The sequence below is a fragment of the Bacteroides sp. MSB163 genome, assembly GCF_036416795.1.
Classification (GTDB): Bacteria; Bacteroidota; Bacteroidia; order Bacteroidales; family Bacteroidaceae; genus Bacteroides; species Bacteroides maternus.
This window is the reverse complement of record NZ_CP143867.1, coordinates 4,659,185-4,716,855: the sequence shown is the minus strand read 5'-3', so window position 1 is coordinate 4,716,855 and position 57,671 is coordinate 4,659,185. Positions and strand designations below refer to the sequence as shown.

The window sequence follows — 57,671 nt, the reverse complement described above, 5'->3', positions numbered from 1 at the left end:
ACCGTTGCCAAACTGATGTCGCCCATCGCTCCGTTCTATGCCGACAAGCTCTATATGGACTTGGTTACCGCAACAGGACGCGACAACGTGGTATCCGTACACCTGGCTAAATTCCCCGAATATAACGAGGAAATGATAGACAGAGAACTGGAAGCCCGTATGCAAATGGCACAGGACGTAACTTCTATGGTATTGGCTTTGCGCCGCAAGGTGAACATCAAAGTACGCCAGCCGCTGCAATGTATCATGATACCGGTAGTGGACGAGGAACAACGTGCCCACATCGAAGCAGTAAAAGCTCTTATCATGAGCGAAGTGAACGTGAAGGATATCAAGTTCGTAGACGGTGCCGCCGGTGTGTTGGTGAAGAAAGTGAAATGTGACTTCAAGAAGATGGGACCGAAATTCGGCAAACAGATGAAAGCCGTAGCTGCCGCTGTAGCAGAAATGCCACAGGAAGCTATCGCCGAACTGGAAAAGAACGGTTCTTATACTTTGCAACTGGATGGTGCGGATGTGGTTGTGGAAGCCGCTGACGTAGAAATCTTCAGTGAAGACATTCCGGGATGGCTGGTTGCCAACGAAGGAAAGCTGACTGTTGCCCTGGATGTAACCGTTACAGAAGAACTTCGCCAGGAAGGCGTTGCCCGTGAGCTGGTTAACCGTATTCAGAATATCCGCAAATCAAGCGGTTTGGAGATAACGGACAAAATAAAGATTACATTATCAAAAAATCAGCAAACAGATGATGCGGTAAACGAATATAAAGACTATATTTGTAACCAGGTTTTAGGAACCTCACTGACGCTGACCGATGAGGTGGAAAACGGCACGGAACTTAACTTTGACGATTTCTCCCTGTACGTAAGCGTTGTAAAAGAATAATAATACTAACGATTTAACACGTAAAGTTATGGCAGAAAAAACAAGATACTCGGATGCTGAATTGGAAGAATTCCGCGCCATTATTAATGAGAAGTTAGAATTGGCACAACGCGATTACGAATTGCTGAAAGCCAGTTTAACCGGAGCCGATGGTAATGATACCGACGATACGTCTCCTACGTACAAAGTTTTGGAAGAAGGTGCCAACACCTTGTCCAAAGAAGAAACGACACGCCTGGCTCAACGTCAGTTGAAGTTTATCCAGGGTTTGCAAGCCGCACTGGTACGCATCGAGAATAAAACGTATGGTATTTGCCGTGAAACAGGTAAGTTGATTCCTGCCGAACGTTTGCGCGCTGTGCCCCATGCTACACTGAGCATTGAGGCCAAAAATAACGGTAAGAAGTAAGGATGAACAAATACCTCACGAAAGGTCGCATTGCGCTGCTCGTTATTTTCTCGGTATTAATTGCTGACCAGATAATCAAGATCTATGTCAAGACTCACATGTATTGGCATCAGAGCGAAAACGCCATAAAATGGCTTTATGAGAAGCTGGGCATGGTAGATGCAGAACCGCCTACATGGTTTTATATTTACTTTACCGAGAATAACGGTATGGCGTTCGGTATGGAGATATTCGGTAAGTTATTCCTTACCTTGTTCCGTATTGTTGCCGTAGGAGCGATAGGGTGGTATTTAACGAGAATAATCAAGCAAGGCTTGAAGACAGGCTATATCGTATGCGTATCTCTGATTCTTACGGGAGCGTTGGGTAACATCATCGATAGTGTATTCTACGGTGTGTTGTTCAATGAGAGTACGCATTCGCAGATAGCTTCATTCCTGCCGGAAGGCGGAGGATATGCTCCTTTGTTCTACGGAAAGGTGGTGGATATGTTCTATTTCCCTATCATTGATACGAACTGGCCTCAATGGATGCCGTTGGTAGGTGGGGATCATTTCATATTCTTCAGCCCGATATTTAATCTTGCCGATGCCGCTATCAGTTGTGGTATTATTGCCCTGTTATTATTTTACAGCAAATATTTGAATGACTCTTATCATGCAATAAAGAAATCATGAAAGGTCTGCGTCGAATTCAATGGTTTAGCATATTCCTGTTAGCATCTTGTTTGACAGCCTGTCAGGTGAAAAGACCGAAGGTGGTTCTATCGGATGCTAAGATGGAAAATGTGCTTTATGACTACCATATAGCAAAGGCTATGGGGGAAGAAGTCCCTTATACCGATGGCTATAAAAGGGTGTTGTACATTGAATCGGTGTTTAAAAAGCACGGAATTACGCAAGCCGAATTTGATTCCTCAATGGTTTGGTTCACGCGTAATCCGGAAGTACTCACCAAGATCTATGAGAAAGTAAACGCAAGGCTGAAAGCGGAGCGGGATGTTGTCAATAATTTAATCGCTATACGTGACAATAAGCCGAAGGAAAGTCTTCCGGGTGATAGTATTGATGTATGGGCATGGCAACGTATCTATCAGCTGACAGGTATGCCGATGGACAACAAGATTACTTTTGTTTTACCCTCAGATACCAACTTTAAAGACCGCGATACTTTGCGATGGAACGTTCGTTTCCGCTTCCATAACGGTACGCCTGATTCCCTATATGCTCCCGTCATGGCTATGCAGATTGTCTATAAGGACAGCATCATCAGCGATATTCAGAAAGTATACAAATCAGGGATGGAAACGGTTTCCCTCTTTGCTGATACGCTGGGAGAAATTCGGGAAATACGTGGATATATCTATTATCCCGCAGCACAAGCTACCCGTACATTGCTGACCGACCGCATTTCACTGATGCGTTATCATGCTACGGATACACTGTCGTTTGCTAAGAATGATTCTATTCAGAAAGATCCTGTTAAGGCAGAGAAAATAGAACCTCAGGAACTCAAGAGGGAGGAACTCAAACCTGTGGAAGAAAATATAAATGACAATCCACGCAGACGTGATGCTGCCCGTCCTCGTCCGTCTTCGGAACCTACGCTGAAGAAGGTGGACAAGCCGGAACGCCTTCAAATCCGTAAAGATAACCCCTGATGATCAAACGATTTGCTTCACACTTTATTTTTCTGCCCGGACATGGTTATCTCAAACAATATGTGGTAGGGATGGAAGAAGGACAAGTCATATCCGCCTTTCCTTTGACAGAAGAGATTGAAGGAGTGGAATGGTTTCCCGGAGTCATTGCTTTATTGGATAATGAAGAAGATATTTCCAAAGGGTACTCCGGTATATTTCAGAAATCAAATGAAGTATTAGAGGAACTTCCGGAAGTTTTCTACCAAGAAACATTTCCTTCCGGAATAAGTGCTTATCTACTTTATCCTTTCGATTTTACAACGATGCTGCCTGTCGGCGGAACTCGGCACAGACTACTGCGGTAGCAATTGCCACATTCAGTGACTCGGACGTTTCCCTCTCTGCTGGATAATTGGGAATATAAAGTTTGCGGTTAATAAGTTGCTCCACTTCTTTCCCGATTCCATTGCCTTCATTACCCATCACAATCAATCCGTTGGATGATAATTTCTGTGTGTACATATTCTCTCCATCGAGGAAAGTGCCGTAAACAGGTATATCCTTCAGGCTTTGAATGAGGTCGGGCAGGGGAGTATAGTGCAGTTTCACACGAGCAATGCCTCCCATGGTGGCTTGAATCGTCTTTGGATTATATACATCTACGGTGTTCGGGGAACAGAAGATATGCTCTATTCCAAACCAGTCTGCCAGGCGAATGATAGTACCCAGATTTCCCGGATCTTGTACGTCGTCCAGAGCCAGACATAGCGAATGGCTGATGACAGAAGCATCTGTTTCATATTCCGGCTGCTCGAATACGGCAAGTACTTGCTGGGGAGTTTTCAATAAGCTGGCACGGGAAAGGTCTTCATCAGACACTTCCGAAACATCTTCTACCGGAAGCTTGGGATGTTGCGATAACCATTCGGGCGTCGCTGCCAGAAAGCGGCAGGGAAAATGTCCTAACAAATCTCCTACCAGTTTAGGACCCTCTGCCAGAAAGACTTTTTCTGTTTTACGATTCTTCTTCAGCTCCAACGAGTGGATATATTTGATACGGTTTTTGCTCAGTGCCATAGCTTAAATGTTATCGTTTGGCAAAAGTACGTGATTATTTCTATATAATCAAAAAACGGAACACACTTCATCCGGTTTTTTATTTCGGAAAAGAAAAAATAGATTTATATTTGTAGTCAATTATGCGCAATTTATTAATTCTGGTATGAAGAAAGGCTTCCACTACGCACTACTTACTGCTGCCATACTTACATTAGCTTCCTGCTCGACCACCAAATATGTGCCGGATGGTTCATACTTGCTGGATGAAGTGCGCATACATACTGGTAATAAAAATGTGAAGCCTTCTAATTTATCCATATATGTACGGCAAAATCCGAACTCCAAATGGTTTAGTCTGATTAAAACCCAGCTGTATGTTTACAACTGGTCGGGACGTGATTCTACCCGCTGGGTGAACAGGGCTTTACGCAGGCTGGGAGATGCCCCCGTTATCTATAGTAAGGAAGAAACCGAACGTTCACGGGAGGAAATGACGAAAGCCGTTCAGAATATGGGGTACATGGGGGCTACCGTAGAGTACATTCCCAAAATCAAGAAGAAAAAGGTAAAACTGGCTTATAAAGTAAACACCGGAGAACCATATATTGTCCGTAGCCTGAAATATGATGTTCAGGATGAAAAAATCTGGGAATATATGCAGAAAGATTCTGCATCGACTTATTTATCCGAAGGTATGTACTTCAATGCCAACATACTGGACAGTGAACGCCAACGGATCACGGGCAACCTGCTTCGCAACGGTTATTATAAATTCAACAAAGATTATATTTCTTATACGGCGGATACGGTACGTGGCACATATCAGGTGGATCTGACCTTGCATCTGGCACGATACAGACAGCATTCCGGTGCTGAATTGCAGAACCATCCACAGTATACGATTAATAAAGTGAATTTCATTGCGGACTATGACGTCCTGCAATCTTCAGCTCTCAGTAGTGTGGAAATCAATGATTCGATACACTATAAAGGGTTTCCCATATATTATAAGGATAAATTGTACCTGCGTCCTAAAGTATTGACTGATAATCTGCGGATAACTCCGGGAGATCTTTACAACGAACAGGATGTGCAGCGCACTTACTCTAACTTCGGACGTCTGCCGGTATTGAAATATACCAATGTACGTTTCTTCGAAACACAGGTAAGTGATAGCGCAAAGCTGAATGCCTATGTTATGCTGACGAAGAACAAACATCAGTCTGTATCTTTCGAACTGGAGGGAACAAACTCTGCGGGTGATTTGGGTGCCGCGGCATCTGTATCTTTTCAGAATCGCAATGTATTTAGAGGTTCCGAAACTTTCTTGGTTAAGCTTCGCGGAGCTTACGAAGCTGTTTCTGGTTTAGGGTATAAGAATGACAACTATACGGAACTTGGTGTGGAAACCAGTATAAACTTTCCCCGTTTCATGTTCCCGTTCATATCCAATGACTTCAAGCGGAGGATAAGGGCAACCACGGAATTCGGGCTGCAATATAATTATCAGATGCGTCCCGAGTTTACACGCATCGTTGCATCCGGTTCATGGAGCTATAAATGGGGCTTGCAGAGACAACGTTCGCAGCATCGTATAGACTTGCTGGATATCAACTATTTGTATATGCCGTGGATAGAACCCGAGTTTAAAAACAATTTCCTGAACGATGAGAAGAACTATCTGCTGGAGTATAACTATAAAGACCGTTTGATTGTCCGTACCGGGTACAGCTATATCTATAACAGCGCAGGACAAGCATTGATGAACAATGCGGTGATTGGTAATTCTTATAGTGTACGTTTCAACTTTGAGTCTGCGGGAAATCTCCTGTATGTGCTTTCTAAAATGAGCAATTTAAAGAAAAACGATCAGGACGAATATACCATCTTGAATATTCCGTATGCACAATATATAAAGGGGGACTTGGACTTTGCCAAAAACATCGTCATTGATAACCGTAACTCCATTGCATTTCATATAGGAGGAGGTATTGCCATTCCTTACGGAAACGCACGGATGATTCCTTTCGAGAAACGTTATTTCTCGGGTGGAGCAAACAGTGTACGCGGATGGTCGGTACGTAGTCTCGGTCCTGGTACTTTCTCCGATGAAAAAGGTAACTTCATGAACCAGTCGGGTGACATCAAGCTGGATGCCAGTATTGAATACCGCACACGTTTATTCTGGAAGTTCAGAGGTGCTTTGTTCGTAGATGCGGGAAATATCTGGACGATTCGCGAATATCAGGATCAGCCGGGGGGTAAATTCAAGTTCGACCAGTTTTATAAGCAAATAGCCGTAGCTTACGGTGTGGGATTACGTCTGGATCTGGATTTCTTTGTACTTCGCTTTGATGGTGGTATGAAGGCTATTAACCCTGAAAAGGGAAAGGATCGTTATCCCATTTTGCATCCTGACTTCGGACGTGACTTTGCTTTCCACTTTGCAGTAGGTTACCCATTCTAAAAAAATCGGGAGGGGTATAAAAGGCAACGGGCGAATGATTGCTCATCCGCCCGCATATTCAAATTCTTTTCTTAATTAGCGTGCAGCGTAATAAGTGTTGATCATCGTTGCCTGACGAGCAGCAGCTACGCCTTGTGCATCCAATGTCACATTCATTGCTTCACCATTCGGCAGATACATTTGTGCAGTACCGTCACCGTTCATTTGCAGCAATTCAGTGCTAACACCTTCTGCAACAACATTCCAAGTGTTCAATTCTTTGTCATAAACCAGCTCCATAGCAGTGGTCTCACCTTCTTTTGTGATAGAGTAACCGTTCTCTAATGTTTTTACGAGATAGTTTCCGTTTTCACCTTTTACTTTCTTCACATCACCCACGTTAGCCATCGGATTGGAACCGCTCCAGAATTCAATGGAGTTGATTACCAACGCATCTGCCAGATAGCAAACAGGATATACGGGGATAATGTTACAAGCCAGATAAACAAGCTCATTAACAAACTTTGTACCGATACTTTGGTTCCAATTTACCAATTTACTGTGCAGGCCGAAAGAACCGATACAAGAACTGAAAAGAAATGCGCCACAAATCATTACGGTTGCAGCCAAATTCAAATTACTCTTTTTCATAATTACTTTCTTTTGTTTTACTGAGTTTATTGATTTAACTCTTTGCTCTTTTTTTTCGGGCAAATATAAGTGCTTTTTGTGAAAAATACACTTAAATAAGAGACAAAAACAAATTTTCAGTTAAACAGCCCTGGTAAAATTAAGGCTTTTTGGGAGTCAAAGCCTTACCCAGCCAGTGGTCTACGGCATACTTTCCGGGACCGATAATATACATCAGTACGTATACCACCAGATATATGAAAGCCAGTTCTTTGACCGCAAACGGATCGTTTCCGTGAATAACAAAGAATGCCATCCCCATTGTAAATATCATCGGCAGCATTGCCAGACGATAAAGGAAACCAATGATAAATGCCATAGAACAAGCCAATTCACCGAATATGGCTAATCCAAGTGAAAGAGGACTGCCCACACCCAGCGGGTCGGGAAATACAGCGGATAACTCCTGATAATTAGACCACTTTTCGATACCGTGATTCATTAATAACACACCAAATATAATTCTCACTATTAATAATATAGCAGACGTTGCTGCTCCATCCGGTTTAGACGGGAATAAAAATTTGTAAAGCATAGTCGTTCGTTTTAAACATTTATATTTAATATAACGAAAAATAAGGTATTATGGTTTATCTCTGCGCAAAGGTTTTATAATTACCCGCAAAGAAGGATCGTATGTAAAGTAACTCCACATCCAGTCTACAAAGATAAACAGACGGTTCTTTACACCGACAATACTCATTAAGTGGATGAATAGCCATGCTGCCCACGCGGGGAAACCACCGAAACGAAGTTTTTTCAGTTCCACCACTGCGTGATTACGTCCTATGGTAGCCATGGAGCCTTTGTTGTGATAAACAAAAGGTTGCATTTCAAGTCCCCGTTCCTTTCTATCCAGATTCTGAATCAGATTACGGGCTTGCTGAATGGCTGGTTGAACTACTTGTGGATGTCCTTTCGGGTATTCCTTGGAAATCATAAGTGCAGTGTCACCGATGGCAAAAATATTGTTATAACCCTGAACACAGTTGTAAAGATCGACAAGAAGACGATTACCGGAACCATAGGCTTCCTCTGCAAGTCCCTCTATGCTGTTGGCGCGTACACCTGCAACCCAAAAGACGTTCATTGTTTCCAGAGTACTGTTATCACTCAGTGTCATCGTTCCATTCTCATAATTCGTAACTTGCACACTGGTTATGATCTCTACATCACGTTTTAATAAGTAATTTGCCACTTCTTCCGAAGATTTTTCAGAGAAAGCGGAGAGCAGACGGGGAGCACCATCCACAAGAATAATGCGCATCAGGTTCATATCAAGATCGGGATAGTCTTGCGGAAGCACAAATTTTTTCATTTCTGCCAATGCACCGGAAAGTTCTATACCCGTAGCACCGCCACCTACGATGACAAATGTCATGAGCCGTTTCCTTGTCTCCAGATTGCTGGTATTCTGTGCTTTTTCAAAGCTTTCCAGAATCTGGTTGCGATTAAACAGAGCTTCTGCAGTGTTCTTCAGGGCCATCGTCCGTTGAGACAGCCCATCATTACCAAAATAGTTGGTACGGCATCCGGTAGAGACAACCAGATAATCGTATGAAAGAGCTCCGATGGAAGTCTCCAGAATATTATCTTCGGGAATTACCCGTTGCGCCTCACAAATACGTATATGGAAATGTTTTCTCTTTTTAAATATCTTGCGGTAAGGAAAAGAAATTGCACTCGGTTCAATACCGGCGGTTGCTACCTGATAGAGTAGGGGTTGGAAAATATGATGATTATTCTTGTCCAATAACACTATCTGGAATTTATCGCTTTTCAATTTGCGTGCCAACTTCAATCCACCGAAGCCACCACCCACAATTACAAGTCGTTTTCGTCCCTCTTTATCGGGAATATCCATTTTTGTTTTCATAATGAAGTTCGTTATTCGTTCTAAAAGGATAACGTTAAAACGGGAATAAAGTTCTGAAATTCTTATTTCTTCCCCCTTTTTTCTTAATGGAAGAAGTTTGAACAAAACACTTCACAAAATTGTTGTTATATGGTTAAAATAAAACTAAATTTGCCGACGTAGTTTTCTACAGGTATAATCATGGACGCTAAACTAATGAAATGGGTATTACCGGTGCTGTTATTGATAATAGCCACCGATATATGGGCACAAGGTCCCACAGGAACAGATGTTTCAGTCGAATCTTTTGTGTCTGTAACTGATACTTTACCACAAAAGAAAAGTTTCTTCAAGAAATTCCTGGACTATTTTAATGATGCCAACAAAGCGAAAAAAAACAAGAAGTTTGACTTCAGCGTTATCGGAGGGCCTCATTATTCCAGTGACACCAAGCTCGGTATCGGCCTGGTAGCCGCCGGATTATATCGTACAGACCTGAATGACACCATCCTTCCGCCATCTAATGTATCTTTATACGGTGATGTATCTACGGTAGGTTTCTATTTGTTGGGTGTACGTGGAAATCATCTCTTTCCACAAGACAAATACCGTCTGAATTATAATCTTTATTTCTATTCGTTCCCCAGCCTGTATTGGGGAAAAGGATATGAAAACGGTTCTAATGACGATAATGAAAGTGATTACGACCGCTTCCAGGCACAAGTAAAGGTAGACTTCATGACTCGTGTAGCGCGCAACTTCTATATCGGTCCGATGGCTGTCTTTGATTATGTCTACGGCCACGATTTTGAAAAGTCCGAACTGTGGAAAGGAATGAAAGCACGGACTACCAATATAAGCCTCGGATTCTCATTACTCTATGATTCACGGGATTTCCTCACAAATGCCTATAGCGGTTATTACCTGAGAATAGACCAACGATTCAGCCCCGCATTCCTCGGTAACAAATATGCTTTCAGCAGCACAGAGCTGACTACCAGCTATTATCATCCTGTATGGAAAGGGGGAGTATTGGCTGGGCAATTCCATACGTTGCTGAATTACGGTGATCCGCCTTGGGGATTGATGGCAACATTGGGGAGTTCTTATTCCATGCGTGGCTATTACGAAGGGCGTTACCGTGATAAATGTGCCATGGATGCGCAGATAGAGCTTCGTCAGCACGTCTGGAGGCGAAATGGCATAGCTATATGGGCAGGAGCGGGAACCGTGTTTCCTAAATTCTCCAGTTTCGAAGTTAAACATATCCTCCCTAATTATGGTTTTGGTTATCGGTGGGAGTTCAAAAAGAGAGTAAACGTAAGGTTAGATTTAGGGTTTGGAAAAGGCCAGACCGGATTTATATTCAACATCAATGAAGCTTTTTAAAAACATAAAGAAATGGTTGGAAAATCAGGAGCATTTGTTCTATCTGTTCCTGCTGATCCTGATAGTACCCAATATCATCCTCTGTTTTACAGAGCCGATGCCTGTGGTGGCAAAAGTATGCAATGTACTGTTGCCATTTGCTTTCTATTATCTATTGATGACTTTGTCGAGAAACTGTGGAAAGATGTTCTGGATACTTTTCTTATTCATCTTCTTCGGAGCTTTCCAGATAGTACTGCTTTATCTCTTCGGACAGTCCATTATTGCTGTGGATATGTTCCTGAACCTGGTAACCACTAATTCGAGTGAAGCTATGGAGTTGCTGGATAATCTTGTTCCGGCATTAGTGAGTGTGATTATCCTTTATATACCGGCATTGATTCTGGCTGCAATCTCCATTATAAAGAAGCGGAAATTATCTCCGCAATTTATCCGTCGGGAACGGAAAAAGGCATGGTTTGCCTTACTCATCGGCTTTATCTCATTGGGTGCCGCTTATGGACTGGATAAACGTTACGAGCTGAAGTCGGATTTGTATCCGGCTAACGTGTGTTACAATGTAGCACTCGCATTCCAGCGTAATGCCCAAACAAGGATGTATCACCGCACATCAGAGAACTTTACTTTTAACGCTCGACCTTCCCATTCGGAAGACAGGCGCGAAATTTATATTATGGTAGTGGGCGAGACATCCCGCGCCCTGAACTGGAGTCTTTACGACTATGATCGGGATACGAACCCTGAACTTTCTAAAATAGAAGGAGTGACCTCTTTTTGCCATGTTTTGACGGAATCGAATACTACGCACAAGAGTGTACCAATGTTGCTTTCTCCTGTTTCTGCACAGAATTTCGATTCCATTTATTATCGGAAAAGTATCATTACCGCTTTCAAAGAAGCTGGTTTTCAGACAGCTTTTTTCTCAAACCAGCGATATAACCATTCTTTCATCGACTTTTTCGGAATGGAAGCGGATACTTATGATTTTATCAAGGAAGATTCCCAGGATTCACAATATAACCCTTCAGATGACGACCTGTTAATGTTGGTAGAAAAAGAACTTGAGAAAGGAAATCGGAAACAGTTCATTGTATTGCATACCTATGGATCCCACTTCAATTACCGGGAACGTTATCCGGAAACTGCCGCTTTCTTCTTACCGGATTTCCCCGTAGATGCAGAAGTGAAATACAAAGATAACCTGATGAATGCCTACGACAATTCCATTCGGTATACGGATAATTTCCTGGCACGTATCATCCACCTATTGGAGGAGCAGCAAGTAGATGCCAGTATGCTTTACACGTCAGATCACGGGGAAGATATCTTCGACGACAACCGACACCTGTTTCTTCATGCATCCCCCGTCCCGTCCTACTATCAGCTACATGTGCCTTTCCTGCTGTGGATATCGGACAGTTATAGGGAAGAGTATCCCGGCATAGAGAAAGCTGCTTCGATGAACCGACAGAAAAATATATCTTCCAGCATTTCTTTCTTCCAGACCATGATGGAACTAGCCGGAATAGAAACTCCGTATCGCAATGACAGTCTATCTGTCACCAGCCCTCTCTATACAGAGAAATCGAGGGTTTATCTGAACGATCATAATGAACCGCATCCATTAGATGATATAGGGATGAGAAAAGACGACTTCAATATGTTGCGGAAAAAGGGAATTGGCTGTATATAAGTAAATGCTCTATTTTGTCCTTTTATGTTCTTTTTTTCTTTACTTTGCCCAATGCAACAGCTTGAAAAAAGAGTTTAAAATGCTTTGGGAATCTAAATTTATTATTACTTTTGCATTGTTATCGTAAGGTAACTGATTCATTTAGACACATGGAAAGTGTTTAGCTTTGTTCTCAGAGATAAAATCTGGTAAATTTTTCGCAGGAGAATAAGCTGTGCTCTTCACGTCATTGTTATATGCAATTCAAGTATATAGACAAAGGCGTGGGCTGTTGCTTATTTTACTGCACGGGTTTACCAGAGCCTATCTCTTAAGATAAGTAAATTGTCCACGCTTTCTTTATATACTAAATATATAACAATATGAAAAAACACACCCGACAAACCCAATTGCTTTGTGCCTTTTTTCTTCTTGGTACAATCCTGTTTTCCTGCCATCACTCTGCACGAAAAACACTCTCTTCCGAAGAACGTGCAACCATCGACAGCATTATTAAGGCCAACCGTTCAATCGATTCATTGACCGCATGGCTTGAACGTTACGCAAAAGCCGAAAATATTCCCGGTATGATACTTGTCCGTAAAGAACTCGGCAGACGCTATCGCGACAATTCGCGTTTCAACGAGGCCATAGAAGTTCATCAGAAAGGCCTCCAGCTTGCGTTGCAAATAGGAGACACGCTCGAAGCGGTACAGGCACTGAATAATATAGGTACAAGTTACCGCCGGATGGGTATTCTGGACGAAGCATCCACGTATCATTACCGGGCATTGCTTCTTTGCGAACAATATGGAGACAAAAGCAGCTTCACCGCCAAAAAGAACCGAGTTGTCTCCCTGAACGGCATCGGCAACATACATCTGACACTGGACAACCGCGAAGCCGCCGACAGTGTGTTCCGTGTTGCTTTGGCGGGAGAACACGAACTGAACAGCGACTTGGGACAAGCCATTAACTACGCTAATCTAGGTGCTATATTCGAAGCACGTGGCATGAAAGATTCTGCACTGGTTTATTATCAGCATTCCATGAAATACAACCGTGCAGCCAAGTCCACATTAGGTATCTCCCTTTGCCATAATCACTTCGGACGACTTTTTGAGCAGGAAGGCAAGTGGGAAGATGCTTTGCGTGAATATCGTAATGCATATAACCTGATGATTGAAAGCAGCGACAGTTGGCATCGGCTGGAGTCCTGCCTGGCATTGGCAAGGGTAAATGTTGCCAAAGGGGATATAACACTCGCAAGGACTTATCTGGAGCGTGCCAAGAAAACCGCCGAAGAGATGAGTTCGTGGGAACATCTGAGCGAAGTCTACCGACTGAGCTACCTGTGTTACGAAAAGCAAGGCAACTGCCGCCGTGCACTCGATTGCTACATAAAGAGTCGCGCCTTTGCCGACAGCGTGCGGAATGAGGATAATCTGAACCATGTGCAGAACCTTCGCGTCAATTATGAAAAAGAGAAAAACTTTCGCGAACTTTCGTTGGTGCGAGAGGGCTACCGGATGGAACAACGCACCAAGAACCTCTTTCTCACAGGCAGCTTCATTATCTTGTTCATTACGGTGGTAGCCATTGGATTCCTGTGGTATGCCTTGCGTATGAAGTCGCGCAACCAACGGATGCTTCGCCGCATGGAAAAGGTACGAAGCAACTTCTTTACAAATGTCACCCATGAGTTCCGTACTCCACTGACGGTCATACTGGGGCTTTCGGAGCAACTGCAAAAGGGAGGTATCTCTTCTGACGAAGAAACCGGCACCGCACTGACCACCATTATCCGGCAGGGACGCAACCTGCTGGGACTGGTAAACCAATTGCTGGAAGTATCCAAAGTTAGGTCTGAGGTCGGCGAACCGGACTGGCGTTCGGGAGATGTTGTTTCCTACGTTCGCATGATTATGGAGAACTATCAGGCGTATGCCCGGCAGCGTCAGGTAGACTTGCACTTCATGCCTTCGGAGACCGTGATTGAGATGGATTTCGTACCCGAATATTTCAGCAAAATAACGCGTAATTTATTATCCAACTCCCTCAAGTTTACACAGAAAGGCGGCCGGGTAACTGTAAAGATGGAAAAGAAAAGCGACCATCTTGTAATCTGTGTAGCCGATACCGGTTGCGGTATCAGCCCGGAAGACCTGCCACACATCTTCAAGACTTTCTACCAGGGCGAGAACAGCCGCGCAGACATCGGTACAGGTATCGGACTGGCATTGGTACGACAAATAACAGAATGTATGGACGGCACCATCCGGGCCGAAAGCAACGAAGGAAAAGGAACCGAAATAACCGTGACATTACCCTTGAAGCATGGAGACTCCCTTTGGGAGGAATGGCTGCCCGGAAAGAAGACGGACGGCAATATGACTCCTCTCATTTCTATGAAAGAAGACGTGGAATTACTCGAAACCATGCCTACAGCCGGAGATGCGGCACTGCCTTCCATCCTGATAGTGGAGGACAATGCAGACATTTCTTATTACATCAGCGGATTGCTGAAAGACAACTACCGCCTGCTCTATGCCCGTGACGGAGAGGAAGGATTGGAAAAAGCCAAAGAATATGTGCCCGACCTGATAATCACTGACCTTATGATGCCCGAAAAGAATGGTTATCAATTGTGCCGTGACATACGCGATTCGGAAATCCTGAACCATATCCCCATCATTATCATTACTGCCAAATGTGGAGCGGGCGACCGCGTACAAGGACTGGATGTAGGGGCGGATGCCTATCTGGAAAAGCCTTTCAATGCCGATGAACTGAATGTTCGCATTGTCCGCTTGTTGGAACAGCGTCGCATGTTGCGTGAAAAGTATTCCAATGCCCTGCATGAAGGCAAGGGGCAGACAGTGGAACTAAGTTCTGCCGACAAGAACTTCCTGACTCGTCTGAATGACGTCATTTATTCGATGATGGGCAACCATGACCTAAACTCGGAGATGGTGGCTGATAAGATGTGCATGAGTCTTTCGCAACTGAACCGTAAAGTGAAGGCCATCACAGGGTTCAACAGTTCCGGATACATCCTACAGATGCGCTTGGACAAAGCCAAACGCCTGCTTACATCCACAGATACTCCGATTGGAGACATTGCATTGAAATGCGGTTTCCCGGAAATATCCTATTTCTCCCGTATCTTTAAGCAGACATTCCAGATGACACCGTCGCAGTATCGCAAGAAGCTGTGAACGGAATAATATAATAATACATTGTTTATCAATATATTGCATTTACCGACAATTCACCACAGGATGTAAAAGCATTTACCGCAGGATGTAACGACCTTTACCACCTATTGTAACGACCTTTACCTCGGCATGTAACGGTCTTTACTTCGGCATGTAAATGGAGTTACGACGTGGGGTAAAGAAAGTAACCACAAAAGGAAACGGCAAACATGATATATTATATTCTCTTGATCTTCCTGAAAAAAAGGAAAAAAGGAGTAATTATTAAAGTTTAATTCTGATATTCCAGATATCTTTTTAGTAGAACGGCATCAAATTTCAAACTGATACCGTTCCTTTTTATTAATTGTACGAAAGGACTTTTTACACTTTTTATCTCTATCAATCAATACTTTAACTTCTTCTTATGCGCACATAAGTCAAATTCCTGCAAGTAAAAATGCGCATATAGTATAAATCTATGCGCATATAGTGCAAACGCCCAATCCTATAAGAATCTACTTTTGCCTTCAGCAATGATTTACGTTTCACCTAATCATTTTCAAGGAGTATGGATGAAGATAAGAAAAAGAAACCGATGCTTTCATACGAACAAGTGGTTGAGATAATCGATGAATGCGTATCACGTGATGAAACGGACGGTAGAGATGAAAGAATAGTGCGGGTAGAGAAAGCTGCAGAAGAGCTGGAAGCTGAATGCAGGAAGAAAGTACTACGCAGTGAAAAGAAGAAAAGAAGATGCTCCTTAAAATGGTTTTGCATGAAATTATTCAGATGCACAGAGAAATAGCATATTAATCTTACATAAAAAAGAGTGACTTATGAAAAGAGTGGTATTTATCTTAATCACATTGTTGTTCGTAGCAGGAACAACGGATGTACAGGCGCAATGGCTGAAAAAGCTGGGGCAAAAGGCAATAGACCGAGCCGAGGATCGGGCAAAGAAGAAAGTGGAAAAGAAAGTGGATGATACCGTAGACAAGACGGTGGATAATGCTTTTGAAGGAGCGGAGGACGCGGTGAAGGGAGAAGACAAAAAAGTGAAAAAGGGTGATATTGGTGATAATGCCAATATCGATGGACAAGAAGTAACACAGGATGAAGGGAAGCAACAGAAGAAATCTGCCCAAATCAGTTGGAACAAGTTCGACTTCGTAGCGGGTGATGAGATTATCTTTGAAGATAATCAGGCTAATGAACAACTTGGGGAATTTCCAAGCCAATGGGATGTACTTTCAGGGGGGGCAGAAATAGCAAGTATTGATGGTGTGAAATGTATAGAAATGACATCAGCGGGGCAAATTGTTCCTCTAATGGAAAAACCTAAGGGATACTTGCCCGACAACTTTACCATAGAGTTCGATATTTATATGCGTGACCATGCTATGGCTATTGAAGCTTATCCTACGCAAAAGCATTGGATAAATGCCGATTGGTATTTTCGACTATTGAACGAAAAGGGCAATAAATGTTTTGATACAGAAATATGCCCTTACTATGGACATACAAGTAAAAGTGAAAGAGTAGGAAAGGAATCTATCAGATATTTTTGGTCGGTTGGTGGAGAAAACCGATCAGGAAATGCACAGGAAGTTGCATGGGAAACCGAAGCGTGGCATCACATTTCTATTTCATTCAACAAACGTGCAATGAAGATGTATTTTGACCAAACGCGCTTGTTTAATATTCCTAATATGGATAAGCCTACATGGTTTGTTGTGGGAGCCGACTGCACTGAGCAAGGACTTTATTTCATCAAGAATGTCCGCATCGCCAAAGGCGCCGTCCCCCTCTATGACCGCATGATGACCGACGGCAAATTCATCACCTACGGTATCACCTTTGATGTAGGCAAATCAACCATTAAGCCCGAATCAATGGGGGAGATAAACCGTATTGTAAAACTGATGACTGACAATCCCGACTTGAAATTCTCAGTAGAGGGACATACAGATAGTACCGGAAATGCTGCTTCCAACCAAACCCTAAGTGAAGCCCGAAGCAAAGCAATTGTCGATAAGCTGGTAGAACTGGGCATATCTGCCGACCGTCTCGTCAGTGCAGGCAAGGGACAAGATTCCCCCATTGCCGATAATGGCACCGATGAAGGCCGTGCCAAGAACAGACGAGTGGAGTTTGTCAAGCAATGAGAACAGAGTAGAATCTATTCTAAAAAAGAATAGGTGAAACCACACCTGAAGATACCTGTGAAGGTAAAACACTCTTTTTCTAAGAGGGAAGCGTCACTTTGGACATGTTTTACTTGAATTAACTGAATAAAAGACGTTTCCCTCTTTTTTTAAGAAGGAAATACAGGGATAAATAATAAAAAGCGGAACCGAAAAGCTATATGAGTAGGATAAACTTTAATTAATTAATAATTATGAAAACAAGATTAATGAAACGAATGGCAATGGTAGTAATTATGGCATTATCAACCGCATTCCTCTTTGCACAAGAGAAAGGTGAAATGGGTGCCGGTGTAAACTTGTCTTATGGAACAAAAAGCGGTCTCAGCAACTTCGGTATCGGAGCCAAGTTCCAGTACAACATTATCGATAATCTGCGTATTGAACCAAGCGCTACTTACTTTCTTAAAAAAGATCTTGTAAGTATGTGGGACATTAATGCGAATGTGCACTACCTTTTTGGGATAAGCGACAGTTTCCGCCTTTATCCGTTGGCAGGTGTGTGCTTACTGGGTACTTCTGTTGATTATTTGGGAGTAAGTGCATCAGCTTCAGACTTTGGATTTAACCTTGGAGGCGGCGGTGAATATCTGTTAACAGAAAAATTCGCGCTAAACTTAGAAATCAAGTATCAGATTGTTTCCGGGTGGAATCGCCCGGTATTCTCATTAGGCGCAGCCTATAAGTTTTAAAACCATTTACAAACTCTTTAATGCATAAAAACCTATGAAAACTTTATTAATGAAATGGAATTTCCTCGTTGTACTCTTTATGATGTGCAGTGTTCCGCTATTGGTGGGATGCGGGGATGATGACGATGATCCGGATGATGTAACAACAACCTTTACCGGTTGGGACAGTAGTGGAAACACCGCTAAATTTGGTTACACATGGCAATACGGAAAATGGAAAGCCAGTGTTGTGGTGAATCTGACTTTCAATGGTAGCGGAGACGATGCTATATGCACTAAATGTGTGATAGAAGAAACATGGCCGGTTGTAGAAGCTGCAGAAGCTGCGGAAAGTGAATATAAAACTTCAGGAGAAGTGACCAACGTAAAACGTAATGGTAAGAAAGTTACTTATGAGACAGATGACTATAATGGACTTAAACGCGGAGACATTAAACGGGCATTGGAAATGGCTCATCCTAAATGAAAAGGTAACTAAATAGAAATCGAAGAGTTGCCGCCACCGCCCCGCAGCACGTCGCGGCAACTCTTCCTTTCTGCCCTACCAATCCATCACAACCTTTAAAACCCTTGCATTATGAAAACAAAATTCTGGTATTTACTATTGATGGCTTTCTTGTCAATCTCTATGGCCACTATGACGGGCTGTAGCGACGACGATAAAGACCTTCCGGATGAAGCCGAGGTTCCGGTAGTTCCCGATAAGCCTGATGAACCTGACGATCCCAAACCGCCGGTTATTACCGTAACGGTGACCATGAAAGATGCCGATGTGGAAGGTTCAGTGACCGATACGGAAGGCAATCCATTGTCGGGCGTAAACATCTCCAGTGGCGAGACGCAAACCGTGACCAATGACATGGGCCTGTTCACCTTCGAACGCATAGCCAGTGCCAACGGACGTTTCCGCTTTACTTTCGAGAAAAACGGATATTTCACCGTTACCCGTTCCGGACTATTTCAGGACAAACTCTCCCTACAAATAGTGATGCAAAGCAAGAATGACGGAGCAACCAATACAACTTCCACTACTTTCACTCCGACAGAAGAAAACACCCTGAAAGCTGACGGAATGGAAGTAGCCATACCCGCTTCATCTCTTGTCACCGCCGACGGAAAAGACTATTCGGGAACCGTAAAGGCAGACATGCTCTACCTCTCACCGGATAATGAGAACTTCACTACCATGATGCCCGGAGGCGACATGGCAGCCGTGCGCATGGACGAGAGCAACGCCACACTGATATCCTACGGTATGGTAGAGGTCAGTCTGAGCGATGCAAGCGGAAACTCCCTGCAACTGAAGGAGGGAAGCAAGTCCGAAATGACATTTCCCATCCCCGAAAGTATGAAGAATAACCCGCCACCCACCATCCCGCTGTGGTACTTCAACGAAGAAGCCGGCGTGTGGGTAGAAGAGGGGACAGCCACGCTGAAAGGCGATGTATACGTAGGCAGCGTAAGCCACTTCTCCTGGCACAACCTCGATGTACCCGAAGACCGGGTAACCATCAAAGGCCGGGTGACCGACTGCCAGAATCGCCCCATTCCGCGCACACTGGTGACTGTGGATCAGACCAGCGCCCTGACGAACAGCGACGGCAGCTATTGGGTATATGTTCCCGCCAACACTCCGGTGACTGTCACTGTAAAGAGTGAGGATTACAATTTCTATTCTCCGGAAGTCAGTGTTTCCGTTCCGGGACAACCCGGTGCTTCAACCGTCGAGAACGTCAATCTCGAACTGCCCTGCATACCCGTAATCAGCGGACAAATCACCAACTCTTGTTCCGAACTGGTGGGAGCATACGTCTGGGTGGAATACACCTTAAACGGCAAAGACGTGAAGACACCCCCCATATGGACCACCGCCGACGGTAAGTTCGAACTACGCATCCCCGGCAACTCCGGCAAGGCCACGCTTTGGGTTCAGACAGCTACGGGAGACAGGATGAGCCGTGAATTCGAGCTGACCGGCTCCGACCTGGTAATCACCGGACTGGAAATCTGCGAGGAATTTGATGACAGTTCACTCACAATCACCATGGAAGGAGGCGGATCAATAGTGGTTCCTTGGGTATCCGAAAAGGCAATAGGAATGGTTGTGGACAAGGAATTGCTGATTACCTGTGCTGATTTCTTCATGGCCGACATCCCGGAATTTTCAGGCTCGGGCGAGTACACAGGAATGGCGGCTTACTATTCGCTCAATGCTGTGGGGAACTTTGAATTTGCCAACTTCATCATTGCAACCTCTGACAAAGGCGGCTACGATGTAACCATCACCGGTACGGGACAAATATATGCCGGAACCGGACTTAGTAATGCCAGTATCACCGGCAAAGTGTATCTACCCAATGTCCTTACCGTATCGGAAGCAGAGAACGTAACCCAATGGAGCGATGTAGGGCTCAGTGCCGCCATGCCACAGATGCCACTGCCGATAGACAAGATGCTGAAGCTCAACTTCGAGGGCACCAATGCCCTTGCTGTGGTACTGGGTTATAGGGAAAAGACCGAGACAGACTATAACGCAGTCAAGACCCTGTTGGCAGGCGCCGGCTTCGAGCCTGTGACACCCGAAGCCACTGACGGAAGCACCGGTGTAAAAGAGATAGCCTACCGGAAAGATGACAATTATGCCGTCATTGTTTACTATCCGCAGGGAGACACTGACTCTGACATGGAAGACTGCAAACTGGTAGTTTTTCTGTGCGAAGGATACAGCAAGCTACAAGGATTTCTGGGAGGTTTGGTAAGTCCGTCCGGCACCCGGACGATGGTAGCCAAAGTTCCTTCACTAAAGTTGTTGAGGAGGAGATAAGACTTTCTCCAACCGAATGAGGTTCTTACATCATAGAATGTGAATGAAGTGGTAAACTTGTGATTTTACACTTGTGAGGGATACAGTAAAATAAAAATGGCTCTGGTATACGTATCCTTTTAAAGAATACCCGTGCAGTTTGTTTCATTACTCTATGATGGCGACAGCCCCATCGGCACGCAAAATGAAGATGCGGGCTGTCGCTTTCTCTTCTTAATTTCCTAAAATACGCTGAATATGAAAAAGAATGTTTTACTGATACCAGTATGTATACTTTCCTTGGCTTTACTGATGCCGGCAACCGCCCATTGCCAGGGATTTCTGAAGAAACTGAAACAGAAAGTGGAAAATGTAGTTGTTGGCACTGATGAATCCGAAGATAACACGGACCGGGACAGCGAAGAAGGGGAACCGGGAAACGCGACTCCGACTCCCACTGACAGGATTCCTAAGTTGCGCGTCGCCGCTTCATCCTGGGATGAAATGATACAACCCAGCAAGGCAACTACCGCAAAGGCATTGCTGAACGAACTGCCCGCCCTGCCTACCGTAGCCGCCTTGGCGGCTCCTACCGAAGAAGCCCGCGCAAGCTACTACCGCAAGATTGTAGCCGTGGATATGCGTGTGGAAGAACTGGATCAGCAGAACACCTGCTCCGACGAAGAAATGCTTGCCGCCCGCGACAAACTGTATCAGGAACTGGCAGGCGTAATGGGACTGACCGTAGATGAAATGAAACTCCTGGAAGATCCCAACCTGCCCGAAGCGGAAAAGCAACGGCTCATGGAGAAAGCAAAGGAGTCCATGATAACCGGCTCCGAAATGGACAAGCTGACAGCCATGGACGCTGAACTGGAAAAGAGGGAGAAAGCCAAAGGCGGAAAACTGAGCGACGAAGAAATGATGCAGTTCGTATCAGAAAACCCCGATGCACTAAACGACCTGACTGCCGTTGCGGCAAGAAGCATGGAAACTGCATCAAAAGCCCAGGCTATCAACGCCCGGTTCAACAAACTCACCCGGCAACTGCAACAGGTGAGCGAAAAGCAGAAACAACTGGCAAAGCAAAACCAGAGTGTCATCACCAGTTGCGAAAAGATAGCCGATGATTATGAAAAGGAACTGAAGAAAATATACGAACAGATATTCGCCACCGAAGACCGCGGAGAGATAGAGAAACTCTATGCGCAGGCCGACGAACTGATGAAGAACTATCGCACGCGCGCCGCCAAACTGTGGCGGAACAGTCTTCAGGCACAGCTGGATGACGCGAAAGCCCTGTTGCCGGAACTGGAGAGGGTGTATGCGGAGATGGCAAAGGAAGAGATGATTCCCGCCTGCGCCATGAACCGTGCATCCTACAACCTGGTGACCAGTTTCACCGATATCCTCCACAAAGCCTACAGTGATTTTCCTCAGCCCAATGTGCTGCCCGTACAGATGGAACCGATGCTGGAGTTCAAGAAGCATGAGTATCTGTGGTGGCCCGAGAGCGGATTCGCTTCTTCGGTGACGGATTTCATCGCCAACAGCCGCATCATCGTGTACGATGGTGAGGAAAAGGCGAGATATGTTTACGAGAATGGCCGGCGACGGAAGCTGACCGATAAAGATCCGAGGGACTTCCAGCCAAAGACGCCCCGCGTGAAACCGCCATACAACACGTGGACTTCGGAAAGCGGCGTGCGTAAGGTTACTTACACGCGCGACGGTTCGGTTACACTGCACGACGGTACTTCTTTCTATCCCTTGGCATTCCAGCAAGTGGACAACAAACTGGTATGGGTGATAGTGCGGGATAACAGCATCGTGAAATGTACCTACAAGTTGTAACGGCTGTTCTGGTTGCAGCGTGTTTCTTAGGAGGGCACATTGATACTCCGGATTTCCGGCAGATATTCAAAGACAACTGGACGACTGCCGAACACAATGTGGAGAAACAAAGAAAAGTGTGGGATGTCATATTCAATGAATTCGCAATTCCCGCCGACTTGGCGGTAGCGGTGATTTTTCCCGAACAAATACGTTACTCCACTTTGCAGAACGTAATGGAAACGGCAGCCGTCAAAGCGCTCTATGTACAAGGAGGTACACGCATGGCGAACTTCTCCATCGGACGTTTTCAGATGAAACCGTCCTTTGCCGAAGAGGTGGAACGAGAATGGATGCAGACGGACTGGCGGCACGATTACGGAATTTATTTCGACCTGTCGGAAAACGTGGAAGCCCGCCGAGCACGGATACTCCGGCTGGACGATGTGCAATGGCAGTGTATCTATCTGTCGCTGTTCGTGAAACTGCTGTATCGCCGTTGTCCGCAGCTATCCGAGCTGAATGAAGTGGAGCAGGTTCGCTTTTGTGCCACTGCCTACAATGCATCGTTCAAAGGCAGCTATGAGGATATTCAAAGTAAAAGCAGGAAGGCTTTCTTTCATACGGACTTCATAGCGACCTCTTCTACTGCATATTATGTCTATCCGGACATAGCGGTATATTATTACAGAATGAAAATAAGCAAGCAATAAGAAACCATTTAATTTATTATAAATATGAAAAAGATCAGCGCATTTATCACACTTGCCTTCTTCCTGACAATAGGAATACAGGCGCAACAACCGTATTATCCCGCTAAGGAAGGTGTAAGCCTGACTTATGCCGAAAAGAACGGTAAAGGTAAGATAGAAGGATATTCGCAGATGACCGTAACCAAAGTGGAAGTGACGAACGAGCAAAACTTCTGCATCACTACCGCTACTCAGGTAATGGACGATAAGAAAAAGGAGCTCTTCAAGGAACCGATGGTGACGACCGTACACGTGAAGGATGGCGCTGTGAAATTTGACCCTTCCTCCATGGCAGGTAAGATGATGGCAGGAATGAAGATAACCGGAGACAGTTTCACGTTGCCCGCCGATGCATCGGTAGGGACTGTATTGGATGATTACAGCGTCAGTATCAGCATGGGCGCAATCAAAACTACCACAAATTTCACTGACGTGAAAGTGACGGGGAAAGAAACGCTGAACATAGGCGGTAGAAATCTGGAATGCCTGATAGTGGAATGTACGGCTTCATCCAAAGTAATGGGGATGAAGCAAGAAACGACCGAAAAAACGTGGTACACCCCCGGTATAGGCCAGGTGAAAATGGAGATGTATACTAAGAAAGGAAAACTGCAAAGTGCGCAGGAACTGATAGCGGTTACGGGATTATGATAAGTGACATTTAATAGGTGTAGAGAAGAATCAATAGGGAATAACATATAAAAAAGATACATATCATGGTATTTTGTACAAATTGCGGGAACCGGATTCCCGACAACGTGAAGTTCTGTACTTCATGTGGCACATCAGTAGCAGAAGACAGAGCAACTGATCCTTCCGTAGAATCAGTATCGCCACCTGTTCAGCCGTGTGTACAACCGCAATTGCAGGCGGTACAACAACCGGCTCCGGTATATGCCGCACCACCTGCGCAAACCTACAAAGAAGAGCCGATTACCACCGGAGGATATATAGGCATTATGTTTTTGATGCTGATTCCGCTTATCAACCTGATATTACTGATAATTTGGGCATGTGGCGGTTGCCGGAAAGTAAATAAGCGCAACTTTGCACGTGCAATGTTGGTATGGTTGCTCATTACGGGTATACTCGCTACTTTATTTATATTAGTCGGTGGGTTGCTTTTCGGTGATACGATAAATGCAATAAAAGAATTCGGAACAAGCATTACTGATATTAACTAAAAACAATAGGAGGAATAACTATGGCATTCTGTGGTAAATGTGGACAAAAAGTAGAAGAAGGTGTAAAGTTCTGTCCGGCTTGCGGCATACCTTTACAGATAAATACAGATCAATCGGTCAATGAGCCGTCTCCTCAGCCTGTTGCCCAACGGCCGGTACAATCTGTTCAGACAGAGGAACAGGAAACACTGGATCAGGCAACTGCTGCTGCCGATGCCCTGGGCAGTAAACTGGGCAAACTGAATAATACGACTGATAACACAGCCGAATTTGAGAAAAAGGATATAGAAGAAAATAAGGTCATGGCAATACTTGCCTATTTCGGCATTCTGGTTTTCATTCCGATTTTAGCCGCTAAAGAATCCAAGTTCGCCCGTTATCATGCCAACCAAGGATTGATTCTATTCATGGCTTTGGTTGGCTGGAGCATCGCCGACTATATTCTTACTTCCCTTCTGCGCGCCTTCTTGTGGCGAGGTATGGGACTGTGGGAGATATATTCACTCTGCGGTACAATCCTGAATCTGGTATATTTTGTCTTTACAATACTCGCCATCATTGGAATTGTAAATGCATTGAACGAAAAAGCCAAAGAACTTCCCGTTATCGGCAAATATAAAATACTGAAATAGCCATGACAGCCAAAGAAGTTTTTACTAAAACCCTTGTCTTCGGATGGATCAAGCTGGGACTGGGATTACTGAATATCCTGATAGCCATTGTGCTCTTTGCTATCCTGATGGGGATTTCTGTTTTTTTTGCCAGCGAAGGAGTAAGAGCCATCATGTTTTGCATCTGGCTGGTAGCAATAGGAGTGGTGAATTTCATCATCAACCACTACATCGGTTATCTGGTGAAAGCAGGAGATGTGGCGATTATCGCAACAGCATTCAAGACAGGCACCGTACCTACCGACCCTGTAAACACCGGGAAGGCCATGGTTAAGGAACGGTTCGGTACATCCAACGTTTACTTTGCACTGGACAAGCTGATAGCCGGGTCCGTCAAGCAATTGCAGCGAACCCTGGGACGTATCGCTGACAGTTTATTGGGAGCCATTCCCGGTACGGATGGAGTGAAGAGCCTGATGAATATGTTTCTGGATATCTCGTTAGGCTATATAGATGAGTGCTGTTTGGGATACACGTTTAATCATCCTGAACAGAATGCGTATAAATCTGCCGCCGATGGCGTGGTTATTTATGCGCAGAACTGGAAAACCCTGCTGAAGGATGCAACCAAAACAACTTTGATGGTAATTATTTCCATTATAGCTGTAACACTGGTAGCATTTATCATCTTCGGCGGACTGTTCCGATTGTTCGGTTGGAGTGGATTTGTGGCATTTGTTATTTCCCTGTTTCTGGCATGGACAGTGAAATATGCTTTTATCGATAGTTGGATTTTGGTGAAGATGATGAGCAGTTATATGCAAGTGGTACCGAATACGCAAATAACCTTTGACTTGTACAGGAAATTAGGCGGGCTTTCCAAAAAATTCAAGGAACTGTTCAAAAAAGGACAAGATGGTCCGAATGAAGTAACGAAACCTAATTTCTGTCCGTCATGTGGTACCTCACTGAGTCCGGATACAGCATTCTGTGGAAATTGCGGTACTCGATTAGGAGAAGTATGATTATTCTTTGAATGTGTGTTCCTTCCGTTTCATTTCTTCCTTCTCCAGATTCCTCACTGAAGGAATACACATCATTAGAATGGCTGTCAGTACAATAGCAAACCCGCAATAGATAAATATATTGCCTATGCCCAAAGCATCTGCAACGAAACTCGTTACAAACAAACCGAAAATGGAAGGGAACAAACTTATGCTATCGAACAACGAAAACACACGCCCCAGATAAATCGGCTTGAATTGCGTTTGCAATAAAGAAGTAAAGGGACTAGAAAGAAACGGAACAATCAGTCCTTGCATTACTGTCAGTATGGCAAAAAGTACATATCCTGTACTGGGCAACATTCCACAAAGTGCCAATGCCAGACCAAGAATCGCATAAGAGAACGCAATCATCAATATCTTCCTTATCTTAGGGTTCCAGATTCCCAGTAAAGCCCCTCCGGCCAACATGCCCGCCCCGAAAAGCGTCTCTATCAAACTAATCTGATAAGCTGTTCCCGAAAAAGTGTGCAACGTCATCAATGGCATCAGGGCAACCACCGGCATCACAAAGAAAGTAATTAATATCTCCGTAACCATTACCCAACTCACCCCTCTGTTCTGCATAATTACCCGGAATCCATCACGCATATCATTCAATACACTCTTTGCAGAAATATTTTCTTTCTTAGGATTTGGAATATAGACAAAAAGAAGAGCAGTACAAGCGATAATTGCACCTGCCACGTCCAACAACATAACAACACTCATATCAAACGCCAGCAGCAAAACTGCTCCCAACGCCGGACCACCAATATTACAAATAGACTGAATGGCCTGATTAATTCCCGCAATACGGGTCAGTTCCTTTTCCGGTGCCAACAACGGAACGGATGATTTCATTGCAGGCGAGTGAAATGCTCCGCCGATAGAACGAAGCGCCAGCAACACATAGATATGCCATAACTCTATCGTATCCAGATAAAAGAGTAAGGCAATGATACCGGAGCAAAGTGCAACGAAACTGTCTGCGCCAATCATTGTCCATTTCCGGTTCCAACGGTCAACATATACCCCTGCAAAAGCTCCCAATAAGGCTTGTGGCAACAATGCCGCAATCATGGCGAAGGATAAAACTTCGGCAGAACCCGTTTTGAGACTAATCCACAAGACGATAGAAAATTGAGCTATGGAACTACTTAATATGGAAAATAGTTGTCCGCTCCATATTATGATAAACTTTTTCTTCCAATTATTCATGATAAGATCGAAACTATATATAAAAAACAGATAAATCCTTCCTGTTGTTGCATCGATACAGAAGATTTCAGATACTATTTGGTCTAGTTATTGAAAAATATGGCAATTAAAGAAAAAAGGTTCTGAAACTCAATTGTTTTCAGAACCTTATCTTCGTACACCCTCAGGGACTCGAACCCTGGACCCATTGATTAAGAGTCAATTGCTCTACCAGCTGAGCTAAGAGTGCATCGTTTTTCTTATTTGCGGGTGCAAAAGTAGTCCTTTTGTTTTATTCATCCAAGCAAAATAAAATCTTTTTTTCGATGAAAGCGGCTTTTTTTAATCAAACTCATACAGGTCGGAGGGAGTGCTACGCTTTAAAGCGCAGAGTTGCACATCTTTACCTACCAATATACCTTTACTTCTTAATTTCCATTCCACCGTCTTGTAAGCAAGTTCCGGATGATTATTGTCTTTGCTCAAATGGCAAAGCCAGATATATTTCAGATCTTCCGTAATATTTTCAGCTAGGAACTCGGCGGTTGCAATATTGCTCATGTGTCCCGTACGACTAGTAATGCGCTCCTTTAAATACTGCGGATATGTACCCATACGCAGCATTTCATCATCATAGTTAGCTTCCAGTATCAGGTAATTCGCTTTACGGATAAACTTGGCAGCAGTAGGGGTGATTTCACCAAGGTCGGTGAGGAACGAGAATACTTTTCCGTCGATTTCAATGCAATAACCCACATTGTCCGTACCGTCGTGGGGAACTTCGAAAGACTCGATATGAAAATCTTCCAGTACCATCGGCTCTTCTTTCTCCAGATAATGAACGGAAGAGTGAAGCTTCTCCGTCATGCAATAACTTTTGTTGATTCCCTCGTGGATACGCGCAGTTGTGTAGACAGGGATATGCAGTTTCTCACCCAGTCCGCCTACAGCTTTGATATGGTCTGCATGGTCGTGTGTAACGAATACCGCACGTACCGTCTCCATACCGATGCCCACTTCCTTCAATGATTTCTTAATAGTACGTACCGCTATACCAGCGTCAATAAGTATTCCGTATTTTTCAGTGCCTATATAATAGCAGTTGCCACTACTTCCGCTCGCAAGGCTTATAAATTTTACTTTCATTATGTTCTCCTCAATTTAGAAAAAGCCGCCACTTTTATGGCAAAGTGACGGCAAATATACATAAAAAATGAGATATTCAGACCTTGGCTTTCTTCTTTTTGTCGATGGATTCGGTGATTTTGGCAAATACTAACAGTGCCAGTGCGGATATCAGACCGATGGCAGCGAAATAATACCAGATATAATGTGCATTTGCGCTTGCAGCCTCCCATGCTTCACGAGTCTCAAAAAGGACAGGATCAGGACAGTATTTTGTCAACAATACTCCCGCGATACCAAAACCGAAGATGGAAGAGAGGAAGGAATGGAGATGGCTAAATCCAAGATACATACCCTCTTCACCCTTAGGCGCTTGCAGGGAAAAATACTCCAGATAACGCGGTGAAATGAAACACTCTGCCAAAGCCTGTATCACGATACCGGCTATCATCATTAATGTGATATTGCTCATTCCGCTTATCACGTCATTTCCAAGCAGATTACCGCATGCCATCAGCAGAGCCGAGAATGGAATAAGGAACATACCGATATTCATGGAAGTAATAGCCGAACGTTTCGCCATCAAACGCGTCACGAAACTAACGCAGCAAACCACTACAAACGGGTTTACATTAGCTATCCAACCCGGCTTGGCAGTCTCACCCGCCATACGGATTACATATTTAGGCATCGTAGCGTATAATTGTTGCTGCACCATCCAGAATCCCGTTATAATCAGGATAAGAATCAGCAGACGCCAGTTCGTGATGATGCGCAGGAAGCCTTGACCGATTTCACGCATACTTTTTCCTTCTCCTGCCGTATGAGTAGATTTATAGAGCAGAACAACGGAAAGCAATGCCAATATGGTCATCGTGGCAGAGAAATAGTTAATATAGATATAAGCTTGGTCTCCAATAACATTCCGCAACGGGTCAATCACTGTCTTTCCGGTAAATGCACCAATATTCACCATCATATAAAATATGGAATAACCGCGTGCGCGGTTTGCTTCCGTAGTTTCTTTTGCCACCGAAGCTGAAATAATAGATTTGATAAACGATCCACCCACCATGATAACAAACAGCACAGGAACGATTATCCAACGGCTATCGCTATCCGGCAGTCCGGTGAAACGGGTTGCTGTGCCATATTCCACCAAACCGGCAGCTTCCAGCAGGGTAGGGAGAATTCCTAAACCCAAATATCCGACAGACAGCAGCGAAAAAGCAACAATCATGGATTTCCGGAAACCTATCTTATCGGCATAAGCACCCGTGAAGATAGGCAAAAGATAAAGACCACCGGAAAATAAACCGGAAATCATACTCGCTTCAAGGTCGTTGAAGCCTAAAATAGAAGAAAGATAAATGGTGAGAACGATGAAAACGGCATAATATGCCATACGTTCGAACAGTTCGACCGTGTTGCTTACCCAAAAGGCTTTAGTGAACCCTTTAGATACATTTTTGGGTGATTGAGTCATCCTAATATTATGTTGTTAGTGAAAAATTAAGCGCAAAAATACATTTTTATGAAATTATATGCAAATATCTTTCATATTTGCATATTGTAAAAAGGGGAGAACGCTTTGTTTTCTCAATAAGATTCGTATCTTTGTTCTGTAATTTTTCAGCATAAAACTATGACAATAGCAGTTGATTTCGATGGAACTATAGTAGAACATCGCTATCCCCGTATCGGTAAAGAAATTCCTTTTGCAACAGACACTTTAAAACTGTTGCAGCAAGATCAGCACAGGCTCATCTTGTGGAGTGTGCGCGAAGGTGAACTTTTGGAAGAAGCCGTTGCCTGGTGCAAAGAAAGAGGAGTAGAATTCTATGCTGTCAATCGTGATTATCCCGAAGAAAAGCAGCAGGACTGTGGATTCTCCCGTAAACTGAAAGTAGACCTTTTTATTGATGACCGTAATCTGGGTGGATTGCCCGATTGGGGGCTTATCTATCAGATGATTAAAGAACATAAAACGTTCCGGGATATCTATACGCAAGGTAATATTGCTACAGAACAGGACAAGAAGAAGAAGTGGTGGTTTTAGAAAATACCGTCCGGACTTTACCTAACCTATGAAAGTCCGGAACAGTATCTTCATTGAGAAGAAAAAAAAGTGAGATGAAAATGGGTGTATACTACTTATGTCTTTTATGAGTATCTCCATAGCCATAACTATATCCGTAACCATATCCATATTTCTTTTCCGCCAGATTATCGCCATTCACAACCAGAGATATTTGGTTCAGTTGCCCTGACCGTTGTATCTTTACAATTTCAGACAACACATTCTTGTGTGTATAATTCATGCGGCACACATAGAGTGTGAAATCAGTCACTTTGCTTAGGCTCAGTGTATCACTAATCAATCCCACCGGAGCTGAGTCTACAATGATATAATCAAACTGTTGACGGAAATACGTGAATGCTTCTTTCAATCGTGCTCTTTCCAACAGTTCTGCCGGATTGGGAGGGACAGGTCCGGCAGGCGCAACGAATAAATGTTCATGTATACCCGATGGGAAAATTATATCTTCTGGTTTTATCTCATTGTTCGAAAGATAACTGGTCATACCTACATGACTCTTTATTCCGAAGTACTCCGCCAGTCTGGGACGACGGATATCCAAACCTACTACCAGTACCCGGCATCCCAGAAAAGCAAAGGTCAGAGCCAGGTTGATGCTGATGAAACTTTTTCCTTCTCCGCTAATGGTGGAGGTCATCAGAATACATTTTTTGTCACCGTCTTCGGTAAGAAAACGCAGATTGCTTCTCATGCGGCGAAAAGATTCTTCCATGATACCGTTTTGTCCTTCTTCAACGCCACCACCTTCTTTGGTATACGGAATGATTCCCATTACAGGAATTTGTGTACTCTCAACTTCCGCTACCGACACGATTTTAGTACGGAAAATTCTTCCGAACAAAATAACTCCTGCTGTCATTACACATGCCAGAAACAGACTTCCGGCATAGATCATCATACTTCGCGAAGCTATCGGTCTGTCAGCGGATAGGGGAGCATCAATCACTCTTGCCTTGTTCATTGTGGCGGCCAAAGAAATAGCTGCCTGTTCACGCCGTTCAAGCAACATCAGATATAGGTTTGCCTTGATTTGCTGTTGCCGGTCTATGTTATTAAACTCCCTTTCCTGCTTCGGCATATTTCTGATACGGGAGTTGAAATAATCGGTTTTACGCAAAATATCAGTGCGCGCTATGCCGAGTCCGTCTTTTACACCAGCCACAGAACTTACTACATTTCTTCTCAGCGCATCTATGCGAATATCCTGATTAACAATCGTCGGATTATCTGCTTTCATGGTGTTCATCAGCCGCTCACGTTCCAGCAGCTCCTTGTTATATTCGTTAATAAGTTGCACTAGTTCCGTATCGGCAATGCCCGTATTCACTGGTAATAGCGAAAAACGGTGTTTATCATCTGACAAATAGTTATAGATATAGTTAGTCATATTTAGCTGCATCTCCACATCCAGCAACTTTTTTTCGTACTCATTGTTCGTATTCAGATCCAGAGTCATGTTGGTTTTCAAATCGCTCAGACGTTCTTTTTGTTTGTATTGCTCCAGATGCTTTTCTACAAATCCCAGTTCGTTGCTGATACTATCCAAACGTTCTTCCAAAAAGATGAGTGTATTTCCTGTCACCTTATTCTTATCATCCATTGCATCCCGGTTGTAGACTTCAATTAACTTGGCAAGAAAAACTTCCGCACGATTCTTATCCGTATCCTTGAAGGTCAGACTGATGATAGAAGTTTTCTTTGAAGTAGTGGTAACCACCAGTTGACCGGAATAATAGTTCACGGCATCGATAGGACGGCAAATGCTTATCTTTATGGCTTCGGAAAACTGATGTCCGGGCAGTAATCTTAAAGTGCATCGTCCGGCAGGAGTTTCTACAAAGGCAGGGAAACCAGTACAAGTCTCTGTTACACAAATATCGTCCAAGGCGCTACTCACGGCATAACGTTCACCTGCTTTCTCCACTTGTATCAGCAATGTCCCGCTCAATGTATCCATGGATACTTTATCCATAGAAGCAATGATGGGAGGTGTAGTGGTTTCATTATAGAAAAGTCCATCTTTCACCTTGTACTTCGTATGCAGATTCAACTCATTAATCACTTGCAGCAGGATAGAGCGTGAACGCAATATCTCCATTTCATCTTCAATCTGCGTATTTGCAGAGGTGAGGGAAGAAGGAGCGACTTTCTGGAACAACTCATCGATGGCCTTATTGCTTCCTTCCGAATCCTTGATGACAACAGAAGCCGTTGCCTGATAGACAGGAGTGGTTACATGTACATAAATGTATGCGCCGGCAAGTGCTACCACAGCAGCCAGCAGAAACCACCGCCAGTGCGCCAACAGTTTGTAGAAAAGTTCAATCAGGTCTATTTCTTGTTCCTGCATTTGATTAGTGTCTGTATGATTGGTGTTCATATATATAGATTGTGTTAGTTAGTGAATTGTACTTTTTATCGTAAAATATTGACCATTAACCCTGCCAGGGATATGAGTATAGAGGTTATGGAGATCAGAAGATTGGTGGAAGAACCAATGTTGGCATTCTGTTTCTTTGCCTTGTTTGGCTCCACGTAGACGATGTCGTTTTGCCGTAGATAGAAGTCGGGGGAATAGATGATGTTTTCATCATTCAGGTTGATGGTGATAAGTTTTTGTTTGCCGTCTACGGTGCGGATGATGCGTACATTATCCCGCTTCCCGTATATGGTCAGATCACCCGCCATTGCTACAGCTTCAAAGACATTCACCTGTTCGTTATTTACGGTATAGACTCCCGGACGGCTTACTTCTCCAATTACGGAAATCTTATAGTTTACCAACCGGACAGTCACGATGGGACGCTCTTTCAAGTAGCGTTCCAGTTTCTCCACAATCAGTTCAGAAGTTTTCTGAGTGGTCATTCCACCTACTTTCAAGGTGCCGAGTACAGGGAAAACAATCTCGCCCTGATTGTTCACCAGATAGTTTTGCAGGGTAGGTTGTGAAACTAAATTAGTGGAATTGATTCCTGTTTGCGAAGCAGGTACCATTAAATTGAAAGGCAAGGCGGCTTCCGGTTCAGAACAACTGACGGAGATGGTAAGCAAATCTTTAGGCATGATGTGGGCATCATATTCTATAAGAGTGTCCCGGAATCCCTCATTCCGCTTTTGCAAATAGGATACTTGCCTGCTTGATGAACAAGAAGAACAGAGCAGACACAGAAAAGTTGCCGCACATAAGGCAGATATGGTATTTCTCATCATGTATATCCGGCGTCGAAAGTCCCCATACGACACCTATAAATAAAATGAAAGCGTGGGAACTGTTGTCATTATCTGTCAAAGAGGTATCGCCAAACACCCGGATATAGATAATAAAGACAACAGCCCACGCTCTACTATATATTTGGATATACAGCGAGCATGAGCGTTTTGTTGCCTATTATTCTTATATCCATTTGAAATTTGGCGATTTCCTTGACAAGAATAATATGGTAAACGCTTCTAACTATTTAATATATAATCTCTTAGGAGTATATCAGAATATTCCTAAAGGTGTCGCAAAGTTAATGAATAATTTATAAAAGCCAATAACATCGGAAAAAAAATCTCTCTCGTATATATAATATCTCATATAAGGTTAAAGGATATACCAGTTATTATTAAAAGATAATTCTACTTACACCCGGATTATTCTTTAAAGAAGTATTGGATGCATCTAAAAGAAAAGGAGTGCACCGATATAACTTTGATGCACTCCTTGCTATTGGTAAAAAGTAACTCTTTTTTAGAACTTGAAGAAATTCTTAGCGTTATAGTAGCTGATATCTTCAATCATCTGGTTCACGCGGTCCATTTCAGAAGCCGGAATTTCACCATTCTCAATGTCACGGCCAACAAGATTACACAATGTACGGCGGAAATATTCATGACGCGGATAGGAGAGGAATGAACGGGAGTCCGTCAACATACCTACGAAACGGCTCAACAGACCCAGTACGGAAAGAGCATTCATCTGTTTCTCCATACCGTCTTTCTGATCGAGGAACCACCAGCCGGAACCAAACTGTATCTTACCCGGAACCGTACCATCCTGGAAGTTACCCAACATAGTGGCGATAACTTCATTAGCGCACGGATTAAGATTATAAAGAATAGTCTTCGTCAACTTGCCTTCAGAATTCAAGCGATCGAGGAATTTAGACATTGCCTTAGCAGTAGTAAATTCACCGATAGAATCGAAACCGGTATCAGCGCCGAGCAACTTGAACATCTTACTGTTATTGTTACGGATAGCGCCATAGTGGAATTGTTGTGTCCATCCTTTTTCCCAGTCCATTTCACCGAAGATAACCAGCATAGCTGATTTGAATTTCAGGATTTCTTCCTTGGCCAGTTCTGCTCCACCATATACCTTATTAAATATAGCTTTGATTTCAGCATCTGTATAGTCTTCTGCATAGAATTCTTCAATACCGTGGTCGGACAATTTACAGCCTTGTTCAGCAAAGAAGTCATGACGTTTGCGCAAGGCAGCTATCATATCATCGAAATTAGAGATAGCAACACCGCTTACTTCAGCCAGTTTCTCAACGTATGCACGGAAGTCAGAAGGAACTTCTACAGCCATTGCCTTGTCAGGACGCCATGTCGGCAACATCTTGATTTCAAAACCACTTTCGCGTGTTTGAATATGATATTCCAGAGAATCAATAGGATCATCCGTAGTACAAACAGCTTCCACATGATAACGGCGCATCATGCCACGAGCAGAGTATTCCGGTTGAGCCAGCTTCTCATTACACTCGTCATAAATCTCACGGGCAGTCTTCGGGCTCAGGATCTTATCGATACCGAACGCTGTCTTCAACTCCAGGTGTGTCCAGTGATACAAAGGATTACGGAAAGTATAAGGAACGGTTTCAGCCCACTTTTCAAATTTTTCCCAGTCGGAAGTATCCTTACCTGTGCAGAAACGTTCGTCTACACCATTGGTACGCATAGCACGCCATTTGTAATGGTCGCCGCCCAACCAGATTTCAGTCAATGACTTAAACTGATAGTCGTCTGCTACCATTTTAGGGATTAAGTGACAGTGATAATCGATAATCGGCATCTTGGCCGCATGTTCATGATACAACTTCTGTGCGGTTTCTGTCTGCAACAGGAAGTTTTCATCCATAAATTTTTTCATTCTACTGTGTTTTAAGTATATAAAAATATTACTTTCTCTTTTCTATACCTATATAATATTGATTGTAAAGCTAATAGGCAAGATATTGGTTTTTGCTTTTATTAACCGTTATCGAACACAAAAGTAGAAAATTTACTTGGAGAAACAAAATAATTCGTATCTTTGCCGCAAATATTTATAATATTTAAGTTTTAGACATTGAACCTTTAGTGCCTTAAAACGAATGAGACAAAGAATATGGAAAACAAGAACTACACCATTAAAGACATTGCCCGCATGGCGGGTGTTTCTGCCGGAACTGTGGACCGCGTGTTGCACAATCGGGGAGATGTTTCTGCCGCCAGCAGGGAGAAGGTTCAAAAAGTGCTTGATGAGATAGACTACCATCCTAATATGTTTGCTATTGGGCTGGCAGCCAAGAAGCGCTACCGTGTCCTATGTATTATACCTTATTATGTGGAACATGACTATTGGCATTCCGTTGCAGAAGGCATCAACCGTGCCGCACAAGAGTTGCGCCCTTTTAATGTAAGTGTGGACTTTTTGTGCTACCATCATGCCGACCGGCTTTCTTATGAAAAAGCCTGCGCGAAACTCCGTAAGGAAATAGTGGATGCCGTATTGATCGCCCCCAATTTCCGCGAAGAGACGATATCGCTGACATCTTATCTGGAAGGGAAAAAGATACCTTATGCATTTATCGACTTTAATATAGAAGATACCCATGCACTCTGCTATATCGGCCAAGATTCCCGAACAAGTGGGTATATGGCCGCTAAAATCCTGATGCGTAAGTATAGGGAAGGGCAGGAGCTGATATTATTCCTAAATAATAAAAAGAACAGTCCGGCAGAAATACAAATGCAACGACGCATGGACGGTTTCATGAATTTTATTGCACAGGAACATGAGAATCTGGTGGTTCATGATGTAGTACTGAACAAAGAAGATGATGAAGCCAACCGCCGGACATTGGAAGATTTCTTTACCGCACATCCCAAAGCGGTATTAGGAGCCGTCTTTAACTCACGCGTCTACCAGGTGGCAGGATATCTACAGGAAACAGGACACCATTTGGAAGGATTAGTTGGATACGACCTTCTGCCCAAGAACGTGGAGTACCTGAAATCCGGCGAAGTAAATTATCTCATCGGACAACGCCCGGGACTGCAAGGATACTGTGGCGTAAAAGCTCTGTGCGACCATGTCGTATTCAAACGTCCGGTGACCGGTGTAAAGTATATGCCTATCGACATCCTGATGAAAGAAAACATCAATTTCTATTTTGAATTTGAATAAACATCATAATATCAATCACTTTAAAAACGATTTTTAAGCATGAAAGCATTAAACAAACAAACCGCTCCCAAGGCTCAGCGCCCGGAACGTATCATTCAATTCGGTGAAGGAAACTTCTTGCGTGCATTTATCGACTGGATTATTTATAACATGAACGAAAAGACTGATTTCAATAGCAGTGTTGTAGTAGTTCAACCCATCGACAAAGGTATGGTAGACATGCTGAATGCACAGGATGATCTTTATCACGTAAACCTGCAAGGTTTGGACAAAGGAGAAACTGTCAATAGTCTGACAATGATCGACGTTATCAGCCGTGCACTGAATCCTTACACTCAGAACAATGAATTCATGAAGTTGGCCGAGCAACCGGAAATGCGTTTTGTAATCTCCAACACTACGGAAGCCGGTATTGCTTTCGATCCCTCCTGCAAACTGACTGACGCTCCGGCTTCTTCTTATCCGGGCAAACTGACTCAACTGCTGTATCATCGTTTCAAGACATTCAACGGTGATAAGAGCAAAGGTCTGATTATCTTCCCTTGCGAACTTATCTTCCTGAACGGTCACAAACTGAAAGAAACCATCTACCAATACATCGAATTATGGCAATTGGGTGATGAATTCAAGACTTGGTTTGAAGAAGCATGTGGTGTATACGCTACGCTTGTTGACCGTATTGTTCCGGGATTCCCGCGCAAGGATATTGCAGCAATCAAGGAAAAATTACAGTATGATGATAATTTGGTGGTACAGGCTGAAATTTTCCACCTTTGGGTCATCGAAGCACCGCAGGAGATTGCCAAAGAATTCCCTGCTGACAAGGCTGGTTTGAATGTATTGTTCGTTCCTTCCGAAGCACCGTACCACGAAAGAAAAGTAACGTTGCTGAATGGCCCTCACACTGTTCTTTCTCCGGTAGCTTACTTGTCGGGCGTAAACATTGTGCGTGATGCTTGTCAGCATCCGGTTATTGGTCAGTACATCAATAAGGTAATGTTCGATGAATTGATGGAAACATTGAACTTGCCGAAAGATGAGCTGAAGAAGTTTGCGGAAGATGTATTGGAACGTTTCAACAATCCGTTTGTTGACCATGCCGTTACCAGCATTATGCTGAATTCTTTCCCGAAATATGAAACTCGTGACCTGCCCGGCTTGAAGACTTATCTGCAACGCAAAGGTGAATTGCCTAAGGGATTGGTTCTCGGTTTGGCCGCTATCATTACTTATTATAAAGGTGGCGTTCGTGAAGACGGTGCTGAGATCACCCCGAACGACGCTCCGGAAATCATGCAATTGCTGAAAGATCTGTGGGCAACAGGCGATACCCAGAAAGTGACCGAAGGTGTACTTGCTGCAACTTCTATCTGGGGCGAAGATTTGAATAATATCCCGGGACTTACCACTGCTGTGAAGGCTGATCTGGATTCTATCCAGGAAAAAGGTATGCTGGAAACAGTAAAGGGTATTTTTTAATTAATCTATCAAGTATCACAAAGGAGATAGGGCGAGGCAGAGGCTTCGCCCTATTTTTTTATGTTAAGAAGCATAACTATGTGTTTTTTATTCTATTAATTTCTTTTTATTATTTTCTTTCACTAACTTGTGAACATTAACTAAAAACAAACTACTATGAGAAAAGGGGCATGTATTATTCTCATTGGATTTTTATTTCCATTATGTATTCATGGGCAAATCTTAAACACTCCTCACAATCTTCCTCGCTCAGGAGACCGATTAATAAAGTGTCAGATAGCCACCATTCCTCCCAGTAAAAGTGGAATTCAACAAATTTGGAATTTTGCGGATATTAAGTATCAAGAGGCAAATTATGAATTAAAATATGAAGTTCAAGGTAGTGATACTATTATTGGTATTGAACATCGTACGATGTACTATTATCGAAATTCTGGTGATTCTCTTTTTTGTATGGGATTTGAAAATCCAACGACCTTTATAAGCTATCAACAACCAGAATTATTATTTGTTTATCCAATGTTTCAAGGACGAACTATCAGTAAATATTTTGAAGGTAAAGGTAATTATTGCAATCACTTTAATATACACTTATGTGGAAAAGTTATAGTGAAAGCCGATGCTTCTGGTATATTAATATTGCCTGGAGGAGATACAATACAAAATGTATTACGTACTTACAGTCATAAATATGTCCATCAAAAGATGACTTCTCAAAAAGAGAAAAATAACGATTTATCTTTAGAGGCTTTTCCTTTTTCTCTTAATAAAGATAGTATTGATTATTTATTAGCGAATGACTCCATTCATTTAGAAATAGAAACATGGCATTGGTATGCCGTTGGAAGCCGGTATCCTCTATTTGAAACAGTAAAAAGTACTGTATGTAAACTAGGGACTTCTCATGAACATTTTAGTACTTCCTTTGCCTATTTACCTCATGAACAAAATTATGACTTACCGTATGATTCGGAGAATGAAGAATGTAAAAATATGAATGAGAAGCAAAATAGGAAAATGCAAAATTCATTAAACAGACATGATGCTCGCAGTGAAATAATAAATTATAATTTATATATTAATAAAGAAGGAAATATAAAGATTAAATATGAATTGAAACAGAATAACGACATATCATTATTTCTATATGATTTAGAAGGACGACAGCTATTTGCCAAATCACCTGTATCCCAATTATCTGGATATTATCATGAAACTATACAAATAGATAAACAATCAAGAGGAAAATATTTATTAATAATTATTGTTGGAGATAAAAAGTATGTTGAGAAAATTGTAAAATTTTAAATTTAGAATATTATGGAACGTTTATTTAATACATTAATTTTATTAACATTATCGATATATTGTTACTCTCAAATAGAAATATCTACCCCTAAAATAATTCCAACATCACCTAATGCAGCTTCTCTAGGTATTTTTGGGGATATTCCTGTGGGTTATTATACAGGCATCCCAAATATCTTTATACCATTATATAAGATTGAACTGGATGGGATGGAGATTCCTATCAGTTTAAATTATCATGCTTCAGGTGTTAAAGTTGCACAGGATGCGAGCTGGGTAGGAATGGGATGGGCTTTGAATGCTGGTGGCTGCATTACGAAAAACATACAGGGCTGGGATGATTTTGAATTAACCCCCACAGGATATTTTTACAGGAATGCATTACCTGAAAATCCAGGTTCGCCTTTTGTCTCTGCAAACAACAGCCAAATATTGGAATTTATAGATATATTAAAGATCGTGTAGATGCTTGCCCCGATATATACTCATTCAATTTTTGCTCGTATTCTGGCACATGCTTTTTTCCTCGCAGAATAGATAATCCAGGTCAACTCAATATTCCTCAAGCATTAGTAAGGAATTTACAACAATATTTACATGTAGAAAAACGAAGGAATAATATCGTTATCACAGATGGTAATGGATTCAAATTTTATTTTGGTACTCAAGAGATTACGAAGACATATTCCACCTCTACAAATAGTAGATATAATCGATATTTAGACTATGTGAATAATAAAAAAAACATACCAGTTAAAGGGTTACAAAATGAAGTTACTACAGCATGGCTATTAGACTCTATCGTTTCTTCTAAGCATAATAAAATATCCTTTTTATATAAGGAAGAATATGTGTCAACACCTGTGTTTTTATCAGAATCAACTGATGAAATGATTAATTTATTATATATAACAGGTAATCCCTATATAGAAAACTTATCATCTAACAGTAGTTATACATATTCCACTATAAAGCAAAAAATACTATCACAAATAAATTATAAGAATTTATCAATCGACTTTCAAACAACAGAACGATATGATATTGAACCTGTAAATTCTGCATACAAGCCGCAAAAATTATCGTATATTATAATAAAGAGTAGTAATGATGTTATCAAAAAAATTGGGTTTGATTATTCATACATAGGAGCTATTAACAATTATAATAATTGTCGATTATTTCTTAGTAGTGTTTATGAACTTCCCAATGAGCAGAAATCTGATCGAAAATATATGTTCTCATATATAACCCCAGAAAAATTACCTGCAAAAACAACAACATTAATTGACTATTGGGGATTTGCAAAAGATCCACTCACCCCACTATGTTACTGCTGGTCTACTATTTATCAAGAAGGGGATCGATCAAAATCAAGAACTTTAATACCTCCTACTATAATACGTTCAGATAATTCCACTAAATATTATTATGGACAAGATAGAACTCCGAATAGCTCTATGCTGATGTGTGGAACCTTACAATCTATTAAATACCCCACCGATGGAAAAACCATTTTTACATATGAGCCCCATGAATATGATAATGCTTTTCATGTTGATACAGAAACCGAACAAACTAGTAATTTATCATTTGATGACGTATATATGCATAGTTCTTCAAGCATCGATACACAGGATAACTTTATAAATGGAGAACTCAGCGGAAACCCTTTCACTTTAGATTCGGAAAAAACTATTTATCTAAGATTGAAGATAGACTATATGTTGAATGAAACCCCTTTAGATTTGCTTTATCATGGATATGAAGTACGTATTCAAAAGAAACAAGGAAATAGTTATTCTACAGTATATGTTATTTTTTATCCAGACGCTCATGAGGGTCCAATTATGCCACAATGGAAAGATTGGCATTACACATTAACGGCTGGTACATATAAATTATCTATCAATCGAAATTTTTCGTTTTCTTCACTTCCTAATACGGAATATCAAGCACAAGGAGAAGTTAAACTTTCTATATATACTGGTTCTCCTGTGATGTGCAATACAGGAGCTGGTATTAGAATTAAGGAAATTCTAAATGAATCTGAAGGGCTACAAACTCAGAAACGTAAATTTATTTACAAAAATGGCCTATTAATGTCTGAGCCTAGATTTCATTATATATGGAATGTTTCACATTTTGAAATGAATGATGATGGAATTCATCAGTATCAAGCACAATATATACATGGAACATCTTCCTCCTTAATACCATATAGTAATTCAGCTTCTGGAGCTCCTGTAGGCTATGGATGTGTTAGTGAGGAATTATGGGACACTACATTTAAAGGAGCAACATCTTACTATTTTAACAATGAAGCGGATGAAATAAATCCTGAATATCTCAGTATTATTCCAAATATTCCTCTGCTTTCTCATACAAATAATGGGCTCTTGACAGCTAAATACTACATAGATAATTCTAAAAGAATCCTCAGACAAGAAGAGTATACATATTCAAATGTAGAATTAAGAGCAATTACGGGTTTAAAAATGTTTGCCCCTCCAATGGAAAATCAGCATTTTGGTCTATACTATTACAACATACCTTCTGAATGGTGGAAACTTGATAGTCAAACTGTGACAGAATATTATGGGAATAAAAAACATTCTAAAACAACTGATTATCTTTATAACAATGTGAATTATCTTCCTAGTTGTATTCAGAAAAGAAATAGCGACGGACGTTTATCAATACATAATATAACTTATGCAAACTCTTCTTCAATAGGAATTTTAGGAAAAATGCAGACTGCCCATATGTTCAATATTCCTATAGAAGAAACAGAAAGTATAAATACTTCTATTGTAAGTCGTAAAATACACACATATAAAGAAGAACAAAATAGGATACTACTCCAAGACTTGTCTGTTGCCAAAGGAAATACAACTCCTCAACTTCGTATTAAATATCTAAATTATGATTGTTATGGGAATATAGCTTACTATATCAAAGATAACATTGAGCATGTTGTCTATCTATGGGGGTATAATGGACAATATCCTATAGCTAAAATTGAAAATGCTACATATTCTGCTGTACAAACAGCTCTAAGTGGGGTTACTCCAGATGCATTAGCAAAACAGCCACATCCCAATATGGACCAGGTTAATGCTCTGCGAACTGCTCTACCAAAAGCACTAATTCACACATATACATATCGTCCTCATGTTGGTATAATAGCAGAAACTGATTCAAAAAATGTGACTATTCATTACGAATATGATTCTATGAATAGATTGAAATATATTCGTGATATGTATGGCAACATTCTTAAATCTTTTGATTATCAATACAAACATTAAAAAATGATATAATGAAAAATAATATATATACATTCTTAATACTGCTTACACTTCCCACAATTGCTATGTCCCAACAAATAGTAGCAAGTTATCCATTTACCATTGAGTGTTATGGGGATTTTTATTCCGATCCATATAATATTCAAGGGCATCAAAGCATCGAATATATTATCACCCTAGCTCGTAAGATGAAACTTACCGTAGAGCATTGTGCAACTGATAATTATGCTTATACGGAACTTAAATCTTATATTAATGGCCAACATAATATAATATCGACGACCTGTAACGGGTTACCAGGATTAAAGAAATTTTCTTCAACATTAGAGCCGGGAACTTACACCTTTACATCTTCCGGAGCAGCTAATGCTGATGATGCCATACTAGATATAACTTTTTACACAGATAAACCTGACGCTTCTATCAATGGAAAAAAATCACCTATTGACATCGGGACACTAGAACAAGGGAATATTAAACAATATAGTATGGATAGTTATACTTATACGAATTCATATGTTGGAGTGAGTAATGAAATGGGAGGAGATATTTACTATCGTTTTTCATTGTTAGAACAAATGAAAGTCTCTGTTAATAACACAGCAGACAGTAATATTACCACGCATTTTTTAAATTCTTCTTTTGAATTAATTTATGAAAGTATTGCTTCTACTAGTTGTGCCGTTTTACCAGCAGGTACTTATTACGTAGTAGTAGAATATACAGCAGGATATGATGGGATTATACAAACTATTATATCAACTATGAATTCAGACATTCCAACGTATGATGATTCTAATCAGGTAACTTTCCCAATATCTGACACTCAAAGAAATATAGTCCGTACTGCTACGCTACTTATTCCAACAGCCGGTCAGAATACTGTAAACTTAACTATGGAAAACTCCATACTTGAATATCTATATATTGACGAATTAGGACGTTCATCTGAAGTAATTCAAAAAGAATACAATCCAGATTTTGCAGATATAGTAACATTAACTCAATATGATGCATTAGGGCGCAAGGAAAAAGAGTGGGTTCCTATTTGCATGCCTTCTAATAGTGGCAAATATGTCTCTCCTAACATTATTGAATCTCAACAGACCGACAATGCAGCATACAATAGGATTATTTATGAAGATTCCCCCCTCCATCGTATTATTAAACAAATAGGTAGTGGAGATGCATGGCATTCTGTACAAAAAGGAATCAGTACTATATATTCCACTAACTCAGACAAGGATGTTAAATTATATTACGTAAACAACAGTGGTAAACTTATTCAATCAGAATACTACGCAACAGGTGAACTTTCTGATATGACAATAACAGATGAAGATGGGGTATCCAATACCATTTTCACTGATAAATTTGATAGAAAAGTATTAGAACGTCAAGGTAATAATGATACCTACTTTGTGTATGATGATTATAATAACCTTTCATTTGTACTTCAACCTATGTATCAAGAAAATGCTGATCTCTCATTATATGCTTTTCAATATAAATATAATAATCGTAATTTATGTATAGAGAAAAAACTTCCTGGGGCTAATCCTATTAGATATGTATACGACCAAGCTGATAGGCTTGTTTTTATGCAAAATGGCAATCAAGGCAGTAATCAATGGACATTTATATTCTATGATGCTTTAGGCAGAGAGGTTATCCGAGGCCTTTGTATTGCCAACTCTCTTCCTGATATATCTACTCATAGTATGATAACGGAATTTTCGACATCGGCAGCAGGCTTATTTCAAACAGGATATATTTGCCCTGAGATAGTGAAAAACGGGATAAATTACACTAAATTATTAACTACCAGTTACTATGATAATTATAATTTTTTGAATCTTTCCTGCTTAGCAACTCACAAAAGCTCATTATCTTATGGATTTGAAAATGGTACACACCCTACAGACTATGCTCAACAATATATTGCTTCTCCTGAAAATCTTTCTGCTAAAGGATTATTAACCGGAACTGGAACCGGATTAATGGAGGAAAATATTGTGCTATTTGCTTCTTTATACTATGATGATAAAGATCAAATAGTACAAAGCCGTTCTATGAACCACTTAGGTAAATATGAAAAGAATTTCTTCAGCTATTCATTTAGTGGTAAAGTCCTCAAACATCTACATATTCACACTGCAAATGAGAAAGAGATGCAAACAGAATTATATACTTATGTTTATGATCATGCAGAACGCCTGCAAGAAGTAAGACACAAGTTAAATGGGAATAGTGAAGTAAAGCTTGCTATCAATACCTATGATAAGTTAGGGAGATTGAAAACAAAAACGCATCATGGCACTTCAGGACATAAGCTGACTTATGAATATAATATACGTAATTGGTTGACCCAAATCAACGGAACACTTTTCGAACAAAATCTTTATTATAACACAGGGAATGGAAGTCAATGTTATAATGGCAATATTGGAAGTATGACTTGGAAGAGTGGGGAAGACGGCATACGTGGTTATAAGTTTACTTATGATAATATGAGTCGTATGAGAAATGCTATTTATGGCGAAGGAACAAGTATCACTCCTCCTACAGGAAAAAACTTCTCAGAGAATGTGATCGGTTATGATTATAATGGAAACATTACCGGTCTACAAAGATATGGTAAGGTGAGTGGAAGTACTTATGGAAAGATTGATGATTTGTCCTTAACGTATGTGGGCAATCAACTTAATAATGTGACCGATGCCGCAACAGATCCTCTTTATAATGGTGCATTTAACTTCGTTGATGGCAATAAAACTTCTATTCAGGAGTACAAATATGATGCTAATGGTAATTTAGAACAAGATTATAATAAGAAAATAGCTAAGATTCAATATAATAGTTTAAATTTGCCAAGTACACTACAATTTGCAAATGCTAATAGCACGAATTACTTATATGACGCTGATGGTATGAAACGACGAGTAATCCATAAAACAGCTATTGCCAATATTTCCGTACCAATGGGACAGATAAAGGAATTGGCAAATAGTCAGATTTCCCAGACTAATACTACTGACTATTGTAGTAATGTGATCTATGAAAATGGAGTTCTAAGTATGATTCTCACTGAAGAAGGTTATGTGACGTTAAATGGAGATATTCCTATTTATCATTATTACCTGAAAGATCATCAAGGTAATAATCGCATAGTCATGAACCAAAATGGGACAACGGTTGAACAAGTTAATCATTATTATCCGTTTGGTGGCTTGTTTGAAGAGGGGCTAGCTACAAGTGATCAGAATTATAAGTATAATAGTAAGGAGTTGGATCGAATGCATGGATTAGATTGGTATGATTATGAAGCAAGACATTACGATACGGCATTAGGAAGGTTTACGGTGATGGATCCATTAGCAGAGAAATATTATTGGATTAGTTCTTATACATATTGTCTGAATAACCCTACAAACCTCATTGATCCGGATGGTAGAGACTGGTATCGTGTTAAAGATGAGAATAATGAATGGACATACCTATGGAGTACTGAAATTCATTCACAAAAAGAATTGGATAAAACGATAAAAGGAGCAGAATATTTAGGACTAACATACAAGTCTGATAATACATATTATAGTTTATTTGGTCAAACAGAAGACGCAAACACAAAGGAGGGTAAAGCTATGAGTAAATTGGACGCTTCGATAATTAACTATGTTGATTTTCTAAAAGAGAGTATAATTGATTCTGAAATAAAACAAAGACAAACAGATTTTGACATTGGGGCATACGCAAGAACATCCGTTCTTGGTTTAACAGAAGATACCTATTTTAGTTTTGAATATGGAGCACAGGGAAATACTGGTATAGCCTATTATTATATGATAGGTAGAGGGCAACAGAATAAGGGAACTTTTGAAAGCTGGACAACAACAAATAGATTCACTTATAATTCAAATAGAGGAACTGGTAGTATGAAATCCGGATATAATTTAAGATTTCCGAGAAGTGGCGGATCAAGCAATAACTGGAGTGCACGAGTCGTCTTTACTACTAAAGAAGCAAAAAATAACACCTATTCTATATTCAAAAAACTATTTTTTTATGAAAACAAATAACTTTTTTTGTATATACATTGTATTATGTCCATTCTTTATTTTTTTCACCAACGAGATAGATAAAGAATTATCATCCCCCTTTTATTCTAAAGATGGAAAATTTGAAATTGACAATAAAGATACAATCTCTGCACGCTTCCCCTTTTTAGCAGACATATTAGACTTCTATTATGTCTATTACTTGGCAATGCCTGATAGCCTTGATGAATTGGAGGAGTTTATTGATAGTATGCATGTTGCATATCCAGAAGAATTATATTATTATGGCATACTAAAAAAACAAACTCTTGTAACTCTGAAAGAAAATAAAGCACATCTATTTTTTAGAGAAAATGAGTGTGAATTTCAACTATGGATGCAAGAAAAGGATAGCACTATATTATTGTATAATGTGGGTAAGAAGTGTTGTGATTTGGATTGTTTCCCACATCCGGAGGAGAAATTTGCAATAATAAATCAGTTAGTTAATTCTACACCAAAAGCATTTAATGCAAAAAATAAATTTATTATAATGAAAACACAACTCTCTAATGTTCTTTTAAATGAGATAATGACCATTTCTCAAGAATATAAGATGGATAAAGATAAAGCTATTTTAATTGACTATATAAGGAATGATGGGCTCTTTAATTATTGCAATAAAGAAAGAATCGATAACAATGAATCTTATTTCAAAGAAATAGAAATCATGTTGAAGAAATTCTGTGAAGAGAATGGCATATATAGATTGGCATTTTATACATACTGCCCTCATAGCAGCGTTTTTGAGAATCAGTGATACAAAAGTATATACAAGACAAAATGAAATAACTGATTGTATGAAGAAAATATATTTTCTATTATCTTTGAAAAGAATAAGCTGCATCTCAGCGAAACCTTTTCATGCAAGCATAAACAGAAAAGAAGTTCATGTCTTCGTACCCCTGTATTCAGAGAAATAAAAATTAAACAGTTCTTTGTTTTCTTTTAAAAAAAGGTTTCCTTTGCAATAAATAATATTTTTAAGTTCTCATTAGTACTAACCCCGTTTCATCGTTCATTAAACCGCAAATGAGCCGTCAATTATGAATTTAATGGGAAGAAGCCGAGCTTAAATTATTCTTGATACAGGATATAATAACGATAAAAAAACAAAATGAAAGAAGAATTAGAAAGGAGAGAGTACTGTAAGACAACTTCTTTAACAAAAAGTCTTATTGCTTTTGTAGTTTGCTTAGTATGTTTTGTTTGTTTCCTTTTCTGGAGCCCTTCACGAGAATTGGCGAAAGAGGATGTGAAGATTGTGTTAAAAGAAGACTGTCAGAAATGGGTATACGTATGGTCCGGTGAGAGTGGAAAACTTGAAGAAACCAACGAAACATTAACAGCCGGTACAAGCCTGAAAGGCATTGCCGAAGATGGACGCTGGACGTGGATTGTGGAAGATGAAAACGGCAACCGCTTCGGTGTGCCTAAGTTATCAGTCGAAGGTGAAGTGGAAGGACTGCGAGCGATGAATCCCGATTTCCGTTATGTCTATCGAGCTGATTCATTGAATGGTTTCTCGTTAGAACGCATACGCAAAGAAGCCGGAGACTATCTGATGGCTGATGTATCAACACGTTCTTACTATTTTCCGCAAGTGGTACTGGCCAAGGGCGAAGGAAGAACAAAGGGAGTGCTGCTCACGGTGGATGAAGAGGGACTTGTGGTACATACGGAACGCACCTCGGAGTTGAAGTATAATTTATACACCAGTGCACCTTTCTTCTATTATATCATCAGTTGGAATCTTGTCACCAGTTTCCAACCCTTTACAGTAGATGCTAATAGCCAACCGCTCCATCATAAATCTTTAGGCAGTAAATTCGGAACATGGTTCAAGGGAATTTTCTCCTCCATTTTCTGGTTTCTTATAAAACTGGTACTCTTCTTATTGATATTGGGCGGGCTGACACTCATAGTGTATGGAGCCGCAAGCCTCCTGTTCGTTGCACTGGGGCGCACGCCAGGAGTGAAAAATTCGTTTATCGCCAAATTGGAATATGTATATATGTTCCCTTGGATGTACATCTTGTTGCTTTCCTGCCTCTACTTATTCAATTCTCTTTGGATTATCCTTCTGCCGGGAGGCTTATTGCTGCTGCTATGGATGTGCGCAGCTGTAGAGAAACTTTCTATCCGTGACGCCCGTTGCTCGTCATGTGCAGCGCTGAATAAATTGAATGTAGTTGAAATTACTTATTTGACAGGTGTGGATGTAGAGCCTATATGGGGAACGAGTTGGATAAAAAACACAATTATTGATGTGGAGAAAGCGCGCAGACGGGAACACCAGTTGGTGGAAATAGATACAGAGTGTGCCGTCTGCCATCACCATACACACGAGGATCGTAAGGCCGATACGACGGGCGACTGGAAACCCATTGAAGAATTTGCATGTCCTCAGTGTGGCCAACATACTCTAAAAGCTACTTCGCTGGTAAAAGAGTCGAATGTAAAACGCCATGAGTATACTTCACGGAAAAAAGGAAAAATCAAGGAAAAGGGTTTTGATTTTGTTGAATGGGAAACGCGCTATGAAAGCAAGGATACAGTATCAAGTCACGAGTATTGGACAGGTACAATTACTTATCATCAGGAAGTGAAATGTGAGCATTGTGAGTATCATTATGAAAGAGATCATATAGAGAAAGTAGACGATAGCCCTACCAAAACCAGTACAGTGGAGGAAGTACACAAGTGGAAACGTGTTGATAACTAACTATACTTTTTAGCCGACTTTGTCTACATCCTACACTTTTAAGTATATTTTATTGAATATCAAATAAATATATGACATATTTCAGGGTGTAGGCAGACGATTTTATTCGTCTGCCTACACCTTGAAATATGTCAAAAGTCCTCCAACTATTCCGTAACCACCTTATTATCAACGCGTACATATACCTTGTGCGAACCTTGTCCAATTACATTCAAATACCCCTTTTCTACGAGCAAATTGAGGTCATTCAGCGCTTTATTCTTCAAAAGTCCCGTAATTCCACTGTAATCATGGCGGGTAATGAAAGGATGTGTCTCCAGAAAAGCCAGTAAACGGCGATAACGTTCCGCACCGCTAAGTTCGGCACTTTTCCGAAAACCGTATTTGGCACGCTCCACATAGCCTGCGCAGCATTTCCGGAAATCGGGGGATACACGCAAATGTACTTTTCCAAAGAAAATGGTTTGCGAGTGAATCTCTTTAGGATCCATCACCGGGCGTAAAGCTGGACATACCGGCTATATCCTGAACCAGACGCTCCATCTTAATCGTACCCTTGTTTACAATACGCGGATACAAAGGTTGTACTGCGTCGTCGCCTTTCGGATTTGGACGCCTTTGAAAATCATATTCTGCTGCCATAATGCTATGTTATTAAGTTACTAAATCATCATTTGCCTTATTCCTTTTCCTCTTTTGCCTGAAGGAAAATCTCATTAAGCCATAGGCAAAACTTCGTTTTCCAATTGCGGGCTATATATCCTGCAATCGCAGGCTGCACAGCCCCCAGTTGAAAACCATCCGGCACACAACTGCAGGACGAAGTTTTGCTATTGACAAAGATACAAAAACAATAAGGGAAAGTCAAGTTTTCAACCGACTATATTTCAATTTTTCTTATTATTTTAGACGATTAGAACAGGGAAATAATATTCCAATAAAAGCCCTATTATATTTGATTAAAACGCATTTTATGTGTACCTTGCAGCCTCTTAGAAAAAGCTACTTATGAATAAATTATTTTTTAAATAGAAACGTAAATGAAAATAACTCTAATCAGAGAAGAAAAAGAGAGTGGTAAAGAAACCGTCAGCACCTGCGAAGCAGACGCATTATTGGAAAAAATAAAAACAGAAACCAAAGCGGCACACGTCACGGCACTACGGACTATGCTACTATATACCACCCCTGATGCCCGTGGCCACTACGAGCACATCGACAAGTTGCCACGCATCTATCCGTCTATTGAATACGGAAGAAGCCGCGACGGCAGCAGGAAGATGAAGCACTACAATGGGGTAGTGATGCTCGAAGTGAACGACCTGGCCGGATTGCCTGAAGTGGAGCTGGTGAAAGAACAGGCAAGGTTGTTGCCGCAAACCTGGGCGGCAATAACCGGAAGCAGCGGGCGGAGCGTAAAGATATGGGTAAAATTCGTGCTTCCTGACGGAAGTCTCCCTGTAAAAGAGGAGAACATCACTCTTTTTCATGCCTGTGCTTATCGTATGGCTGTGCAGTGCTACCAACCTATATTACCGTTTCCAATAACCCTGAAAGAACCCAGTCCCACACAAAGTTGCCGCATGACGCTGGATGTCACTCCGTATTTCAATCCCGATGCCATACCTTTCTGCCAAGAGCAGCCGTTCAGTATGCCCGGAGAACAGACCTTCCACCAACGGAAATTAATGGAAAAGAACCCGTTGCCAAGGCTGAAGCCGGGGTTTGAAACATCCGAAACCTTCACCATACTGTTTGAAACAGCCCTTGGCAGAGCATTGGATGAAATGGAGAACTGGAAGCGGGGAGATGCATTGCATACACTACTGGTGTGTCTGACCGAACATTGTTTCAAGGCAGGGATACCGGAAGAAGAAACCGTGCGTCAGGTTATGATACACTATTACAGGCAAGCTGACGAACAAATTGTCAGGACCACCATCCATAATTTGTATCGGGAATGCAAGGGCTTCGGCAAGAAGTCTGCACTAACACCGGAACAGGAAATTTCCCTCCGGTTGGAAGAATTCATGGAGCGCAGGTATGAATTTCGCTTCAATACCGTCAGTAACGACCTGGAATTTCGCCAAAAAGACTCCATTCACTTCTATTTCCAGCCCGTTGACCAACGGGCACGGAACAGCATATCAATGGATGCCCTACAGGAAGGCATCAAAGTGTGGGACAGAGACGTGAACCGCTATCTGGCATCCAACCGCGTACCGTTATACAATCCCGTGGAAGATTATCTGTGCAGTGTAGGACGTTGGGACGGCAAAGACCGCATTCATGCGCTCGCTGACCTCGTACCCTGTAATAATCCGCATTGGCGGCAACTTTTCTACCGCTGGTTCCTGAACATGGTGGCTCACTGGCGCGGATTAAATAAACAATATGCCAACAGTACGTCGCCGCTCCTGGTCGGTTCGCAAGGTTTTCGGAAATCAACCTACTGCCGGATAATTCTTCCACCCGAACTTCGTTTCGGCTATACAGATAGTCTGGATTTCGGGAGTAAACGGGATGCGGAAATGTATCTGGGTCGTTTTATGCTGATTAATATTGATGAGTTTGACCAGGTCAGCATAAATCAGCAGGGTTTTCTGAAACACTTGTTGCAGAAGCCTGTTGCCAATCTGCGCAAACCTTATGGGAGCAGCATTCAGGAAATACGACGCTATGCTTCATTCATCGGTACCAGCAACCAAAAAGACTTGCTAACCGATCCGAGTGGTAGCCGCCGTTTCATCTGCATTGAAGTAACGGCACCCATCAACACAAGTGTCACCATCAACTACCGCCAGCTCTATGCACAGGCAATGGATGCTATCACAAAAGGGGAACGTTACTGGTTTGATGATACAGATGAAGCTGTTTTGAAGGAGTCTAACCGGGAATTTGAACAAATTAGCCCGTTAGAGCAACTATTCCATTGTTATTTTCGTTCACCGGAAGAAGGTGAAATGGGAGAGTGGATGACCTCCATGGAAATCATCGAATACCTGCAAGGAAAATCAAAAACTATTTCATTGTCCAACAGTTGTATAAGTACATTTGGACGCATCCTTAAGAAAAATCAGATAGAGTCCAAACGGACCAAAAGAGGAATGCAATACGAAGTTATAATGTTGAATAAATAAAAAAATAGCGGTGTAGGGAAGCATTTTGCCTACACCGCTATTCATATTCTTTCTATGATATAATCAACAGATAATTAGATGATTAAAAGACGAGGTGTAGGATGTAGGCAACTTTGCAAAAAAACGTAGATTGTAATTACTCAAGTTCATTGCTTGTTCCGCTACGCAAAATTAAGGTTGTAGCCCCGATGGTAACAATTGCACCATCCTCAATGCGGATACGATCTTTGTCACCCAGGATTTCATTATTCAGAAAGGTTCCCGTCAGGCTGGGGGCATCTCGCAAAGTATAGATAAGCCCACCTTGTTTATTGCGTTTCACATTAATAATGCAATGGCGACGATCCATACTCATATCCGATGTTTCAATGGGAGTGTTTATGTTAGTACCCACACAGCGGCGACCTATTACATTATCTCCTTCTTGCAAAGGCAGCACTTGTTTGAAGCCAAATACATTCTCAATCACTGTGATACTGCCAAAAGCTTCCTTGAATTCCTCTTCGTCCGGGCGTTCTTCCTTTTGGGGAGCAAGCATCTTTGTTTTCCCCAAGCGGATACTAAACTGCTTGCCACAATGCTCACAAACAAAGACCAAGGACTGACCTTCGCTATACTTTGTTTCGTCAAACTGAAGATAATTCTCACATTTGGGACAACGGATACGCTTCATGGAATTAAAATTAAAAATTAAATCACTTTTTCAGCACCCAAGCATTCTTATAGGTTTCGTTCTCACGAATTCTCGCCAAAGCCTGATAGGCTTCCACTTCTGTTCCGCAAGACTCAATGCTGACGCGCATCTTACCGTCTCCCACAATAGCTTTCGCACCGGAAAATCCCTTGGCTACCAATTGTGCAGCCATAGTTTCCGCATCTTTTTCAGTACCTACGCTGGCAATGATAATATGATATGGTCTTTTTGGGGTGGCAACTGCTGGTTTTGCAACAGGCTGTACATTATGTTTAGGCGCATCAGCAGTAGCTGAAACAGAGTGAGAAGCTTGTTCTTTTGCCGTAGTTTCAGTAGACACAACTGGTGTTTTACCAACTTTGACTTCTCTGACAGCAACAGGAGCCACCACTTTCTTCTGTGTCCCTGTTTGCTTCTTAGCGGATTTACGTGCGGGGGTATTCTGCTTTACAACAATCGGTGTAATAGCCAAAGATTGCTTCTCTATCTTTTCGAATAATTCATCCGGAAGCAATTTGGCATAGTTTTCTTCTATCACTTCCGTATTCTCTATTGGAGTGGAGAAGAAAAAGGAGAGGAAAATGACAACCGCTACCGCAGCCACATTCGTTAGGTAAGCCCGGTTAAATTTGATTGCATAGCTACGCTTTTCTTTTCCAATGGCAGCAGGAGCAGGAATAATCTTCTCGGCCTGTGGCTTTTCTATAGCAGACAATTCCCGCATCTCAAACGCATCCAGCCCATATAGATAAGGAGTTGTGATCTTATTATCGTACGGCGCGAAGTCAAATGTATTATGAATCGTATAACGTACTTCGCCTACATTCGGCAAGTCCACTTTACCTTCTTCATGCAAAGCGGCAATCAGTTCATCAACCTCACGCTCCACTATCTTGGTAGCATCCGAGAAGTTGGTGCCATACACTGACATATAAGATTGAACCAGCAAGCCATCATTCATCTTCAGTTGCGGATTGAAACCAATGATACGGGTAGGGGGCAGAAAAATATTTTCTTCTTCCACTCTCGTAGCCGGAGCATAATGAGCTACAAATCCTCCTAAACCCGGAACAATGACGCAGTCATTTTCCAATAATAAAGCCTCTATATGTTGTGCCAATTCAATCATGGTGCAAAAGTAACGCAAATCTCGGATATAAGCCAGTTTCAGGGCATTTTTCTTTCAACAAATTATAAACAATGCAGAAAGGAACAATGTTTTTTTGAAGAAAAAGCTAGCTGATCCGTTAATGAATCTGCTAGCTTTTATTCGTTTTAGACCTGCATTTTTGTTAATTAGCTATGATCATTCTTTTTGTATCAATCAAACGACCATCTGTAACCAATGAATAAATATAAATTCCATTAGGCAATTTATAAGTATCTATGTGTATCTCACTTTGCCCTTTTGTTCCTATTGGCAACTTTAGAACCATTCCTCCCATAGCGTTGTATATTTGAATATAGGCATTGACCGTCTTTGAAGGGATATAACAATTTATGACAGCACTTCCTTTAGCCGGATTAGGACTATTTTGCTCCATTCTGGCATCTTTTTTGTCTTCTACCATTCTATCGTCTATATTATTGCTCTCATCCATAATACCTCTGGTCATCGAATTTGCAGCTGTACCATTATATATTCTAACAGTACTACCTAACTCTGCTGTAAAACCTGGCACTATCCGCACGGAATTGTATCCATTCATAATGACATTTGCACCGCTCCTTATAGTTACATTTTCAGCATACAACTTAGAATGTTTATATGTTTTATTGGACGTGATGGTTACATTCTTAATATTGCCATCAAATGTTGGCGTCGCTCGTTTAATCGTTATAGTTTTAGTATTACCTAAAACACTTCTAAAACCGAGAGGAGTAACTTTTATGGTTTCGCCATTACCGGATGTAGCATTATAATTAACTTTAATGGTTCGGCCGCTATAGAATGTTTTTCCACCCCAAGACTTTGGAGTTTCCCACTTAAACTCTGTGATTTTATTTTTGTTTAACGGATATGCCATTTCCGGAACAGTGCATTCCAATATACCTGTTTGCCCAAGCGGAAGTGTTATTATATCATTGGTAGCTTTACTCCCATTGTACCTGAAATCTGTAATATACATATTCTTGACACTGTTTATATTTACTTTGATGCGAAGTAAAACGGGACCATTGATATCTACGGTTATAGTTCCTTTGCTAGTAGTATCGTCCCATACAACAGTCGCAAGAAGCGCACCAATTGTTTGCCTCAATTCAGTTGGACCATTCACATTATTAAAACGACCATTGGTAATTTTCCACCGAACTACCGTATTGATATCCCACCCATCCAAATTAGCTCTATAGGAGTAATACGTTCCAGGGTCAACAGTTGTAGGCCCTGTAAGAGAATTCCCTACAGAGAAGGAACTCAGGCTATTAAATAGTAGGAATATGAAAATAATATATTTTTTTATCATAGTATTTATTTTTATTGGGTAATTTTTAATTTCAACTCTTCTATTTCTTTTTGTTGTTGCTCCATCACTTTTTGTTGCTGAATCACATACAAAGTCAGTTCCTCTATTTTCTGGAGTAGAAGCGCATTAGTTTCTCCTACATTGATGCCATTGGCCTTAACCTCTTGCTCAGAAGGCACATTCGGCAATCTACCTTTCTCTTTTATATGTTCTTCGACCTCTCTCAATGTAGGTAATTTATAATTTTGCTTAAAGACAAAATCAGCCCAATTTGATTCTACCAAGATTTCTTTAGCTCTGATGGTACCATTAACATCAAGTTTGTTTTGAGGATTCTCAGTGCCAATGCCTACGTTTCCGCTTGTAATTAATAGGCTATCAGCCCTTATTGTACCATTCACGTCCAATGAAGTAGTTGGATCTGAAATTCCAATTCCCATCTTTCCATTTGTTTTGAATATAAATTGAGGGGTAAAAAAATCTTCGCTCCAATGTTGTCTTCCAATCATGAATCTATCATTGTTATCATCACCAACATTTAGTAGAAAATCTGTCTGATCTAACGTAATATTATACCGTACAAAGTGTATATCATCCATATTATCTCCATTATGGCCAAAATTAAGTTTCTTTCCATATCCAACGTAAAATTCAGATTCGGTAGCACCTAACTGCAGATCTTTTTCGATAATTTCAAATGGGGAAACATAACCATCATTATTACTCTTCGTTTGAGAGAAAGCTGCCATACAAATTAGAAGAAGCAAGCATAACACATAATTTTTTTTCATAATAGTATTTTTTTAGAGGTTAATATATATGAGAATTAATCACTCAAATAAAACATCCATAGATAAAAGCATATTACCTATTTTTATTGAGTTTTTTTAATTTCAATTCTTCTATTTCTTTTTGTTGCTGAATCACATACAAAGTCAATTCTTCTATTTTCTGAAGTAGAAGTGCATTGGTTTTTCCCACGCTAATGCCGTTAGCCTTAACTTCTTCTTCAGAAGGAACATTAGGCAATGTACCTTTTTCTTTTATATGTTCTTCAACTTCTCTTAATGTGGGTAATTTATAATTTGGCTTAAAGACAAAATCAGCCCAATTTGATTCTACTAAGATTTCTTTAGCCCTGATAGTTCCATTTACATCAAGTTTGTTTTGAGGATTATCGGTACCGATACCTACATTGCCATTTGTTATTAA

Annotated in this window: 45 protein-coding genes, 1 tRNA gene and 1 pseudogene (2 of these 47 running past the window's edge); 30 read left to right on the top strand and 17 right to left on the bottom strand. The window is 41.3% G+C overall.

Features of this window, described 5'->3' with window-relative positions; translation table 11 throughout:
* The 5 genes in view from ileS to VYM24_RS18095 are tightly spaced (at most 28 nt apart) and all read left to right on the top strand, a layout consistent with a single transcriptional unit that may run on beyond the window.
* Positions 1 to 885, top strand: partial view of an isoleucine--tRNA ligase gene (ileS, locus tag VYM24_RS18115; RefSeq protein ID WP_330940568.1) — the 3' portion only. The gene continues 2,541 nt to the left of window position 1, outside the view; 885 of the gene's 3,426 nt are visible here — the last part of the coding sequence; the start codon falls outside the window, past its left edge; it ends in the stop codon at positions 883 to 885.
* A 28-nt stretch (positions 886 to 913) separates the two neighbouring features.
* The gene (locus tag VYM24_RS18110) at positions 914 to 1,294 is read left to right on the top strand and encodes a TraR/DksA family transcriptional regulator (RefSeq protein ID WP_007218473.1); all 381 of its coding nucleotides are present in this window, start codon (positions 914 to 916) and stop codon (positions 1,292 to 1,294) included.
* Between the two features lie 2 nt (positions 1,295 to 1,296).
* A complete protein-coding gene (locus tag VYM24_RS18105; RefSeq protein ID WP_007214115.1) occupies positions 1,297 to 1,971 on the top strand; it encodes a lipoprotein signal peptidase in 675 nt (224 codons plus the stop codon).
* On the top strand, positions 1,968 to 2,954 hold the full coding sequence (locus VYM24_RS18100) for a DUF4296 domain-containing protein (protein ID WP_330940567.1): 987 nt from the start codon (positions 1,968 to 1,970) through the stop codon (positions 2,952 to 2,954). The genes VYM24_RS18105 and VYM24_RS18100 overlap by 4 nt, the downstream gene beginning before the upstream one ends.
* Positions 2,954 to 3,301: a hypothetical protein gene (locus VYM24_RS18095; protein ID WP_425286610.1), complete on the top strand. Its 348-nt coding sequence runs from the start codon at positions 2,954 to 2,956 to the stop codon at positions 3,299 to 3,301. The genes VYM24_RS18100 and VYM24_RS18095 overlap by 1 nt, the downstream gene beginning before the upstream one ends.
* Here VYM24_RS18095 and VYM24_RS18090 read toward each other — a convergent pair.
* Positions 3,252 to 4,013, bottom strand: a complete 762-nt coding sequence (locus tag VYM24_RS18090; protein WP_291549173.1) for a TrmH family RNA methyltransferase — start codon at positions 4,011 to 4,013, stop codon at positions 3,252 to 3,254. The genes VYM24_RS18095 and VYM24_RS18090 overlap by 50 nt on opposite strands.
* Positions 4,014 to 4,158: 145 nt before the next feature.
* Between VYM24_RS18090 and tamL the strand changes: the two genes are divergently transcribed.
* Positions 4,159 to 6,462 carry a translocation and assembly module lipoprotein TamL gene (tamL, locus tag VYM24_RS18085; protein ID WP_330940566.1) on the top strand — a complete coding sequence of 768 codons (2,304 nt, stop codon included), beginning with the start codon at positions 4,159 to 4,161 and terminating at the stop codon, positions 6,460 to 6,462.
* A 75-nt stretch (positions 6,463 to 6,537) separates the two neighbouring features.
* Here the strand turns inward: tamL and VYM24_RS18080 are convergent, their stop codons facing one another.
* From VYM24_RS18080 to VYM24_RS18070, 3 genes are all read right to left on the bottom strand, one after another.
* On the bottom strand, positions 6,538 to 7,092 hold the full coding sequence (locus VYM24_RS18080; RefSeq protein ID WP_007218478.1) for a DUF3332 domain-containing protein: 555 nt from the start codon (positions 7,090 to 7,092) through the stop codon (positions 6,538 to 6,540).
* Between the two features lie 139 nt (positions 7,093 to 7,231).
* A complete protein-coding gene (locus VYM24_RS18075; RefSeq protein WP_330940565.1) occupies positions 7,232 to 7,666 on the bottom strand; it encodes a DoxX family protein in 435 nt (144 codons plus the stop codon).
* A gap of 48 nt (positions 7,667 to 7,714) precedes the next feature.
* Positions 7,715 to 9,007 carry an NAD(P)/FAD-dependent oxidoreductase gene (locus VYM24_RS18070; RefSeq protein WP_291549168.1) on the bottom strand — a complete coding sequence of 431 codons (1,293 nt, stop codon included), beginning with the start codon at positions 9,005 to 9,007 and terminating at the stop codon, positions 7,715 to 7,717.
* Positions 9,008 to 9,187: 180 nt separating this feature from the next.
* Between VYM24_RS18070 and VYM24_RS18065 the strand changes: the two genes are divergently transcribed.
* From VYM24_RS18065 to VYM24_RS18000, 14 genes are all read left to right on the top strand, one after another.
* The gene (locus VYM24_RS18065; protein ID WP_291549167.1) at positions 9,188 to 10,375 is read left to right on the top strand and encodes a BamA/TamA family outer membrane protein; all 1,188 of its coding nucleotides are present in this window, start codon (positions 9,188 to 9,190) and stop codon (positions 10,373 to 10,375) included.
* Positions 10,362 to 12,068, top strand: a complete 1,707-nt coding sequence (locus tag VYM24_RS18060; RefSeq protein ID WP_330940564.1) for a phosphoethanolamine transferase family protein — start codon at positions 10,362 to 10,364, stop codon at positions 12,066 to 12,068. Before VYM24_RS18065 ends, VYM24_RS18060 begins: the two co-directional genes overlap by 14 nt.
* 362 nt (positions 12,069 to 12,430) lie before the next feature.
* Positions 12,431 to 15,265, top strand: a complete 2,835-nt coding sequence (locus VYM24_RS18055; protein ID WP_330940563.1) for an ATP-binding protein — start codon at positions 12,431 to 12,433, stop codon at positions 15,263 to 15,265.
* Positions 15,266 to 15,815: 550 nt separating this feature from the next.
* A complete protein-coding gene (locus VYM24_RS18050) occupies positions 15,816 to 16,055 on the top strand; it encodes a hypothetical protein (RefSeq protein ID WP_330940562.1) in 240 nt (79 codons plus the stop codon).
* Between the two features lie 31 nt (positions 16,056 to 16,086).
* Positions 16,087 to 17,415 (top strand): OmpA family protein, encoded by a 1,329-nt coding sequence (locus VYM24_RS18045; protein WP_330940561.1) that lies wholly within the window; start codon positions 16,087 to 16,089, stop codon positions 17,413 to 17,415.
* Between the two features lie 233 nt (positions 17,416 to 17,648).
* The gene (locus VYM24_RS18040; protein WP_330940560.1) at positions 17,649 to 18,146 is read left to right on the top strand and encodes a porin family protein; all 498 of its coding nucleotides are present in this window, start codon (positions 17,649 to 17,651) and stop codon (positions 18,144 to 18,146) included.
* Positions 18,147 to 18,180: 34 nt separating this feature from the next.
* A complete protein-coding gene (locus tag VYM24_RS18035; RefSeq protein ID WP_291549155.1) occupies positions 18,181 to 18,612 on the top strand; it encodes a hypothetical protein in 432 nt (143 codons plus the stop codon).
* Positions 18,613 to 18,723: 111 nt separating this feature from the next.
* The gene (locus VYM24_RS18030) at positions 18,724 to 20,970 is read left to right on the top strand and encodes a carboxypeptidase-like regulatory domain-containing protein (RefSeq protein ID WP_330940559.1); all 2,247 of its coding nucleotides are present in this window, start codon (positions 18,724 to 18,726) and stop codon (positions 20,968 to 20,970) included.
* A gap of 237 nt (positions 20,971 to 21,207) precedes the next feature.
* Positions 21,208 to 22,803: a GumC domain-containing protein gene (locus VYM24_RS18025; protein ID WP_330940558.1), complete on the top strand. Its 1,596-nt coding sequence runs from the start codon at positions 21,208 to 21,210 to the stop codon at positions 22,801 to 22,803.
* Positions 22,785 to 23,495 (top strand): hypothetical protein, encoded by a 711-nt coding sequence (locus VYM24_RS18020; protein WP_291549148.1) that lies wholly within the window; start codon positions 22,785 to 22,787, stop codon positions 23,493 to 23,495. The genes VYM24_RS18025 and VYM24_RS18020 overlap by 19 nt, the downstream gene beginning before the upstream one ends.
* A 24-nt stretch (positions 23,496 to 23,519) precedes the next feature.
* On the top strand, positions 23,520 to 24,185 hold the full coding sequence (locus VYM24_RS18015; protein WP_291549147.1) for a TapB family protein: 666 nt from the start codon (positions 23,520 to 23,522) through the stop codon (positions 24,183 to 24,185).
* 65 nt (positions 24,186 to 24,250) lie between these two features.
* Positions 24,251 to 24,718: a zinc ribbon domain-containing protein gene (locus tag VYM24_RS18010; RefSeq protein ID WP_291549145.1), complete on the top strand. Its 468-nt coding sequence runs from the start codon at positions 24,251 to 24,253 to the stop codon at positions 24,716 to 24,718.
* Between the two features lie 20 nt (positions 24,719 to 24,738).
* Positions 24,739 to 25,350: a zinc-ribbon domain-containing protein gene (locus VYM24_RS18005; RefSeq protein ID WP_330940557.1), complete on the top strand. Its 612-nt coding sequence runs from the start codon at positions 24,739 to 24,741 to the stop codon at positions 25,348 to 25,350.
* Positions 25,351 to 25,352: 2 nt separating this feature from the next.
* Positions 25,353 to 26,354, top strand: coding sequence for a zinc ribbon domain-containing protein (locus VYM24_RS18000; protein ID WP_330940556.1), 1,002 nt, complete (start codon positions 25,353 to 25,355; stop codon positions 26,352 to 26,354).
* On the opposite strand, the gene VYM24_RS17995 is transcribed toward VYM24_RS18000, so the two are convergent.
* The 4 genes from VYM24_RS17995 to VYM24_RS17980 form a co-directional block, all read right to left on the bottom strand.
* Positions 26,355 to 27,593, bottom strand: a complete 1,239-nt coding sequence (locus VYM24_RS17995; RefSeq protein ID WP_330940555.1) for an MFS transporter — start codon at positions 27,591 to 27,593, stop codon at positions 26,355 to 26,357. It abuts the gene before it with no gap.
* 156 nt (positions 27,594 to 27,749) lie between these two features.
* Positions 27,750 to 27,822 (bottom strand) — tRNA-Lys (locus VYM24_RS17990).
* Positions 27,823 to 27,914: 92 nt separating this feature from the next.
* Positions 27,915 to 28,718 (bottom strand): MBL fold metallo-hydrolase, encoded by an 804-nt coding sequence (locus tag VYM24_RS17985; protein ID WP_330940554.1) that lies wholly within the window; start codon positions 28,716 to 28,718, stop codon positions 27,915 to 27,917.
* A 76-nt stretch (positions 28,719 to 28,794) separates the two neighbouring features.
* On the bottom strand, positions 28,795 to 30,183 hold the full coding sequence (locus tag VYM24_RS17980; RefSeq protein ID WP_291549137.1) for an MFS transporter: 1,389 nt from the start codon (positions 30,181 to 30,183) through the stop codon (positions 28,795 to 28,797).
* Positions 30,184 to 30,342: 159 nt separating this feature from the next.
* On the opposite strand from VYM24_RS17980, the gene VYM24_RS17975 reads away from it, so the two are divergent.
* Entirely contained in the window at positions 30,343 to 30,756 is a 414-nt protein-coding gene (locus VYM24_RS17975) for a BT0820 family HAD-type phosphatase (RefSeq protein ID WP_227087614.1), read from the top strand.
* Positions 30,757 to 30,847: 91 nt separating this feature from the next.
* On the opposite strand, the gene VYM24_RS17970 is transcribed toward VYM24_RS17975, so the two are convergent.
* The 3 genes from VYM24_RS17970 to uxaC form a co-directional block, all read right to left on the bottom strand.
* The gene (locus VYM24_RS17970) at positions 30,848 to 33,178 is read right to left on the bottom strand and encodes a GumC family protein (RefSeq protein WP_330940553.1); all 2,331 of its coding nucleotides are present in this window, start codon (positions 33,176 to 33,178) and stop codon (positions 30,848 to 30,850) included.
* 35 nt (positions 33,179 to 33,213) lie between these two features.
* On the bottom strand, positions 33,214 to 34,008 hold the full coding sequence (locus tag VYM24_RS17965) for a polysaccharide biosynthesis/export family protein (RefSeq protein ID WP_425286609.1): 795 nt from the start codon (positions 34,006 to 34,008) through the stop codon (positions 33,214 to 33,216).
* A gap of 523 nt (positions 34,009 to 34,531) precedes the next feature.
* On the bottom strand, positions 34,532 to 35,938 hold the full coding sequence (uxaC, locus tag VYM24_RS17960; protein WP_299091475.1) for a glucuronate isomerase: 1,407 nt from the start codon (positions 35,936 to 35,938) through the stop codon (positions 34,532 to 34,534).
* A gap of 237 nt (positions 35,939 to 36,175) precedes the next feature.
* Between uxaC and VYM24_RS17955 the strand changes: the two genes are divergently transcribed.
* The 8 genes from VYM24_RS17955 (at position 36,176) to VYM24_RS17920 (ending at position 50,157) form a co-directional block, all read left to right on the top strand.
* Complete coding sequence (locus VYM24_RS17955) at positions 36,176 to 37,237, top strand: LacI family DNA-binding transcriptional regulator (protein WP_291549132.1); 1,062 nt, start codon at positions 36,176 to 36,178, stop codon at positions 37,235 to 37,237.
* Positions 37,238 to 37,276: 39 nt separating this feature from the next.
* The gene (locus VYM24_RS17950) at positions 37,277 to 38,716 is read left to right on the top strand and encodes a tagaturonate reductase (RefSeq protein ID WP_330940552.1); all 1,440 of its coding nucleotides are present in this window, start codon (positions 37,277 to 37,279) and stop codon (positions 38,714 to 38,716) included.
* A gap of 156 nt (positions 38,717 to 38,872) precedes the next feature.
* A complete protein-coding gene (locus VYM24_RS17945; protein ID WP_330940551.1) occupies positions 38,873 to 40,024 on the top strand; it encodes a T9SS type A sorting domain-containing protein in 1,152 nt (383 codons plus the stop codon).
* Positions 40,025 to 40,036: 12 nt separating this feature from the next.
* A complete protein-coding gene (locus VYM24_RS17940; RefSeq protein ID WP_330940550.1) occupies positions 40,037 to 40,489 on the top strand; it encodes a hypothetical protein in 453 nt (150 codons plus the stop codon).
* A gap of 263 nt (positions 40,490 to 40,752) precedes the next feature.
* The gene (locus VYM24_RS17935; RefSeq protein WP_330940549.1) at positions 40,753 to 43,335 is read left to right on the top strand and encodes a hypothetical protein; all 2,583 of its coding nucleotides are present in this window, start codon (positions 40,753 to 40,755) and stop codon (positions 43,333 to 43,335) included.
* A gap of 11 nt (positions 43,336 to 43,346) precedes the next feature.
* Entirely contained in the window at positions 43,347 to 47,414 is a 4,068-nt protein-coding gene (locus VYM24_RS17930; RefSeq protein ID WP_330940548.1) for a DUF6443 domain-containing protein, read from the top strand.
* Positions 47,401 to 48,192, top strand: coding sequence for a hypothetical protein (locus VYM24_RS17925; protein ID WP_330940547.1), 792 nt, complete (start codon positions 47,401 to 47,403; stop codon positions 48,190 to 48,192). The genes VYM24_RS17930 and VYM24_RS17925 overlap by 14 nt, the downstream gene beginning before the upstream one ends.
* Before the next feature lie 357 nt (positions 48,193 to 48,549).
* Complete coding sequence (locus VYM24_RS17920) at positions 48,550 to 50,157, top strand: hypothetical protein (protein ID WP_330940546.1); 1,608 nt, start codon at positions 48,550 to 48,552, stop codon at positions 50,155 to 50,157.
* 146 nt (positions 50,158 to 50,303) lie between these two features.
* Here the strand turns inward: VYM24_RS17920 and VYM24_RS17915 are convergent.
* A pseudogene (locus tag VYM24_RS17915) lies at positions 50,304 to 50,799 on the bottom strand (HU family DNA-binding protein).
* Between the two features lie 398 nt (positions 50,800 to 51,197).
* On the opposite strand from VYM24_RS17915, the gene VYM24_RS17910 reads away from it, so the two are divergent.
* Positions 51,198 to 53,297: a BT4734/BF3469 family protein gene (locus VYM24_RS17910; RefSeq protein WP_330940545.1), complete on the top strand. Its 2,100-nt coding sequence runs from the start codon at positions 51,198 to 51,200 to the stop codon at positions 53,295 to 53,297.
* Between the two features lie 136 nt (positions 53,298 to 53,433).
* Here VYM24_RS17910 and VYM24_RS17905 read toward each other — a convergent pair whose 3' ends face one another.
* The 5 genes from VYM24_RS17905 to VYM24_RS17885 all read right to left on the bottom strand — a co-directional run.
* Positions 53,434 to 53,970: an FHA domain-containing protein gene (locus tag VYM24_RS17905; protein ID WP_007218494.1), complete on the bottom strand. Its 537-nt coding sequence runs from the start codon at positions 53,968 to 53,970 to the stop codon at positions 53,434 to 53,436.
* A 22-nt stretch (positions 53,971 to 53,992) separates the two neighbouring features.
* Entirely contained in the window at positions 53,993 to 55,120 is a 1,128-nt protein-coding gene (locus tag VYM24_RS17900) for an HU domain-containing protein (protein WP_330940544.1), read from the bottom strand.
* A gap of 163 nt (positions 55,121 to 55,283) precedes the next feature.
* The gene (locus tag VYM24_RS17895) at positions 55,284 to 56,459 is read right to left on the bottom strand and encodes a T9SS type A sorting domain-containing protein (RefSeq protein WP_330940543.1); all 1,176 of its coding nucleotides are present in this window, start codon (positions 56,457 to 56,459) and stop codon (positions 55,284 to 55,286) included.
* An 11-nt stretch (positions 56,460 to 56,470) separates the two neighbouring features.
* Entirely contained in the window at positions 56,471 to 57,250 is a 780-nt protein-coding gene (locus VYM24_RS17890) for a hypothetical protein (protein ID WP_291601795.1), read from the bottom strand.
* A gap of 73 nt (positions 57,251 to 57,323) precedes the next feature.
* Positions 57,324 to 57,671: the 3' end of a hypothetical protein gene (locus tag VYM24_RS17885; protein WP_330940542.1), read on the bottom strand. 384 nt of this gene lie beyond the right edge of the window; only the last 348 of its 732 coding nucleotides appear in the window; its start codon lies beyond the right edge, outside the window; it ends in the stop codon at positions 57,324 to 57,326.

What these genes read in the sequence shown, in the direction of transcription:
- VYM24_RS18110 (WP_007218473.1), top strand. Translation starts at nt 914, where the DNA reads ATGGCAGAAAAAACAAGATACTCGGATGCTGAATTGGAAGAATTCCGC.
- VYM24_RS18105 (WP_007214115.1), top strand. Translation starts at nt 1,297, where the DNA reads ATGAACAAATACCTCACGAAAGGTCGCATTGCGCTGCTCGTTATTTTC.
- VYM24_RS18100 (WP_330940567.1), top strand. Translation starts at nt 1,968, where the DNA reads ATGAAAGGTCTGCGTCGAATTCAATGGTTTAGCATATTCCTGTTAGCA.
- VYM24_RS18095 (WP_425286610.1), top strand. Translation starts at nt 2,954, where the DNA reads ATGATCAAACGATTTGCTTCACACTTTATTTTTCTGCCCGGACATGGT.
- VYM24_RS18090 (WP_291549173.1), bottom strand. Translation starts at nt 4,013, where the DNA reads ATGGCACTGAGCAAAAACCGTATCAAATATATCCACTCGTTGGAGCTG.
- tamL (WP_330940566.1), top strand. Translation starts at nt 4,159, where the DNA reads ATGAAGAAAGGCTTCCACTACGCACTACTTACTGCTGCCATACTTACA.
- VYM24_RS18080 (WP_007218478.1), bottom strand. Translation starts at nt 7,092, where the DNA reads ATGAAAAAGAGTAATTTGAATTTGGCTGCAACCGTAATGATTTGTGGC.
- VYM24_RS18075 (WP_330940565.1), bottom strand. Translation starts at nt 7,666, where the DNA reads ATGCTTTACAAATTTTTATTCCCGTCTAAACCGGATGGAGCAGCAACG.
- VYM24_RS18070 (WP_291549168.1), bottom strand. Translation starts at nt 9,007, where the DNA reads ATGAAAACAAAAATGGATATTCCCGATAAAGAGGGACGAAAACGACTT.
- VYM24_RS18065 (WP_291549167.1), top strand. Translation starts at nt 9,188, where the DNA reads ATGGACGCTAAACTAATGAAATGGGTATTACCGGTGCTGTTATTGATA.
- VYM24_RS18060 (WP_330940564.1), top strand. Translation starts at nt 10,362, where the DNA reads ATGAAGCTTTTTAAAAACATAAAGAAATGGTTGGAAAATCAGGAGCAT.
- VYM24_RS18055 (WP_330940563.1), top strand. Translation starts at nt 12,431, where the DNA reads ATGAAAAAACACACCCGACAAACCCAATTGCTTTGTGCCTTTTTTCTT.
- VYM24_RS18050 (WP_330940562.1), top strand. Translation starts at nt 15,816, where the DNA reads ATGGATGAAGATAAGAAAAAGAAACCGATGCTTTCATACGAACAAGTG.
- VYM24_RS18045 (WP_330940561.1), top strand. Translation starts at nt 16,087, where the DNA reads ATGAAAAGAGTGGTATTTATCTTAATCACATTGTTGTTCGTAGCAGGA.
- VYM24_RS18040 (WP_330940560.1), top strand. Translation starts at nt 17,649, where the DNA reads ATGAAAACAAGATTAATGAAACGAATGGCAATGGTAGTAATTATGGCA.
- VYM24_RS18035 (WP_291549155.1), top strand. Translation starts at nt 18,181, where the DNA reads ATGAAAACTTTATTAATGAAATGGAATTTCCTCGTTGTACTCTTTATG.
- VYM24_RS18030 (WP_330940559.1), top strand. Translation starts at nt 18,724, where the DNA reads ATGAAAACAAAATTCTGGTATTTACTATTGATGGCTTTCTTGTCAATC.
- VYM24_RS18025 (WP_330940558.1), top strand. Translation starts at nt 21,208, where the DNA reads ATGAAAAAGAATGTTTTACTGATACCAGTATGTATACTTTCCTTGGCT.
- VYM24_RS18020 (WP_291549148.1), top strand. Translation starts at nt 22,785, where the DNA reads ATGTACCTACAAGTTGTAACGGCTGTTCTGGTTGCAGCGTGTTTCTTA.
- VYM24_RS18015 (WP_291549147.1), top strand. Translation starts at nt 23,520, where the DNA reads ATGAAAAAGATCAGCGCATTTATCACACTTGCCTTCTTCCTGACAATA.
- VYM24_RS18010 (WP_291549145.1), top strand. Translation starts at nt 24,251, where the DNA reads ATGGTATTTTGTACAAATTGCGGGAACCGGATTCCCGACAACGTGAAG.
- VYM24_RS18005 (WP_330940557.1), top strand. Translation starts at nt 24,739, where the DNA reads ATGGCATTCTGTGGTAAATGTGGACAAAAAGTAGAAGAAGGTGTAAAG.
- VYM24_RS18000 (WP_330940556.1), top strand. Translation starts at nt 25,353, where the DNA reads ATGACAGCCAAAGAAGTTTTTACTAAAACCCTTGTCTTCGGATGGATC.
- VYM24_RS17995 (WP_330940555.1), bottom strand. Translation starts at nt 27,593, where the DNA reads ATGAATAATTGGAAGAAAAAGTTTATCATAATATGGAGCGGACAACTA.
- VYM24_RS17985 (WP_330940554.1), bottom strand. Translation starts at nt 28,718, where the DNA reads ATGAAAGTAAAATTTATAAGCCTTGCGAGCGGAAGTAGTGGCAACTGC.
- VYM24_RS17980 (WP_291549137.1), bottom strand. Translation starts at nt 30,183, where the DNA reads ATGACTCAATCACCCAAAAATGTATCTAAAGGGTTCACTAAAGCCTTT.
- VYM24_RS17975 (WP_227087614.1), top strand. Translation starts at nt 30,343, where the DNA reads ATGACAATAGCAGTTGATTTCGATGGAACTATAGTAGAACATCGCTAT.
- VYM24_RS17970 (WP_330940553.1), bottom strand. Translation starts at nt 33,178, where the DNA reads ATGAACACCAATCATACAGACACTAATCAAATGCAGGAACAAGAAATA.
- VYM24_RS17965 (WP_425286609.1), bottom strand. Translation starts at nt 34,008, where the DNA reads ATGATGAGAAATACCATATCTGCCTTATGTGCGGCAACTTTTCTGTGT.
- uxaC (WP_299091475.1), bottom strand. Translation starts at nt 35,938, where the DNA reads ATGAAAAAATTTATGGATGAAAACTTCCTGTTGCAGACAGAAACCGCA.
- VYM24_RS17955 (WP_291549132.1), top strand. Translation starts at nt 36,176, where the DNA reads ATGGAAAACAAGAACTACACCATTAAAGACATTGCCCGCATGGCGGGT.
- VYM24_RS17950 (WP_330940552.1), top strand. Translation starts at nt 37,277, where the DNA reads ATGAAAGCATTAAACAAACAAACCGCTCCCAAGGCTCAGCGCCCGGAA.
- VYM24_RS17945 (WP_330940551.1), top strand. Translation starts at nt 38,873, where the DNA reads ATGAGAAAAGGGGCATGTATTATTCTCATTGGATTTTTATTTCCATTA.
- VYM24_RS17940 (WP_330940550.1), top strand. Translation starts at nt 40,037, where the DNA reads ATGGAACGTTTATTTAATACATTAATTTTATTAACATTATCGATATAT.
- VYM24_RS17930 (WP_330940548.1), top strand. Translation starts at nt 43,347, where the DNA reads ATGAAAAATAATATATATACATTCTTAATACTGCTTACACTTCCCACA.
- VYM24_RS17925 (WP_330940547.1), top strand. Translation starts at nt 47,401, where the DNA reads ATGAAAACAAATAACTTTTTTTGTATATACATTGTATTATGTCCATTC.
- VYM24_RS17920 (WP_330940546.1), top strand. Translation starts at nt 48,550, where the DNA reads ATGAAAGAAGAATTAGAAAGGAGAGAGTACTGTAAGACAACTTCTTTA.
- VYM24_RS17910 (WP_330940545.1), top strand. Translation starts at nt 51,198, where the DNA reads ATGAAAATAACTCTAATCAGAGAAGAAAAAGAGAGTGGTAAAGAAACC.
- VYM24_RS17905 (WP_007218494.1), bottom strand. Translation starts at nt 53,970, where the DNA reads ATGAAGCGTATCCGTTGTCCCAAATGTGAGAATTATCTTCAGTTTGAC.
- VYM24_RS17900 (WP_330940544.1), bottom strand. Translation starts at nt 55,120, where the DNA reads ATGATTGAATTGGCACAACATATAGAGGCTTTATTATTGGAAAATGAC.
- VYM24_RS17895 (WP_330940543.1), bottom strand. Translation starts at nt 56,459, where the DNA reads ATGATAAAAAAATATATTATTTTCATATTCCTACTATTTAATAGCCTG.
- VYM24_RS17890 (WP_291601795.1), bottom strand. Translation starts at nt 57,250, where the DNA reads ATGAAAAAAAATTATGTGTTATGCTTGCTTCTTCTAATTTGTATGGCA.